The 57327-nt window shown below is 69.0% G+C and carries 55 protein-coding genes (2 of these 55 running past the window's edge); 34 read left to right on the top strand and 21 right to left on the bottom strand.

Annotated features, from left to right (window positions below):
* Nucleotides 1-1894, bottom strand: partial view of a phosphoketolase family protein gene (locus C7H75_RS11880; protein WP_022595745.1) — the 5' portion only. 497 nt of this gene lie to the left of the window's left edge; 1894 of the gene's 2391 nt are visible here — the first part of the coding sequence; the start codon lies at nucleotides 1892-1894; its stop codon lies beyond the left edge, outside the window.
* Nucleotides 1895-2158: 264 nt separating this feature from the next.
* On the opposite strand from C7H75_RS11880, the gene C7H75_RS11885 reads away from it, so the two are divergent.
* The 15 genes from C7H75_RS11885 to tpiA all read left to right on the top strand — a co-directional run bounded on the left by C7H75_RS11885 (nucleotide 2159) and on the right by tpiA (nucleotide 18569).
* Nucleotides 2159-3175, top strand: coding sequence for a zinc-binding alcohol dehydrogenase family protein (locus C7H75_RS11885; protein ID WP_201789497.1), 1017 nt, complete (start codon nucleotides 2159-2161; stop codon nucleotides 3173-3175).
* A gap of 73 nt (nucleotides 3176-3248) precedes the next feature.
* Nucleotides 3249-5624: a glycoside hydrolase family 65 protein gene (locus C7H75_RS11890; RefSeq protein ID WP_081184958.1), complete on the top strand. Its 2376-nt coding sequence runs from the start codon at nucleotides 3249-3251 to the stop codon at nucleotides 5622-5624.
* Between the two features lie 10 nt (nucleotides 5625-5634).
* Nucleotides 5635-6318 carry a ribulose-phosphate 3-epimerase gene (rpe, locus tag C7H75_RS11895; protein ID WP_022595753.1) on the top strand — a complete coding sequence of 228 codons (684 nt, stop codon included), beginning with the start codon at nucleotides 5635-5637 and terminating at the stop codon, nucleotides 6316-6318.
* 31 nt (nucleotides 6319-6349) lie between these two features.
* Nucleotides 6350-7339: a bifunctional diaminohydroxyphosphoribosylaminopyrimidine deaminase/5-amino-6-(5-phosphoribosylamino)uracil reductase RibD gene (gene ribD, locus C7H75_RS11900; protein ID WP_064058625.1), complete on the top strand. Its 990-nt coding sequence runs from the start codon at nucleotides 6350-6352 to the stop codon at nucleotides 7337-7339.
* Nucleotides 7340-7366: 27 nt separating this feature from the next.
* On the top strand, nucleotides 7367-7978 hold the full coding sequence (locus C7H75_RS11905) for a riboflavin synthase (protein WP_106851378.1): 612 nt from the start codon (nucleotides 7367-7369) through the stop codon (nucleotides 7976-7978).
* Nucleotides 7979-8085: 107 nt separating this feature from the next.
* Nucleotides 8086-9333: a bifunctional 3,4-dihydroxy-2-butanone-4-phosphate synthase/GTP cyclohydrolase II gene (locus tag C7H75_RS11910; protein ID WP_013415937.1), complete on the top strand. Its 1248-nt coding sequence runs from the start codon at nucleotides 8086-8088 to the stop codon at nucleotides 9331-9333.
* Complete coding sequence (gene ribH / locus C7H75_RS11915) at nucleotides 9330-9827, top strand: 6,7-dimethyl-8-ribityllumazine synthase (RefSeq protein ID WP_005513409.1); 498 nt, start codon at nucleotides 9330-9332, stop codon at nucleotides 9825-9827. The genes C7H75_RS11910 and ribH overlap by 4 nt, the downstream gene beginning before the upstream one ends.
* Nucleotides 9824-10282 (top strand): PH domain-containing protein, encoded by a 459-nt coding sequence (locus C7H75_RS11920; protein ID WP_064058606.1) that lies wholly within the window; start codon nucleotides 9824-9826, stop codon nucleotides 10280-10282. Before ribH ends, C7H75_RS11920 begins: the two co-directional genes overlap by 4 nt.
* A 32-nt stretch (nucleotides 10283-10314) precedes the next feature.
* Nucleotides 10315-12444 (top strand): excinuclease ABC subunit UvrC, encoded by a 2130-nt coding sequence (uvrC, locus tag C7H75_RS11925; RefSeq protein ID WP_037084291.1) that lies wholly within the window; start codon nucleotides 10315-10317, stop codon nucleotides 12442-12444.
* Nucleotides 12441-13340, top strand: coding sequence for an RNase adapter RapZ (gene rapZ, locus C7H75_RS11930; protein WP_005513403.1), 900 nt, complete (start codon nucleotides 12441-12443; stop codon nucleotides 13338-13340). Before uvrC ends, rapZ begins: the two co-directional genes overlap by 4 nt.
* On the top strand, nucleotides 13337-14398 hold the full coding sequence (locus tag C7H75_RS11935; RefSeq protein WP_013415939.1) for a gluconeogenesis factor YvcK family protein: 1062 nt from the start codon (nucleotides 13337-13339) through the stop codon (nucleotides 14396-14398). The genes rapZ and C7H75_RS11935 overlap by 4 nt, the downstream gene beginning before the upstream one ends.
* Entirely contained in the window at nucleotides 14389-15372 is a 984-nt protein-coding gene (whiA, locus tag C7H75_RS11940) for a DNA-binding protein WhiA (RefSeq protein ID WP_005513400.1), read from the top strand. Before C7H75_RS11935 ends, whiA begins: the two co-directional genes overlap by 10 nt.
* A 141-nt stretch (nucleotides 15373-15513) precedes the next feature.
* A complete protein-coding gene (gene gap, locus C7H75_RS11945; RefSeq protein WP_005513399.1) occupies nucleotides 15514-16533 on the top strand; it encodes a type I glyceraldehyde-3-phosphate dehydrogenase in 1020 nt (339 codons plus the stop codon).
* A gap of 20 nt (nucleotides 16534-16553) precedes the next feature.
* Nucleotides 16554-17780 carry a phosphoglycerate kinase gene (locus C7H75_RS11950; RefSeq protein ID WP_013415940.1) on the top strand — a complete coding sequence of 409 codons (1227 nt, stop codon included), beginning with the start codon at nucleotides 16554-16556 and terminating at the stop codon, nucleotides 17778-17780.
* A 3-nt stretch (nucleotides 17781-17783) separates the two neighbouring features.
* Complete coding sequence (gene tpiA / locus C7H75_RS11955) at nucleotides 17784-18569, top strand: triose-phosphate isomerase (RefSeq protein ID WP_005513397.1); 786 nt, start codon at nucleotides 17784-17786, stop codon at nucleotides 18567-18569.
* A 90-nt stretch (nucleotides 18570-18659) separates the two neighbouring features.
* Here the strand turns inward: tpiA and C7H75_RS11960 are convergent, their stop codons facing one another.
* Nucleotides 18660-19574 carry a tyrosine-protein phosphatase gene (locus tag C7H75_RS11960; protein ID WP_049799477.1) on the bottom strand — a complete coding sequence of 305 codons (915 nt, stop codon included), beginning with the start codon at nucleotides 19572-19574 and terminating at the stop codon, nucleotides 18660-18662.
* Between the two features lie 143 nt (nucleotides 19575-19717).
* A complete protein-coding gene (locus tag C7H75_RS11965) occupies nucleotides 19718-20632 on the bottom strand; it encodes a tyrosine-protein phosphatase (RefSeq protein WP_041674214.1) in 915 nt (304 codons plus the stop codon).
* Nucleotides 20633-20863: 231 nt separating this feature from the next.
* Here C7H75_RS11965 and secG point away from each other — a divergent pair, with 231 nt between their 5' ends.
* The 3 genes from secG to ppc are packed head-to-tail and all read left to right on the top strand — an operon-like array spanning nucleotide 20864 to nucleotide 24356.
* Nucleotides 20864-21097 carry a preprotein translocase subunit SecG gene (secG, locus tag C7H75_RS11970; RefSeq protein WP_005513393.1) on the top strand — a complete coding sequence of 78 codons (234 nt, stop codon included), beginning with the start codon at nucleotides 20864-20866 and terminating at the stop codon, nucleotides 21095-21097.
* Between the two features lie 2 nt (nucleotides 21098-21099).
* A complete protein-coding gene (locus C7H75_RS11975) occupies nucleotides 21100-21510 on the top strand; it encodes a PPOX class F420-dependent oxidoreductase (protein WP_013415943.1) in 411 nt (136 codons plus the stop codon).
* Nucleotides 21511-21563: 53 nt separating this feature from the next.
* Entirely contained in the window at nucleotides 21564-24356 is a 2793-nt protein-coding gene (gene ppc, locus C7H75_RS11980; RefSeq protein WP_084955701.1) for a phosphoenolpyruvate carboxylase, read from the top strand.
* Nucleotides 24357-24384: 28 nt separating this feature from the next.
* On the opposite strand, the gene C7H75_RS11985 is transcribed toward ppc, so the two are convergent.
* A complete protein-coding gene (locus C7H75_RS11985; RefSeq protein WP_022595774.1) occupies nucleotides 24385-24861 on the bottom strand; it encodes a MarR family winged helix-turn-helix transcriptional regulator in 477 nt (158 codons plus the stop codon).
* Nucleotides 24862-24943: 82 nt separating this feature from the next.
* Between C7H75_RS11985 and C7H75_RS11990 the strand changes: the two genes are divergently transcribed.
* Nucleotides 24944-25816 (top strand): alpha/beta fold hydrolase, encoded by an 873-nt coding sequence (locus tag C7H75_RS11990; protein WP_106851380.1) that lies wholly within the window; start codon nucleotides 24944-24946, stop codon nucleotides 25814-25816.
* Nucleotides 25817-25832: 16 nt separating this feature from the next.
* Here C7H75_RS11990 and C7H75_RS11995 read toward each other — a convergent pair whose 3' ends face one another.
* The 6 genes from C7H75_RS11995 to tkt form a co-directional block, all read right to left on the bottom strand.
* Entirely contained in the window at nucleotides 25833-26288 is a 456-nt protein-coding gene (locus C7H75_RS11995) for a DUF6389 family protein (protein ID WP_106851381.1), read from the bottom strand.
* Nucleotides 26289-26588: 300 nt separating this feature from the next.
* A complete protein-coding gene (pgl, locus tag C7H75_RS12000) occupies nucleotides 26589-27338 on the bottom strand; it encodes a 6-phosphogluconolactonase (RefSeq protein ID WP_106851382.1) in 750 nt (249 codons plus the stop codon).
* A complete protein-coding gene (gene opcA / locus C7H75_RS12005) occupies nucleotides 27331-28242 on the bottom strand; it encodes a glucose-6-phosphate dehydrogenase assembly protein OpcA (protein WP_013415948.1) in 912 nt (303 codons plus the stop codon). Before opcA ends, pgl begins: the two co-directional genes overlap by 8 nt.
* Nucleotides 28239-29780: a glucose-6-phosphate dehydrogenase gene (gene zwf, locus C7H75_RS12010; RefSeq protein ID WP_005513383.1), complete on the bottom strand. Its 1542-nt coding sequence runs from the start codon at nucleotides 29778-29780 to the stop codon at nucleotides 28239-28241. The genes opcA and zwf overlap by 4 nt, the downstream gene beginning before the upstream one ends.
* 3 nt (nucleotides 29781-29783) lie before the next feature.
* Nucleotides 29784-30905 (bottom strand): transaldolase, encoded by a 1122-nt coding sequence (gene tal / locus C7H75_RS12015; RefSeq protein ID WP_106852009.1) that lies wholly within the window; start codon nucleotides 30903-30905, stop codon nucleotides 29784-29786.
* Between the two features lie 8 nt (nucleotides 30906-30913).
* Complete coding sequence (gene tkt / locus C7H75_RS12020; protein ID WP_084848180.1) at nucleotides 30914-33022, bottom strand: transketolase; 2109 nt, start codon at nucleotides 33020-33022, stop codon at nucleotides 30914-30916.
* Nucleotides 33023-33226: 204 nt separating this feature from the next.
* Between tkt and C7H75_RS12025 the strand changes: the two genes are divergently transcribed.
* A complete protein-coding gene (locus tag C7H75_RS12025; protein ID WP_064058613.1) occupies nucleotides 33227-34216 on the top strand; it encodes a heme o synthase in 990 nt (329 codons plus the stop codon).
* A 59-nt stretch (nucleotides 34217-34275) separates the two neighbouring features.
* Here C7H75_RS12025 and C7H75_RS12030 read toward each other — a convergent pair whose 3' ends face one another.
* A complete protein-coding gene (locus tag C7H75_RS12030; RefSeq protein WP_064058614.1) occupies nucleotides 34276-35241 on the bottom strand; it encodes a quinone oxidoreductase family protein in 966 nt (321 codons plus the stop codon).
* Nucleotides 35242-35323: 82 nt separating this feature from the next.
* Here C7H75_RS12030 and C7H75_RS12035 point away from each other — a divergent pair, with 82 nt between their 5' ends.
* On the top strand, nucleotides 35324-35677 hold the full coding sequence (locus tag C7H75_RS12035) for a hypothetical protein (protein WP_106851383.1): 354 nt from the start codon (nucleotides 35324-35326) through the stop codon (nucleotides 35675-35677).
* A gap of 66 nt (nucleotides 35678-35743) precedes the next feature.
* Here the strand turns inward: C7H75_RS12035 and C7H75_RS12040 are convergent, their stop codons facing one another.
* The 5 genes from C7H75_RS12040 to mptB all read right to left on the bottom strand — a co-directional run bounded on the left by C7H75_RS12040 (nucleotide 35744) and on the right by mptB (nucleotide 41893).
* Nucleotides 35744-36718 (bottom strand): COX15/CtaA family protein, encoded by a 975-nt coding sequence (locus C7H75_RS12040; RefSeq protein ID WP_064076846.1) that lies wholly within the window; start codon nucleotides 36716-36718, stop codon nucleotides 35744-35746.
* A 74-nt stretch (nucleotides 36719-36792) separates the two neighbouring features.
* Nucleotides 36793-38376 (bottom strand): hypothetical protein, encoded by a 1584-nt coding sequence (locus tag C7H75_RS12045; protein WP_106851384.1) that lies wholly within the window; start codon nucleotides 38374-38376, stop codon nucleotides 36793-36795.
* A 68-nt stretch (nucleotides 38377-38444) separates the two neighbouring features.
* On the bottom strand, nucleotides 38445-39242 hold the full coding sequence (locus tag C7H75_RS12050; RefSeq protein ID WP_013415953.1) for an ABC transporter permease: 798 nt from the start codon (nucleotides 39240-39242) through the stop codon (nucleotides 38445-38447).
* A complete protein-coding gene (locus tag C7H75_RS12055) occupies nucleotides 39239-40168 on the bottom strand; it encodes an ABC transporter ATP-binding protein (protein WP_037085282.1) in 930 nt (309 codons plus the stop codon). Before C7H75_RS12055 ends, C7H75_RS12050 begins: the two co-directional genes overlap by 4 nt.
* 54 nt (nucleotides 40169-40222) lie before the next feature.
* Nucleotides 40223-41893: a polyprenol phosphomannose-dependent alpha 1,6 mannosyltransferase MptB gene (gene mptB, locus C7H75_RS12060; protein ID WP_005513370.1), complete on the bottom strand. Its 1671-nt coding sequence runs from the start codon at nucleotides 41891-41893 to the stop codon at nucleotides 40223-40225.
* 195 nt (nucleotides 41894-42088) lie between these two features.
* On the opposite strand from mptB, the gene C7H75_RS12065 reads away from it, so the two are divergent.
* The 8 genes from C7H75_RS12065 to C7H75_RS12100 are packed head-to-tail and all read left to right on the top strand — an operon-like array spanning nucleotide 42089 to nucleotide 48978.
* Nucleotides 42089-42787, top strand: a complete 699-nt coding sequence (locus C7H75_RS12065) for a helix-turn-helix transcriptional regulator (RefSeq protein WP_005513369.1) — start codon at nucleotides 42089-42091, stop codon at nucleotides 42785-42787.
* A gap of 59 nt (nucleotides 42788-42846) precedes the next feature.
* A complete protein-coding gene (sufB, locus tag C7H75_RS12070) occupies nucleotides 42847-44292 on the top strand; it encodes a Fe-S cluster assembly protein SufB (protein ID WP_013415957.1) in 1446 nt (481 codons plus the stop codon).
* Entirely contained in the window at nucleotides 44292-45476 is a 1185-nt protein-coding gene (gene sufD, locus C7H75_RS12075; protein WP_005513364.1) for a Fe-S cluster assembly protein SufD, read from the top strand. The genes sufB and sufD overlap by 1 nt, the downstream gene beginning before the upstream one ends.
* A gap of 54 nt (nucleotides 45477-45530) precedes the next feature.
* Nucleotides 45531-46304, top strand: a complete 774-nt coding sequence (gene sufC / locus C7H75_RS12080) for a Fe-S cluster assembly ATPase SufC (protein ID WP_005513363.1) — start codon at nucleotides 45531-45533, stop codon at nucleotides 46302-46304.
* Between the two features lie 6 nt (nucleotides 46305-46310).
* Nucleotides 46311-47573, top strand: a complete 1263-nt coding sequence (locus C7H75_RS12085; RefSeq protein WP_013415958.1) for a cysteine desulfurase — start codon at nucleotides 46311-46313, stop codon at nucleotides 47571-47573.
* Between the two features lie 2 nt (nucleotides 47574-47575).
* Nucleotides 47576-48064: a Fe-S cluster assembly sulfur transfer protein SufU gene (gene sufU, locus C7H75_RS12090; RefSeq protein WP_005513360.1), complete on the top strand. Its 489-nt coding sequence runs from the start codon at nucleotides 47576-47578 to the stop codon at nucleotides 48062-48064.
* Nucleotides 48061-48465 (top strand): metal-sulfur cluster assembly factor, encoded by a 405-nt coding sequence (locus C7H75_RS12095; protein ID WP_005513359.1) that lies wholly within the window; start codon nucleotides 48061-48063, stop codon nucleotides 48463-48465. Before sufU ends, C7H75_RS12095 begins: the two co-directional genes overlap by 4 nt.
* A gap of 15 nt (nucleotides 48466-48480) precedes the next feature.
* Complete coding sequence (locus C7H75_RS12100; RefSeq protein WP_106851385.1) at nucleotides 48481-48978, top strand: DUF1990 domain-containing protein; 498 nt, start codon at nucleotides 48481-48483, stop codon at nucleotides 48976-48978.
* Between the two features lie 7 nt (nucleotides 48979-48985).
* On the opposite strand, the gene ku is transcribed toward C7H75_RS12100, so the two are convergent.
* A complete protein-coding gene (gene ku / locus C7H75_RS12105) occupies nucleotides 48986-49825 on the bottom strand; it encodes a non-homologous end joining protein Ku (protein ID WP_037085277.1) in 840 nt (279 codons plus the stop codon).
* A 195-nt stretch (nucleotides 49826-50020) separates the two neighbouring features.
* Here ku and C7H75_RS12110 point away from each other — a divergent pair, with 195 nt between their 5' ends.
* Nucleotides 50021-51016 (top strand): alkaline phosphatase family protein, encoded by a 996-nt coding sequence (locus C7H75_RS12110; protein ID WP_233281904.1) that lies wholly within the window; start codon nucleotides 50021-50023, stop codon nucleotides 51014-51016.
* A 1-nt stretch (nucleotide 51017) separates the two neighbouring features.
* On the opposite strand, the gene C7H75_RS12115 is transcribed toward C7H75_RS12110, so the two are convergent.
* Both C7H75_RS12115 and C7H75_RS12120 read right to left on the bottom strand, forming a co-directional pair.
* A complete protein-coding gene (locus tag C7H75_RS12115; protein ID WP_233281905.1) occupies nucleotides 51018-52193 on the bottom strand; it encodes a lycopene cyclase family protein in 1176 nt (391 codons plus the stop codon).
* Nucleotides 52133-52903: an SDR family oxidoreductase gene (locus C7H75_RS12120; protein WP_106851387.1), complete on the bottom strand. Its 771-nt coding sequence runs from the start codon at nucleotides 52901-52903 to the stop codon at nucleotides 52133-52135. Before C7H75_RS12120 ends, C7H75_RS12115 begins: the two co-directional genes overlap by 61 nt.
* 154 nt (nucleotides 52904-53057) lie before the next feature.
* Between C7H75_RS12120 and C7H75_RS12125 the strand changes: the two genes are divergently transcribed.
* The 4 genes from C7H75_RS12125 to C7H75_RS12140 all read left to right on the top strand — a co-directional run bounded on the left by C7H75_RS12125 (nucleotide 53058) and on the right by C7H75_RS12140 (nucleotide 55960).
* A complete protein-coding gene (locus C7H75_RS12125; RefSeq protein ID WP_022595841.1) occupies nucleotides 53058-54689 on the top strand; it encodes an ABC-F family ATP-binding cassette domain-containing protein in 1632 nt (543 codons plus the stop codon).
* A 141-nt stretch (nucleotides 54690-54830) separates the two neighbouring features.
* Nucleotides 54831-55055: a helix-turn-helix domain-containing protein gene (locus C7H75_RS12130; RefSeq protein WP_005513350.1), complete on the top strand. Its 225-nt coding sequence runs from the start codon at nucleotides 54831-54833 to the stop codon at nucleotides 55053-55055.
* Entirely contained in the window at nucleotides 55052-55471 is a 420-nt protein-coding gene (locus C7H75_RS12135; protein ID WP_106851388.1) for a hypothetical protein, read from the top strand. The genes C7H75_RS12130 and C7H75_RS12135 overlap by 4 nt, the downstream gene beginning before the upstream one ends.
* Nucleotides 55472-55588: 117 nt before the next feature.
* The gene (locus tag C7H75_RS12140; protein WP_106851389.1) at nucleotides 55589-55960 is read left to right on the top strand and encodes an amino acid permease; all 372 of its coding nucleotides are present in this window, start codon (nucleotides 55589-55591) and stop codon (nucleotides 55958-55960) included.
* A gap of 92 nt (nucleotides 55961-56052) precedes the next feature.
* Here the strand turns inward: C7H75_RS12140 and C7H75_RS12145 are convergent, their stop codons facing one another.
* Nucleotides 56053-56622 carry a TetR/AcrR family transcriptional regulator gene (locus tag C7H75_RS12145; RefSeq protein ID WP_005513342.1) on the bottom strand — a complete coding sequence of 190 codons (570 nt, stop codon included), beginning with the start codon at nucleotides 56620-56622 and terminating at the stop codon, nucleotides 56053-56055.
* Between the two features lie 111 nt (nucleotides 56623-56733).
* A protein-coding gene (acnA, locus tag C7H75_RS12150) for an aconitate hydratase AcnA (RefSeq protein WP_005513337.1) crosses the window boundary here: on the bottom strand, nucleotides 56734-57327 show its 3' end. 2208 nt of this gene lie beyond the right edge of the window; the window shows 594 of its 2802 coding nt (coding positions 2209-2802); the start codon falls outside the window, past its right edge; its stop codon occupies nucleotides 56734-56736.

The following is a 57327-nucleotide window of genomic DNA, read 5'->3' on the forward strand; positions in this document are numbered from 1 at the left end:
CGCACGCCAGCACGATGTCGGGATCGCCGTCGTCCGCTGCGGGTGCGGAGTTCTCGGTGCCGGCCCAGTCCCACACGGAGGCGCCCGCCCGGACGTGCTCGCGGGCCTGGTCGAGGGTGAGGTACTGCGGATGCGACTGCTTGTCGACCACGACCAGATTCACGCAGTCCCGCGTGGCGAACACGTCCTGCGCCACCACCAGGAGCGAGTTGGCGTCCGGCGGCAGATAGACGCGGGTGACGCCGCCCGACAGCGAGAGCACCGTGTCGATCAGGCCCGGACCCTGGTGCGAGAACCCGTTGTGGTCGTTGCGCCAGCACGTGGAGGTGAGCAGGATGTTCAGGCTCGCGACCGGCGCGCGCCAGTCGAGCGACCGGGCCCGCTCGAGCCACTTGGTGTGCTGGATGGTCATGGAAGCACTCACCATCGCGAAGGCCTCGTACGTCGCGAACAGCCCGTGCCGTCCGGTGAGCAGATAGCCCTCGAGCCAGCCCTGGCACAGGTGCTCCGACAGCACCTCCATCACCCGTCCGTGGAGCCCGACATGGTCGTCACCCGGGACGACGGTGCCCGCGGAACACCGTTCGGTGACCTCGAACACGGCGCCCAGTCGGTTGCTGTTCGTCTCGTCCGGGCAGAACAACCGGAAGTCGTCCGGGTTCGCGACGTAGATGTCACGCAGCATCTCACCGAGCGGCCGCGTCGTCTCGTGGTGGACGGCGCCGGGGAACGGCACCTCGACGGCGTAGCGATCGGCGGACGGGACCTCGAGTTCGCGCAGGAGCCGACCACCGTTCGCGTGCGGATTCGCCCCCATGCGCAGGTCCCCGCTGGGGGCGAGCGCGGCGAGTTCCGGTACCAGCCGTCCCTGCGGATCGAACTGTTCGTCGGGTGCGTACGACCGCATCCACTCCTCGAGTCTCCGCAGATGTTCGGGGTCGTCACGGACGTCGGCGATGGGCACCTGATGGGCGCGGAACGTTCCCTCGATCTCGAGGCCGTCGACGACGTCGGGCCCGGTCCATCCCTTCGGGGTGCGCAGCACGATCGCGGGCCAGCGGGGCCGATCGGTCAGCCCGGAGTCGCGGGCGTCGCGCCGGATCCGGGTGATGGCGGTGTGCGCGCGGTCGAGGGTTTCGGCGAGGTCGCGGTGCACCTCCATAGGGTCGTCGCCCGCGACCAGCACCGCGTCCCAGCCGAAGGCCCGCAGCACGGCGAGCACCTCGTCGTCGGTGCGCCGCCCGAGCACGGTCGGACCGGAGATCTTGTAGCCGTTGAGGTGCAGAATCGGGAGGACGGCGCCGTCCCGACTGGCATCGAGGAAGAACGGCACCTTCCACGACGCCGCCAGCGGTCCGGTCTCGGCCTCTCCGTCGCCCACGACGCACGCGACCGTGAGGTCCGGGTTGTCCATCGCCGCTCCGGCCGCGTGAGCGAGGGAGTAACCCAGTTCGCCGCCCTCGTTGATCGAACCCGGCGTCTCCACCCCGGAGTGGCTCGGGATACCACCGGGTGTGGAGAACTGGCGCGCGAGGCGCCGCAGACCGGCCTCGTCCGGCGTGACGTCCGGGAACAACTCGGAGTACGTGCCCTCGAGGTACGTGTTCGCGACCACGGCGGGACCGCCGTGCCCGGGGCCGGCGACGAACAGCACATCGGCTCCGGTGCGCCGGATCAGCCGGTTGAGGTGGACGTAGACGAGCGACAGACCGGGGCTGGTACCCCAGTGGCCGAGCAGGCGTGGCTTGATGTCCGGCGGAACGAGTGGCCTGCGCAGCAGGACGTTGTCGCGCAGGTAGATCTGGGCGACCGTCAGGTAGTTCGCGGCCATCCAGTACCGGTGGAGCAGGCGGAGTTCGTCGTCGGTGTGGTGGTCGTCCGAGCCCGGTGTCATCGAATGCACCCTCCGTTCGCGGGCGAAGGTGATTCCATCCTGACCGCTCGCCCCGGCCCCCGCAGGGGAACGGGCCTCGGCCCGACCGGTTCCTCCGTTCCCCCTCGTCGTTCCCCCCTTGTTGCGGACGCGCGGAACCAGGCATCCTGGTAGTGGCGACCGCGGCACCGTCCGGCGATGCCGTGTTCCGGTTCCGCCGGCGCCTTCGCGACGAAGTACGGATCTTGTATGCGGACGGACAACTCGCGCACCTCGGCAACCACGATGCCGGCCACCACCATGCGGGCCTGGCGCACGACGAGACCCGGCCCGCTCACCGACCGTCCGCTCGAGCTCGGGCGCGAGTTGCTTCCGCGTCCGACGAGCAGGGACCTGCTGGTGAAGGTGCTGGCGTGTGGTGTCTGCCGCACCGACCTCCACGTGGTCGCGGGCGAATTGCCGCCGCACCGGCTCAACGTGGTGCCGGGCCACGAGGTGATCGGCGAGGTCGTCGCGGTCGGTGACGACGCGGGTGGCCGCTTCTCGGTGGGGCAGCGGGTGGGCGTGGCGTGGCTGCGGGGCACGTGCGGGCACTGCCGGTACTGCGTGCGCGGCGACGAGAACCTGTGCCCCTATTCGACGTACACCGGCTGGGACGCGGACGGCGGCTACGCCGAGTACACGACGGTGCCGGTCGACTACGCGCTCGAACTGCCCACCGGCTATCCCGTCGTCGAGCTGGCACCCCTGCTCTGCGCAGGCATCATCGGTTATCGCGCGTTGCTGCGGGCGGATCTACCCGAGGGCGGTCGGCTGGGGATCTACGGCTTCGGGGGCAGTGCGCACCTGACCGCGCAGGTCGCGCTCGCCCGGGGAGCGCGCGTGCACGTGATGACGCGGGGCGAGGAGGCCCGTGAACTGGCGTTCAGTCTCGGCGCGGCCTCCGTGCAGGGTGCCGCGGTGCCGCCCCCGGAACCGTTGGACTCGGCGATCCTCTTCGCGCCTGCCGGTGACCTGGTCCCGCCGGCGCTGGAGGCGCTCGACGCGGGTGGGACGCTCGCGCTCGCGGGCATCCACCTCAGCGACATCCCGCCGTTGAACTATCAGCGGGACCTGTTCCGGGAGCGGCAACTGCGGAGCGTGACGGCGAACACGCGGGACGATGCCCGCGACTTCCTGGCGTTTGCGCAACGGCACCGACTGCGGGTCAGCGCGCACCGCTACCCGTTGGATGCCGCGGACAAGGCGCTCGCCGATCTCGCGGGCGGTGTGTTCGGCGGCGCCGCCGTTCTCGTGCCGTGACGACGACGCTGTCCTAGCGTGGACTGAGCGGTCCGATCGCGTGGACCGCGCCCGCGAGTGGGAGGACGTCCGCATGATCACTCATCCCGCTTTCACGGTCGAACCGTGGAGCCTGCGCGCCACGAGCCTCGATCTGGACGTCCTGGCCCAGAGCGAATCGTTGTTCGCGCTCGCCAACGGGCACCTCGGCTGGCGCGGCAACCTCGACGAGGGCGATCCGCACGGGCTGCCCGGCAGCTACCTGTCCGGTGTGTACGAGGTGCGGCCGATGCCGTACGCCGAACCGGGATACGGGTACCCCGATTCCGGCGAGACGATCATCAACGTCACCGACGGCAAGATCGTCCGCCTGCTCGTCGACGACGAGCCGTTCGACGTCCGCCGCGGCCGGGTACTGGCGCACGAGCAGGAACTGGATCTGCGGGCCGGGGTACTGCGCCGCAAGGTCGAGTGGCGTTCGCCTGCCGGTCGCACGGTGCGCCTCACGACCACCCGGCTGGTGTCGTTCACCCAACGCACCATCGGGGCGATCGACTACACGGTGGAGGCGCTGGACGGACCGGCGCACGTGGTACTCCAGTCGGAACTCGTGGCGAACGAACCGATGCCGCAACAGGAGGCAGATCCGCGTGCGGCGGCGGTGCTCGCGGAGCCGCTGGTCGCGGAGGAGCACTTCGACCACGAGGCGCTTGTGCAACTGACCCACACGACCGCCGAGAGTGGTCTGCGGATCGCCGTCGCGATGGATCACGAGGTGACCGGACCGGGCGTGCACGTCGAGGTCGAGAGCTATCCGGATCAAGGGCGGGTGACGATCACGTCGGAGCTGGCGCGGGGCGAACGCGTCCGCATGGTCAAGTTCGTCTCGCACGCCTGGTCGGCACGGCGCACCCCGCCCGCGATGCGGGACCAGGTGGCGGGCGAGTTGACGCTCGCGCGTGAGAGCGGCTGGGACGGACTGGTTTCGGAGCAGCGCGCCTACCTCGACAGGTTCTGGGCGCACGCGGACGTGACCGTGGACGGCGATCCGGAGGTCCAGCAGGCGGTGCGTTTCGCGCTGTTCCACATCCTGCAGGCGTCGGCCCGCGCCGAGGGCACCGCGATCGCCTCGAAGGGGCTCACCGGACGCGGCTACGACGGTCACGCCTTCTGGGACACCGAGATGTTCGTGCTGCCGGTCCTGACGTCGGTGCTGCCGCAGGCCGTCGCCGATGCGCTGGGCTGGCGGCATTCGACACTTCCGCGGGCGCGGGAGCGGGCCCGCCAACTGGGGTTCGCCGGTGCCGCGTTCCCGTGGCGGACCATCACCGGCAAGGAGTGCAGCGGCTACTGGCCCGCGGGCGCCGCCGCGTTCCACGTCAACGCGGCGATCGCGCGCGCGGCGATCGGATACATCCGCGCGAACGGGAACGGCGAGTTCGAGCGGACCGTCGGCCTGGATCTGCTGGTGGAGACCGCGCGGCTGTGGCGGTCGCTCGGTTACTTCGACGAGCGGGGCACGTTCCGGATCGACGGCGTCACCGGCCCCGACGAGTACAGCGCGCTGGTGCGGAACGACCTGTACACCAACTTGATGGCGCGCGAGAACCTCGATGCCGCGGTGGCCGTCGTGGAGCGGCACCGATATCGGATGCCCGACCTCGGGGTCACCGACGAGGAGGTCGGTGGTTGGCGTACCGCTGCGGCGCGGATGTACGTGCCGTACGACGAGCGGCGCGGCGTGCACCCGCAATCGTCCGGATTCACGGATCGGCAGGTATGGGACTTCGTGGGGACGCCGCCCGAGCACTACCCGCTGCTGCTGCACTACCCGTACTTCGATCTGTACCGCAAGCAGGTCGTGAAGCAGGCGGACGTGGTGCTGGCGATGCAGTGGGTTCCGGACGAGTTCACCGAGGAGCAGCGAGCGCGGAACTTCGCGTACTACGAGCGGCTCACGGTGCGGGACTCGTCACTGTCTGCGTGCAGCCAGGCCGTGGTCGCCGCCGACGTCGGTGCCCTCGATCTCGCGTACGACTATCTCGGGGAGACGGCCCTGATCGACCTGTACGACCTCGAACACAACACCAGCGACGGACTGCACCTCGCGTCGCTGGCCGGGATCTGGATCGCGCTCGTCCAGGGGTTCGGCGGTGCACGCCGGCGCCGTACCGGTCTCACGTTCCGGCCGACGCTCCCGCGCGGCATCGAGCGCCTCGCGTTCGGTGTCGCGGCGGCGGGATGTCGGCTGCGCGTCCAGATCGAGCCCACCGAGACGAGGTACCACCTCGTGGTCGGCGACGAGTTGACGGTCCACCACGACGGGGAGCCGGTGACCTTGCACGGCAACGAGGTTCGGGTGATGCCCACGGTCCGGCCGCCGGCCGGTCCGGTGGTGACGCAACCCGCGGGCCGGGCTCCGGTCCGACGTCGGCCCGGCACCGGCGGTCGCCCGTCACCCGCCGACTAAACTCGCCGACGTGGCAACCCCGATGATCGCACCGTCCATTCTCTCCGCCGACTTCGCGCGCCTGGCCGAGGAGGCCGACGCCGTTGCCGGCGCCGACTGGCTGCACGTGGACGTCATGGACGCCCACTTCGTGCCGAACCTGACGCTGGGCCTGCCGGTGGTGCAGAGCCTGCTGAAGGCCACCGACATCCCGCTGGACTGCCACCTGATGATCGACGACCCGGGGCGCTGGGCGCCGCCGTACGCGGAGGCGGGTGCGCACAACGTCACGTTCCACGCCGAGGCCACCGACGACCCGATCTCGGTCGCCCGGGACATCCGCGCCGCGGGCGCGAAGGCCGGCCTGAGCATCAAGCCGAACACGCCGATCGAGCCGTACCTCGAGATCCTGAAGAGCTTCGACACACTGCTGGTGATGAGCGTCGAACCCGGATTCGGCGGTCAGTCGTTCATCCCGGCCGTGCTCGACAAGGCGCGTGCCGTCCGCAAGCTCGTCGACGCCGGCGAACTGCGCCTGCTCGTGGAGATCGACGGCGGGATCAACGCCGACACCGTCGAGCAGGCGGCCGAGGCGGGCATCGACTGCTTCGTCGCCGGTTCCGCGGTCTACGGCGCGGCCGATCCTGCCGCAGCGGTCCGCGGCCTGCGCGAGCAGGCGGCCAAGGCCTCCCCGCACCTGACGCTGTCGATCTGACGGCCTCGCGGTGACCTCGCTCGACGCCGCGATGCGGCTCGCGATCGACGCTTCCGAGGCCGCGCGCGGCAGCACCAGTCCCAACCCGCCGGTCGGCGCGGTGATCCTCGACGCGTCCGGCGCGGTCGTCGGTGTCGGTGCCACCCGGCCGCCGGGCGGGCCGCACGCGGAGGTCGTCGCGCTCGCCGCGGCGGGGGAGCGGGCCCGCGGCGGAACCGCGGTCGTCACGCTCGAGCCGTGCAATCACCAGGGCCGCACCGGTCCCTGCTCGCGTGCGTTGATCGACGCGGGAATCGCGGCGGTGCACTACTCGGTGGCCGACCCCAACCCGGCCGCGGCCGGCGGCGCCGACACCCTGCGTGCTGCGCGCATCGAGGTGACCGGCGGGCTGCTCGCCGACGACGCCGAACGTGGCCCACTGCGGGCATGGCTGCACCGGCAGCGAACCGGACGACCCCATGTGACGTGGAAGTTCGCCGCCACGCTCGACGGTCGCAGCGCCGCCGCCGACGGCACCAGCCAGTGGATCACCGGACCGGAGGCGCGGGCGCGCGTGCACGCCGACCGGGCTCGCCTCGATGCGATCGTCGTCGGAACCGGCACCGTCCTGGCGGACGACCCGTGGCTCACGGCCCGGCTGCCCGACGGTTCGCTCGCGCCGCACCAACCGCTGCGCGTGGTCGTCGGCAACCGGCCCGTCCCATCCACCGCGAGGGTCCTCGACGATGCGGCGCCCACCCTGGTACTGCGCACGCACGACGTCGGCGAGATCCTCTCTGCGCTCGCCGATCAGGACGATGTCCTGGTCGAGGGGGGCCCGCGTCTCGCGGGCGCCTTCCTCGCGGCCGGCGCGGTCGATCGCGTCCAGGCCTACATCGCGCCGGTGGTACTGGGTGCCGGGTCCCACGCAGTGGAAGACGCTGGAGTGTCCACCATCACCGAGGCGCTACGGTTTCGTCGGGAGAACGTCGAGGTCCTCGGCGACGACCTGTTGTTGAACCTGATCCCTCGGGCTCAGTAGTTATCGATCCAAGGAGTGAGCGAAGACATGTTCACGGGAATCGTCGAGGAACTCGGCGAGATCGTCGCCAAGGAAGACCTGGCCGACGCGGCCCGCTTCACCGTCAAGGGACCGCTGGTCACCTCGGACGCCGGCCACGGTGACTCGATCGCCGTCAACGGTGTGTGCCTGACGGTGGTCGACGTGCTCGACGGCGAGGCGTTCACCGCGGACGTCATGCGGGAGACGCTGGTCCGTTCCAGTCTCGGCTCCTTGGGGATCGGAAGTCGGGTCAACCTCGAACGCGCCGCCGCAGTCAACAGCCGGCTCGGCGGTCACATCGTGCAGGGCCATGTCGACGGCACCGGTGAGGTCATCAGCCGTAGCCCGTCCGAGAACTGGACCGTGGTGCGGATCTCGCTGCCGTCGAGTATTTCCCGGTACGTCGTGGAGAAGGGCTCGATCACCGTCGACGGCGTCTCGTTGACGGTGTCCGCGCTCGGCGGGGAGCCGGGCGAAGAGTACTTCGAGATCTCGCTGATCCCGACGACGCTGGGACTGACCACGCTCGGCGCTGCCGAGCCCGGCACGCCGGTCAATCTGGAAGTCGACGTCATCGCCAAGTACGTCGAACGCCTGCACACGGCCGCGGGCCGCTAGCCGGAATAACGACCTCGTCACGCGAGGTCGTACTGTTGAGGTGCATCTGAAGCGATGCGCCGGGACATACTCGAGCACGCCAGTTCAAGATTTTGGAGCCCAAGCACGTGACCAGGTTCGACAGCATCGAGCGCGCAGTCGCAGACATCGCCGCAGGCAAGGCGGTTGTGGTCGTCGACGACGAGGACCGCGAGAACGAGGGCGACCTCATCTTCGCGGCCGAGAAGGCCACCCCCGAACTCGTGGCGTTCATGGTGCGCTACACGTCGGGCTACCTGTGTGTCCCGCTCGACGGCGAGGACTGCGACCGGCTGGGGCTCCCGCCCATGTACGCGACCAACCAGGACAAGCACGGCACCGCGTACACCGTGACCGTCGATGCGCGCGAGGGCATCGGTACCGGCATCTCGGCATCCGACCGCGCGGCGACGATGCGCCTGCTGGCCGACCCGACGACCGGCGCCAACGACTTCACCCGCCCGGGCCACGTCGTCCCGCTGCGCGCGAAGGAGGGCGGCGTCCTGCGTCGTCCCGGTCACACCGAGGCGGCCGTCGACCTCGCCCGGATGGCGGATCTGCGTCCGGCGGGCGTGATCTGCGAGATCGTCAGCCAGAAGGACGAAGGCCACATGGCCAAGGTCGACGAGCTGCGGGTGTTCGCCGACGACCACGACCTGGCCCTGATCTCGATCGCAGACCTCATCGCGTGGCGTCGCAAGCACGAGAAGCACGTCGTCCGCGTCGCCGAGGCGCGGATCCCCACCCGGCACGGCGACTTCACCGCCGTGGGGTACAAGAGCATCTACGACGAGGTGGAGCACGTCGCGCTCGTGCGCGGCGACATCGCCGAGGGTGACGGTAGCGACGTCCTGGTCCGCGTGCACTCGGAGTGCCTGACCGGCGATGTGTTCGGTTCGCTGCGCTGCGACTGCGGCCCGCAACTCGACGCCGCGCTCGACATGATCGCGCAGGAGGGCCGCGGCGTCGTCCTGTACATGCGGGGCCACGAGGGCCGCGGCATCGGTCTGATGCACAAGTTGCAGGCCTACCAGCTGCAGGACGCGGGTTCCGACACGGTCGACGCCAACCTGCAGCTCGGCCTGCCGGCCGACGCCCGCGACTACGGCATCGGTGCGCAGATACTGGTCGATCTCGGTATCAAGTCGATGCGCCTGCTCACCAACAACCCGGCCAAGCGTGTCGGCCTCGACGGTTACGGCCTCCAGATCACCGATCGGGTCCCGATGCCACTGCGCGCGAACGCCGAGAACCTCACGTACCTGCGCACCAAGCGCGACCGCATGGGCCACGACCTGATCGGTCTGGACGAGTTCGAGGCCGGTGACGCGCTGTGAGCGGCGAGGGACGCCCCGATCTCCAGCTGGGGATGGCGAAGAATCTGAAGCTGGCGATCGTCGCCGGACAGTGGCATCCCGAGATCAGTGAGGCGCTCGTCGCGGGCGCCAAGCGGGTCGCCAAGCAGGCGCAGATCGAGGATCCGACGCTCGTCCGCGTCGCCGGTGCCATCGAGTTGCCGGTCGTCGTGCAGGAACTGGCGAAGTCGCACGACGCCGTCGTGGCGTTGGGAGTCGTGATCCGTGGCGGCACACCGCATTTCGAGTACGTGTGTGACGCCGTGACGGCCGGGCTGACCCGGGTCGCGCTCGACGAGGGCGTTCCGGTCGGCAACGGGGTACTCACCACCGACACCGAGAAGCAGGCACTGGACCGTTCGGGTCTGCCGGGCTCGGTGGAGGACAAGGGCGGCGAGGCGTGCGCGGCGGCGATCGACACTGCCGTCACCCTGGCGCAGCTGCGACGTAAGCGGACGGGGTCGGCGTCGCGATGACCACCAACGGTGACTGGGAGTTCGAGGTCCGGTCCAAGAAGTCGGCGCGCTACGCGATGGTCGCGGCCGGAGTGCTCGTGCTGGTGCACGTCACCTTGGCGATCCTGCTGCGCACCTCCGCCACGGGCGTGTACTTCCGTCTGGTGGACCAGTTCGCCATGGCGGGCATCGGTCTGCTGCTGGCGGGTGGCGTGCTTCTGCTCACCCGGCCGCGTCTGCGTGTCGGCCCGCGCGGCATCGCTGTGCGCAACATCCTGGGTGAGCGCATCGTCGACTGGGATCTCGACCAGGGACTGTCCTTCCGGGACGGGGCCTCGTGGGCGCGGATCGAGCTGCCCGACGACGAGTACGTCCCGGTCATGGCGATCCAGGCCAACGACCGCGAGCACGCCGTGCAGGCCGTTCGCCGGTTCCGCGAGCTCGAGGCGAAGTACACGAGCTCGCGCGCCGAGTGAATACCGTCGGTACCGCCGACTAGCCTGGAATCGTGCCCGATCCCTCCACTTATCGACCCGCGCCGGGAAGCATCCCGGTGGCACCGGGTGTCTACAAGTTCCGCGACCCGCACGGCCGGGTGATCTACGTCGGCAAGGCGAAGAGTCTGCGGTCGCGACTCAACTCGTACTTCGCCGACGTCTCGTCGCTGCATCCGCGCACCCGGCAGATGGTCACGACGGCGGGCAGTGTCGAGTGGACGGTAGTCAGTACCGAGGTCGAGGCGCTCCAGCTCGAGTACAACTGGATCAAGGAGTTCGATCCGCGGTTCAACGTCCGTTACCGTGACGACAAGACCTACCCGGTGCTGGCGGTGACCCTGAACGAGGAGTACCCGCGGCTGTTCGTGTACCGCGGTCCGCGGCGCAAGGGCGTGCGCTATTTCGGGCCCTACTCGCACGCGTGGGCGATCCGCGAGACACTCGACTTGCTCCTGCGCGTCTTCCCGGCGCGCACGTGCTCGGCCGGAGTGTTCAAGCGGCACAACCAGATCGGCAGACCGTGCCTGCTCGGTTACATCGACAAGTGCTCGGCTCCGTGCGTCGGCCGCGTGAGTGCGGCCGAGCACCGGGAGATCGTCGAGGACTTCTGCGACTTCCTGTCGGGCCGTACGGACCGTCTCGTGCGGCAGCTCGAGACCCGCATGCAGGAGGCGGCCGAGGACCTCGACTTCGAGACGGCGGCGCGCCTGCGTGACGACGTCGGCGCGCTGAAGAAGGCACTGGAGAAGCAGGCGGTCGTGCTCGGCGACGGCACCGACGCCGACCTGGTGGCGTTCGCCTCCGACGAACTCGAGGTGGCCGTGCAGGTCTTCCACGTCCGCGGTGGACGCGTGCGTGGACAGCGCGGCTGGGTGGTCGAGAAGGCCGGCGACGTCATCGAACGCGACGCGGTCGCTGCCGACGCCGGGGCGGAATCGGAGCTGGCGCTGCTCGTCGAGCAGTTCCTCACCCAGTTCTACGGAGAGCAGGCCGCGCTGTCCGACAGCGGCGCGGCGGCCGACCAACCCACGAACGCGGTTCCACGGGAGGTGCTCGTGCCCGCGCTCCCGCGGGACGTCGAGGGCCTGCAGCAGTGGCTCGGTGGGCTGCGGGGCAGTTCGGTCAAGCTCCGTGTGCCGCAACGCGGCGACAAGAAGGCGCTCGCGGAGACCGTCGAACGGAACGCGAAGGAGGCGCTGGCGCAGCACAAGTTGCGGCGCGCCGGCGACTTCACGTCGAGATCTGCAGCGCTGCAAGGCATCCAGGAGGCGCTCGATCTCGATTCCGCGCCGCTGCGAATCGAGTGTGTCGACATCAGCCACGTGCAGGGCACCGATGTCGTGGCGTCCCTCGTGGTGTTCGAGGACGGTCTGCCGCGCAAGTCCGACTACCGGCACTACGCGATCCGGGAGGCCGCCGGCGACGGCCGCTCGGACGACGTGGCCAGCATCGCCGAGGTGACCCGGCGGCGCTTCCTGCGGCACAACCGCGACGTCGCGGCCGGCGGCGGTGCCGACGGTGGCGACCAGGCCCCCGAAGCCGCACTGGATCCGCAGACGGGACGGCCGCGCCGGTTCGCGTATCCGCCGAACCTGTTCGTCGTCGACGGCGGCTCCCCGCAGGTCAACGCGGCCGCTGAGGTGCTCGACGAACTCGGCGTCACCGACGTCGCGGTGATCGGGCTGGCCAAACGCCTCGAGGAGGTGTGGGTGCCGGGGGAGGAAGATCCGGTGATCCTGCCCCGCACCAGCGAGTCGCTGTACCTGTTGCAGCGAATTCGCGACGAGGCGCACCGCTTCGCGATCACGTTCCACCGAAGCAAGCGGTCGCGGCGGATGACGGCGTCGGCGCTCGATTCGGTCCGCGGTCTCGGCGAGACGCGGCGGACCGCGCTCGTCACACACTTCGGTTCGGTGGCCAAGCTGCGCGAGGCGACGGTCGAGGAGATCACGGCGGTACCCGGCATCGGGGTGGCCACCGCGCAGGCCGTGCTCGCGGCGCTCGCCGAACCGCAATCGGATCGGACCGCGGCCGTGGCCGAGGCCGAACCCAGCGCAGATGTGGCTGCGGGAGGCGACGTGGTGGGGGATGATGTGACGGACATCGGCGCATCGGAACGAACAGGACACAGTCGCGAGTGAACGACCAGCAGGAACGCGGTGGGGCAGATGTGGAGGTCGCGCTCGTCACGGGTCTTTCCGGGGCAGGGCTGAGCACCGCGGCGAAGGTGCTCGAGGACCTCGGCTGGTATGTCGTCGACAATCTTCCGCCCGAACTGATCACGCGGATGGTCGAACTCGGCGTCGAATCCGATCCACCGATCCGCCGCCTGGCTGTCGTCGTCGACGTCCGCAGCCGCCCCTTCACAGGTGACCTGGGGCAGGTCGTCGCGGCGCTCGAAGCCATGCCGGTGCAGATCCGGGTGCTCTACCTCGAGGCCAACGATCCGGTGCTGATCCGCCGATTCGAGCACGTGCGTCGCAGCCATCCGTTGCAGAGCGACAGCAAGGAAGGCACGCTGTCCGAGGGAATCGCAGCCGAGCGGGCCAAGCTGGCGCAGGTTCGGGCGTCCGCGGATCTGGTCGTCGACACCTCCGCCCTCGCCGTGCGCGAGTTGCGGGAGAAGATCGAGACCGCGTTCGGTGGCGAGGCCAGCAGCGTGATCCAGGTGACGGTGCAGTCCTTCGGTTTCAAGCACGGGCTGCCGATGGACGCCGATCTGGTGTGCGACGTGCGGTTCCTGCCGAATCCGCACTGGATCCCGGAACTGCGTCCGCACACCGGACTGGAGGAGGCGGTACGGGACTACGTCCTGTCCCGTGACGGTGCCGAGGAGTACCTCGACACCTTCCGGCGGCTCCTCGAACTGACGACGGCGGGATACCGCCGGGAGGGAAAGCGCTACATGACGATCGCGGTCGGTTGCACCGGCGGCAAGCATCGGAGCGTCGCGATGTCCGAGGCGCTCGCGGCGCGCCTCGGCACTGAGGACGGCCTGGCCGTCCGGGTCGTCCACCGCGATGTGGGTCGCGAATGACGGACGCATCGACCACCACCGACTCCCCGGCGCCCCGGATCGTCGCGTTCGGCGGCGGACACGGGTTGTACGCGACCCTGAGTGCGGCGCGTCGGCTCAGCTCCGACGTGACGGCCGTCGTCACCGTCGCCGACGACGGCGGCTCGTCCGGCCGGTTGCGCAACGAGCTCGGCATGATCCCGCCCGGCGATCTGCGGATGGCGCTCGCGGCGCTCGCCGCGCAGACCCCTGATGTCCGGTCGTGGACGGAGACCGTGCAGCACCGCTTCGGAGGGTCCGGCGCACTCGCGGGCCACTCCGTCGGCAACCTCATCCTCGCGGGGTTGACCGAGGTCCTGGGCGACCCGGTCGCCGCGCTCGACACCGTCGCCCGCCTCCTCCAGGTCGAGGGGCGAGTGCTGCCGATGTCGACGCAGGCGCTGCAGATCGAGGCCGACGTCGTGGGTCTGGAGACGGATCCGCGGGTCAGCCGGTGCATCCGGGGTCAGGTGGCGGTGGCGACCACACCGGGCAAGGTGCGCCGTGTGCGTCTGCTGCCGGCCGACCCTCCGGCGTGCCCGGACGCGCTCGCGGCTCTCGGCGCCGCGGATCTCGCGGTTCTAGGACCCGGATCCTGGTTCTCGAGCGTCATTCCGCACGTGCTGGTTCCCGAACTTCTCGACGGGTTGTTGCGGACGCCGGCCCGGAAGGTGCTCGTTCTCAACCTGGCACCGGAGCCGGGGGAGACCGCCGGATTCTCCGCCGAGCGTCATCTGCACGTACTGTGCCAACACGCGCCCGAATTCCGTGTCGACCACGTCGTCGTCGATTCGGCGTCGGTCCCGGCGGGTCGCGAGCGTGACCATCTCTGCCGCGCCGCGACACATCTGGGCGCCGAGGTGGTCTACGCGGACGTCGCCGAGGACGGCACCCACAAGCACCACGCGGGCAAACTCGCGGATGTGCTGGCGGGCCTCGTGGACCGGCGGGCGCCGGCCGGGTCGGCAACCGGATACGACGACATCGAACGAGCCACCGAACGGACGGCCGGGGGAAGGGAGAGCGCCTCGTGGCGATGACAGCCGAGGTCAAGGACGAGCTCAGCAGGCTCACGGTCACGCAGGTCAGCTGCCGCAAGGCGGAGGTGTCGGCGCTGCTCCGATTCGCGGGCGGCCTGCACATCGTCGGCGGCCGCGTCGTGGTGGAGGCCGAGGTGGATCTCGGCTCGACCGCCCGGCGGCTGCGCGGCGAGATCCTCGACCTGTACGGATACCAGTCGGACGTGCACGTGCTCAGTGCCGGCGGGCTGCGCAAGAGTTCGCGATACGTGGTCCGCGTCGCCAAGGACGGTGAGGCGCTGGCGCGCCGGACCGGGCTGCTCGACATGCGCGGGCGTCCCGTGCGGGGGCTGCCGGCTCAGGTGGTCGGAGGCAGCGTCGGCGACGCGGAGGCCGCGTGGCGCGGCGCCTTCCTGGCTCATGGTTCGCTCACCGAGCCGGGGCGCTCGTCGGCGCTCGAGATCAGCTGCCCCGGTCCGGAGGCCGCACTGGCGCTGGTCGGCGCCGCCCGGCGCCTGGGTATCGCGGCCAAGGCACGCGAGGTGCGCGGCACCGACCGGGTGGTGGTCCGCGACGGTGAGGCGATCGGCGCCCTGCTCACCCGGATGGGTGCGCAGGACACGCGCCTGACCTGGGAGGAACGTCGGATGCGCCGCGAGGTGCGCGCAACGGCCAACCGCCTCGCGAACTTCGACGACGCCAACCTGCGCCGCTCGGCGCGAGCGGCGGTCGCGGCGGCGGCACGGGTGGAGCGGGCGCTCGAGATCCTCGGGGAGGACGTTCCGGACCATCTGGCGGCGGCGGGCACGCTGCGGGCCAAGCATCGGCAGGCCTCGCTCGAGGAACTCGGCCAACTTGCGGATCCGCCGATGACGAAGGACGCGGTGGCGGGCCGCATCCGTCGGCTGCTGTCGATGGCGGACCGCAAGGCGAAGGATCTCGGGCTCCCGGACACGGAGTCCGCCGTGACGCCGGAGTTGCTCGAGGAGGCATGACGGCGCCCGGAACGGTCTCGTCGAGGTCACGTTCCGTCCACGGTGCCCTACGCCCGATCCGATGTCCTCACAGTTGCGCGCCGAACAGCGTCCGCCAACTAGGGTGGGATGCGCACCGACTGATGAGCAAAGGAGCGAACTGTGACGGTCCGGGTAGGCATCAACGGCTTCGGTCGTATCGGGCGTAACTTCTTCAGGGCAGTCGATGCGCAGAAGGCGCTCGGCACCACCGACATCGAAATCGTGGCGGTCAACGACCTCACGGACAACGCAACGCTGGCTCACCTGCTCAAGTACGACTCGATCCTGGGTCGCCTGCCGCACGAGGTCTCGCTCGAGGGCGACGACACCATCGTCGTCGGCGATACCAAGATCAAGGCACTGGCGCACCGCGGTCCGCTCAGCGAACTTCCCTGGGGCGATCTGGGTGTCGACGTCGTCGTCGAGTCCACGGGCATCTTCACGGACGCCGAGAAGGCCAAGGGCCACCTCGAGGCCGGTGCCGAGAAGGTCGTCATCTCCGCGCCCGCAAAGGGCGAGGACATCACCATCGTCATGGGCGTCAACGACGACAAGTACGACGGCAGCCAGAACATCATCTCCAACGCGTCCTGCACCACCAACTGCCTCGGCCCCATCGCCAAGGTCCTCGACGACGAGTTCGGAATCGTCAAGGGTCTGATGACCACGGTCCACGCTTACACGCAGGACCAGAATCTGCAGGACGGCCCACACAGAGATCTGCGTCGCGCCCGCGCGGCCGCGTTGAACGTCGTCCCGACCAGCACGGGTGCCGCCAAGGCCATCGGCCTGGTGCTCCCGCAGTTGCAGGGCAAGCTGGACGGATACGCGTTGCGCGTGCCGATCCCGACGGGCTCGGTCACCGACCTCACCGTCAACCTGTCGAAGCCGGCCACGACCGCGGAGATCAACGCCGCCATGAAGTCTGCCGCCGAGGGCCGGCTGAAGGGCATCCTGAAGTACACCGAGGCACCCATCGTGTCGTCGGACATCGTCACCGACCCCCATTCCTCGATCTTCGACGCCGGCCTCACCAAGGTCATCGATGATCAGGCCAAGGTTGTCTCCTGGTACGACAACGAGTGGGGCTATTCGAACCGCCTGGCGGATCTCGTCGGCCTCGTCGCCAAGTCACTCTGAACGGAAGCACTACTACAACTATGTCTGTCAAGACTCTGCAAGACCTGTTGGACGAAGGTGTCGAGGGCCGTACCGTGCTGGTGCGCTCCGACCTGAATGTCCCGCTGGACAACGGAACCATCACCGATCCGGGCCGCATCATCGCTTCGGCGCCGACCATCTCGGCACTGGCCGAGGCCGGCGCCAAGGTGATCGTGATGGCGCACCTGGGCCGTCCCAAGGGTGAATTCGACCCCGCGCTGTCGCTGGCGCCGGTCGCCGCGAAACTCGGTGAGGTGCTGGGCCGCAACGTCCAGCTCGCAGGTGACGTCGTCGGCCAGGATGCGCTCGCGCGGTCCGAGGGCCTGACGGACGGCGATGTCCTCCTGCTCGAGAACATCCGCTTCGATCCGCGTGAGACCAGCAAGGACGACGCCGAGCGCGAGGCGCTCGCGAAGGCGCTCGTCGACCTGGTCGACGGGGAAGGCGCGTTCGTCTCCGACGGTTTCGGTGTCGTGCACCGCAAGCAGGCGTCGGTATATGACATTGCCAAACTGCTGCCCCACTACGCGGGCAACCTGGTCGCGGCCGAGGTCGACGTCCTGCAGAAGCTCACGCAGGACTCCGAGCGTCCGTACGCGGTCGTGCTCGGCGGTTCGAAGGTGTCGGACAAGCTCGCCGTGATCGAGGCGCTGGCACCCAAGGTCGACACCCTCGTCATCGGTGGCGGCATGTACTACACCTTCCTTGCCGCACAGGGTGTTTCGGTCGGCAACTCGCTGTGCCAGGAAGAGATGATCGAGACCTGCAAGGGCCTGCTCGAGCGCTACGCGGACGTCATCCACATCCCGCAGGACGTGGTGATCGCCGATTCGTTCTCGGCGGACGCCGAGTCGAAGACGGTCTCCGTCCTGGACATCCCGGACGGCTGGATGGGACTGGACATCGGACCGCAGTCGGTGGAGCGCTTCGCGGCGATCCTCTCGGGTGCCAAGACGGTGTTCTGGAACGGCCCGATGGGCGTGTTCGAGTTCGAGAAGTTCGCGGCCGGCACCAAGGGTGTCGCCGAAGCGATCATCGAGGCCACGGGCAAGGGCGCGTTCAGCGTCGTCGGCGGCGGCGACTCCGCGGCGGCCGTGCGTCAGCTCGGCCTGCCCGAGGACGGCTTCTCGCACATCTCGACCGGCGGCGGCGCGTCCCTCGAGTACCTCGAGGGCAAGACGCTTCCCGGCATCAGTGCCCTCGAAGACCGAGCGCTGGAGGACTGAGGCATGGCACGTAAGCCTTTGATCGCCGGCAACTGGAAGATGAACCTCAACCATCTCGAGGCCATCGCTCTGGTGCAGAAGATCGCTTTCTCGTTGCCCGCGAAGTACTTCGAGAAGGTCGACGTGACCGTGCTCCCGCCGTTCACCGACATCCGCACCGTGCAGACGCTGGTCGAGGGCGACAAGCTCCTGCTCACCTACGGTGCCCAGGACGTCTCCGCCCACGAGTCGGGTGCGTACACCGGCGAGATCAGCGGCTCGATGCTGGCCAAGCTGGGCTGCACGTTCGTGGTCGTCGGCCACTCCGAGCGGCGCACGCTGCACGGCGAGTCCGACGAGACCGTCCTCGCCAAGACCAAGGCCGCGCTGCGATACGGGATCACCCCGATCGTCTGCATCGGTGAGGGCCTGAACATCCGCGAGGCCGGCGAGCACGTGTCGTTCAACGTTGCGCAGCTGAAGGCTTCGCTGGCGGGTCTGTCGCCCGACGAGATCTCGAAGATCGTCGTCGCGTACGAACCCGTCTGGGCCATCGGCACCGGCAAGGTGGCCTCGGCTGCCGACGCGCAGGAAGTCTGCAAGGCGGTGCGTGACACGCTCGCCGAGCTGGCGTCAGCGGAGATCGCCCAGGCCGTGCGGGTCCTCTACGGCGGTTCGGTCAACGCCAAGAACGTCGGCGAGCTCATCGCTCAGCCCGACATCGACGGTGGCCTCGTCGGCGGGGCCTCGCTCAAGGCGGACGAGTTCGCGACCCTGTCGGCCATCGCGGCCGGCGGACCGCTCCCGTGACCGGGTAGCGACTGAACGATGCGCGGGGCGCGTGGCCGGAAAGGTCACGCGCCCCGCGCTTTTGGTGGATCAGGGCGACAGTGTGCAGGGTCAGGCGAGCAGTTTCAGTCGGAGTTCGGTGACGGTGCCGATCGTCAGTCCCAGTCCCTCCGTCAGATAGCGGTCGAACGAGCCGTAGGTGCGTTCGAGTTCGTCGAACGACGCCTCGAGGTAACCGGCGTCGACCCCGATCAGCTGCCGGTAGATCTCGGCTGCCTCGGGACCCTTCGTGGCGGTGATCCGGTCCAGGGTGGCCCGGATCGTCTCGGCGGAGTATTCGTTCGAGAGCAGGTAATCGTCCACGATCGTCTGCCGGGGCACACCGGCGATGCCGAGGAGCAGGGCGGTGGCCCAACCGGTGCGGTCCTTGCCGGCGGTGCAGTGGAAGACCTGCGGCCCGGAGGTGTTCGCAAGTTGCGTGAGTAGCAGTGCGTAGCCGCGGCGGGACGTCTCGTCCGTGACGGTGTCACGGTAACCGGCCTCTACGTAGGCGCGGGCCTCCTCGGGGCTGCGCAGCCCGGCGATGTCGCCACTGGGGTCGGCCGACAGGACCTGGATCTGCTGGTACCGGACGCCGTCCGGGAGCACGTCCGGGTTCGCGGCGATCTCCTGGTCGGTGCGCAGGTCGTACACGGCGGTCAGTCCGAGCGAACCGAGTGTCTGCAGGTCTGCAGGCGTCGGCGCGAGAGTGTTCGAGCGATAGAACACGCCGCGGTTGACGTGCAGGCCGCCGAGACCTTCGTAGCCGGCTCCGGTGCCGGCGATGTCCCGAAAATTGTTCACCGACGCCAGTCTCGGGGTCTCGGGCGTATCGACCGCGGCGGATCCGGATCCCGACGATCCGAAGCCGGGGAGCGACGACGCTTCGGCGACGACAGGTCCGGCGAGCAGCAGTGCGGCTGTGAGGGCGAGGGTGGTCGTGGCGCGGGTGCGCGGGAAACGCTTGTCGTGCACAGGTTTCGTCACAGTGAGTCCTTCCGCGATGGTGGCTTCCGCCCGGAAGGTAGCGCGTGGACGGACGGTCGATGTGACGCGTCTCACTCAGCGGTTGGGCGCCGTGCTGGGCGTGCGCGAGATTCGCTCACGCCCAGCGCTGTTCGTCTGCGGGGTCAGGCGAACAGCTTGATACGCAGCTTGGCGATCGTCACCGGCGACAGGTCGAGACCGTCGAGCAGATAGTTCTGCACACTGCCGTACTTCGCCGCGAGCTCGTCGAGGCCCGCCTGCAGATAGCCGGCGTCCACACCGAGCAGGGGGCGATAGATGTCCGCGACGGCCTGCCCCCGGCTCGCCTTGATGCCCTCGTAGGTGCGTTCCATCGACGCGGCCGTGTACTCGTTGGTGAGCAGGTAGTCGCTCATGATGTCGGCACCGGAAACCCCGGCGATGCTCTGCAGTAGTGCCGACGTCCAGCCGGTCCGGTCCTTGCCGGCGGTGCAGTGGTAGACCTGCGGTCCGGCGGTGTTCGCCAAGTCCGTGAGCAGTTGCGCGAAGCCTGCGCGCGCGGCCGGATCGGTGACGAACGAGCGGTTCATGTCCTGCATGAAGCGTCGGGCGTCGTCGGGGGTCCGCAACTGGGCGACGCCGGCGGCCAGGTCGCCGGACAGAATCGGGATGCGGACGTACTCGGGTCCGTCGGGGAGCCGGTCGGCCTTCTGCGCCACTTCCTCGTTCGTCCGCAGGTCGTAGACCGCCGACAGCTTCAGCCCGTCGAGGGTGGCGAGGTCCGCGTCGTCGGGCGTGATCGCGTTCGCGCGATAGAACACGCCGGTGCGCATGTGGCCGAAAGGGGTCTCGTAGCCGGGGCCCGCGACGTCGCGGAAGTTGTCGACGGTCGCGAGCCGCGGAGCCTCCACCGTCGTCGGAGCCGACGAGCCGAACGTCCCGAGCGAGCCGAACGACGGCAGGTCGACCGACCCGGCGGCCTCGGCGGCGGCGGTTCCGGCGAACAGGAACGAGCCGGACACGGCGATTGCCGTGGCGGCTCGGGTGGTGCGGCGCAGAGCTGTGGAGCGGTGCGTCATGGTGAGGCCTTCCTCGTCGGGGTGCTGACAGTACGGAAGGTAGTGCGGCACGTTGTGCCACAAAAGTGGGGCATCTCACTGTGCGGGAGGACTGTGGCGCCCGGCATCCACCCCCTGGCCGACGCCGAGGCGCTCCGGATGTCGGGCTTGCGGCTCGCCGGGGGAGTACCAGGTAAGCTGGGCGCGCTAGTGGCCGAATTCCGTCGTGCGTGAAGGGCAGCGAATACCGAAATGGCACTGTTCCTGGACATCCTGCTGGTCATCACCAGCCTGCTGCTGATTCTCCTGATTCTGCTGCATCGCGGTAAGGGCGGCGGTCTGTCCAGCCTCTTCGGTGGCGGTGTCCAGTCGAGTCTGGCCGGTTCGAGCGTCGTCGAGAAGAACCTCGACCGTATGACGGTCTTCACGGCGGCGATCTGGCTGATCGCGATCCTCGGCATCGGACTCGAGATCAAGTTCAGCTGACGATGGCGGGGTACCACAGTTCCGCGACCATCCCCGATGCCGCTGCGGCGCTGATCGATGCGCCGGAGTTCGCGACGCTCGCCACCGTCGAACCGGGCGGCCAGCCGCAGCTGTCCGTCGTCTGGCTCGAGCGGGACGGTGACGACGTCCTCATATCCACTGTCCGGGGGCGCCGCAAGACGGACAACCTCCTGCGCGATCCTCGTGCGACGGTGCTCGTCTACCCGGCGAGTGGCCCGTACAGCTACGTCGAGATCCGCGGCACCACCACGATCGCCGACGACCCCGGTGGATCCCTCATCCACAAGCTGGCCCGGAAGTACACCGGCGCGCAGCGGTGGGAACACGACGCCCCCGACACCCCGCGGGTCATCGTCCGGTTGACCCCGTCGAAGGTGATCTGGAAGGGCTGACGCCGTCGCGTCGTTGCTGTGCGGGGGACCGGCCGTCGGCCGATAATCGGGTGATGACCGGGACCTCGGATTCATCTGCAGCCTCTTCCGTCACGTCCGCGCCGCGCGCCGCCACCGAGCCGCTGCGTGACGACATCCGCCTCCTCGGCGGGATCCTCGGCGACATCGTCCGCGAGCAGGCCGGCGAGGACGTCTTCGACCTGGTCGAACGAGCCCGTGTCGAGTCGTTCCGGGTCCGCCGGTCGGAGATCGACCGGGCCGAGCTGGCCGAGCTCTTCTCGACCGTCGACACCGCCGACGCGATCCCTGTCATTCGTGCCTTCAGTCACTTCGCGTTGCTTGCGAACGTCGCCGAGGACATCCACCGTGAACGCCGGCGGGCGATCCACGTCCGGGCAGGCGAACCTCCGCAGGACAGCACCCTCGCGGCCACCTACGCGAAACTCGATGCCGCACCGGTGGATCCGGAGATCGCTGCGGGTGCGCTCGCGGGTGCCCTCGTCGCACCAGTCATCACCGCTCATCCCACCGAAACGCGCCGACGGACGGTTTTCGAGACCCAGAACCGGATCATGGAACTGATGCGGAGGCGGGAGTGGGTGTCCGTCGATCCCGCCGAGGCAGACGCCGTCGACCGCCAGTTGCGGCGGCAGATCCTCACCCTGTGGCAGACGGCGCTGATCCGGCTGTCGCGCTTGCGGATCCAGGACGAGATCGAGGTGGGACTGCGGTACTACGACGCGTCCCTGTTCGAGGTGGTGCCGAGGATCAATGCGGAACTGCGCGATGCGCTGCGCAGCCGCTGGCCGGATTCGGGAGTGCTCACCGAGCCGATGCTGCGGCCCGGCTCGTGGATCGGTGGCGACCGCGACGGCAACCCGTACGTCACCGCCGACGTGGTCGCACGTGCCACCCACCGCGCATCGGAGACCGCGCTCGAACACCATCTCGCCGAACTGGAGGTCCTCGAGCGGGAGCTGTCGATGTCGGCGAGGCTGGTCACCGTCACCCCGGAGCTGAACCGGCTGGCCGACGAGTCCGGTGACGAGTCGGCGTTCCGGGCGGACGAGCCGTACCGCCGGGCCGTGCGGGGCCTGCGGGCGAGGCTCACCGGCACGGCGGCACGCATCCTCGGTCACCCGGCCGCGCATGCGGTCGCCGGAGAGCTTCCGGACTACCGCGACCCCGCCGAGCTGCTCGCGGATCTCGAGATCATCGACACGTCGCTGCGCTCGCACGGCGACGGCACCGTGGCCGACGACCGCCTGGCCCAGCTGCGAAACTCCGTGGAAGTGTTCGGGTTCCACCTGTGTGGTCTCGACATGCGGCAGAACTCGGAAGTACACGAGACGGTGGTGGCGGAGTTGCTGGCCTGGTCCGGCGTACACCCGGACTACGCGTCGCTGCCGGAGGACGAGCGGATCGCGTTGCTGACGCGCGAGCTGGCGACGCGTCGTCCTCTCGCCGGCCCGCACGCCGAGTTCAGCGAACTCACCACGAAGGAACTCGGCATCCTGCGCGCCGCCGCCGACGCCGTGGACCGGATCGGCCCCGAGGCGATCCCGAACTACGTCATCAGCATGTGCGAGTCGGTCAGCGACATGCTCGAGGCGGCGATCCTGCTGGCCGAGGTCGGATTGTTCGACCCGGACGGCGAGGCCGGACCGCGGTGCCCGGTGGGGATCGTTCCGCTGTTCGAGACGATCGAGGATCTGCGGCACGGCGCGGAAACCCTCACCGCCACCCTGGATGTCCCGCTGTACCGGGCTCTCGTCGCCAATCGCGGGGACAGCCAGGAAGTGATGCTCGGCTACTCCGACTCCAACAAGGACGGCGGCTACCTCGCCGCGAACTGGGCGCTGTACCGGGCCGAGCTGGACCTCGTCCGAGTGGCCCGCGAGAAGGGAATCAGGCTGCGACTGTTCCACGGTCGCGGCGGCACCGTGGGACGCGGCGGTGGCCCCAGCTACGACGCGATCCTCGCGCAGCCTCCCGGTGCCGTCGAGGGATCGCTCCGGATCACCGAGCAGGGCGAGATCATCGCCGCGAAGTACGCCGAGCCGCGTCTGGCGCGGCGCAACCTCGAGGCACTGGTGTCCGCGACCCTCGAATCGACCCTGCTCGACGTCGAGGGCCTGGGCGACGACGCCGCGCCGGCGTACGCCGTCCTCGACGAACTCGCGGAACTGGCACGGGTCGCGTACGCCGATCTCGTGCACGACACCCCGGGGTTCGTCGAGTACTTCGAGGCGTCGACGCCGGTCGCGGAGATCGGCGCACTCAACATCGGCAGCAGGCCGGCGTCACGCAAACAGACGCAGTCGATCTCGGATCTGCGCGCCATCCCGTGGGTGTTGTCGTGGAGCCAGTCGCGGGTCATGCTGCCCGGCTGGTACGGCACCGGAACGGCGTTCGAGAAGTGGGTCGGCGACGACGCGGGTCGGCTGGCGACACTGACCGATCTGTACGAGCGGTGGCCGTTCTTCCGAACGGTGCTCTCGAACATGGCGCAGGTGCTGTCGAAGTCCGACATGGGGCTGGCTGCACGGTATTCCGAACTCGTGCCCGACGCGGAGCTACGCGAAGAGGTGTTCGGCAAGATCTCCGCCGAACACGCGCGCACCCTCGCGATGTACCGGGCCGTCACCGGTCACGACAACCTGCTGTGGGACAACCCCGCGCTGGATCGGTCGGTGCACAACCGTTTCCCGTATCTCGAGCCGCTCAACCATCTGCAGGTGGAGCTGTTGCGCCGCTACCGCGCCGGTGACGACTCGGACAATGTCCGGCGCGGGATCCAGCTCACCATGAACGGGCTCGCGACGGCGCTGCGCAACAGCGGGTAGCGCCGGGTCCGCGGCGCAGCCCCGTCCCTCAGCGATCCGGTGCGAGCTCGGTTCGGGCGTCGGCGGCGGCCTCGCGCATCCGGGTGAGGAACGCCGAGACGGTTTCCCGCTCCTCGTGCGAGAACGTCTCGATCGCGGCCACGGCCCGGCCGATCAGCGGGCCGAAGAAGGACCACCCGAGTTCTTCCGCCTTCGGCGTCACCGTCACCAGGACCCGCCGGCGATCCGCCGTGTCGCGGCCCCGCTCGAGAAGTCCCGCCGTCTCCAGTCGGTCGATCAGTGCGGTCGTCGAGGCCGAGCTGAGGGACAACTGCCCGCCCAGCCATCCGGGTGTGGACGGAGTGCCGGAACGCGCGGCGTCGAGCAGGCAGATGAGGGCCCGCAGATCGGTGGTGTGCAGGTCGTTCCGGTTCGCGAACTCTGCGCCCAGGAGGTTCAGTTCGACGGTGAGTGCCCGGACCCGGTGCACGAGCGCCATTGCGTCGTCGTCCCGACTGTGGGTCATGCGCGTGGGCTCCGATCCTCGACGTGGTTCTCTCGCTAGTCTAGTCTCTCGATCATCGAGATAATGGGTTGAGGGGGACGAGATGAGGCGCGGCACCACCGAAGACTTCGCCGTCACGGCGGCGGGGCTGGGTTTCCTGCAGCGCTACGACCGGGTCCTGGCCAAGTGGCCCGCCGGGACCGTCGGCGTCGACGTCCCGACGCGGCACGGGATCACCCGTGTCAACGCGTGCGGTCCGACCGATGCGGCGCCGGTAGTGCTGCTGAGCGGCGGCGGGGCGACGTCGACGTCGTGGTTCGTCGGCGCGAGCCAACTCACCGACGAGCACCGCGTGTACGCGATCGACTTCCTCGGCGATCCCGGTCGCAGCGTCGTCGGCGAGCGACTGCGCTCGGTCGAGGACCTGATGTGGTGGCTGAGCGACGTGCTGGGCGCACTCGGGCTCGAATCCGTGGCCGTCGTGGGACATTCGTACGGGGCGATGGTTGCCCTCGCCTTCGCGGCGCGGCACCCCGGACGGGTCGACCGTCTGGTCCTGCTCGACCCGAACTCCTGTTTCGCCGGTTTTCGCCCGGACTACCTCCTGCGGGCGGTGCCCCTGCTGTTGCGTCCCACTGCTGCACGGCAGCGAGCGCTGATCGGCTGGGAGACAGCAGGATCGGAGATCGACCGGGACTGGCTCGATCTCGTCGCTTACGGCGCCGCACACTTCCCGTCGACGCGGCCGGTCGTGCCCGGACGTCCACGACCGGGGGCCCTCGAGCGGGTGGTGTGCCCGACGACGGTGCTGCTCGCCGGGCGCAGCCGGATCCACGACATCGGGAAGGTGGAGGCGGGTGTCCGGAAGAGACTGCCCCACGCCGGGATCGAGACGGTGGCCGGCGTCTCGCACTACACCCTGCCGATGGCGGGCGCCGAGTCGACCGTGGCCCTGTCCGACGCCCTGCGCGGGTGAGCGGGCGTGGTCCTCGTCAGGTTCCGGTGGGCTCGAACGCCAGCGGTGTGACGGTGCCGCTGCCGTCTTCGCCGTCGATCAGCCACGGCACCGAGGAACGGGAGGCGCCGACGCGTGTCCACAGGTCCGTCAGCCACGCCGCGGCGGCGTCGACGACCGCATCCTCGACGACGAACGGAGCATTGCGGGACATCAGTGGCACGTCGGGTTCGACCCCCTCCTCCGTGTATACGATGCCGAAAAGGTGTCGGTGGGCGTCGATGTGCTTGTTGAGCGTGAAGTAGTCGGGCCCTTCCAGGCGAACCCAGACGTCGAACGTGCCCTCACCGTCCTGATCGGGGAACACGTCGATGCACAGTTCGGTCGCCTCCGCCGGCAGCGCATCGAGAATCGCCGACAGTTTCGCGGCAGCGGCATCGGTGTGTGCGTCCAGCACGGCAGCCAGCGTCGTCAGGTACTCGTCACGGTCCACTGCCGCAGACTACCGCCGGAATCGTCCCCACCGTGGGCAGGGAACCGATCGACCGCCGCCCACGTCCTACTGATCGAACGGATGAGGTCTGGCGAACGAGAGGGGAGTCGGAACATGGAGCGACGGCCGAGGGAGACGACGTACCGGCGTCTCGGATCGCGCGGCGTGAGCGGACCACGGAGCCGGGAGCTGCTGGCTGCCGGGTGTCGGCCACGCGCGAACGTGACCGACACCGGAGAGCTTGCACCGCCGCGGAATCCGGGAACGGCTCTCGAGGACGAGTCGGAGTGACCGGTGAGCTCAGGAGCGGGGGAGTCCGCTCGCCGCGCCCTCGTCGAGCAGCCACACGGTCTTCTCGACGCCCCGAGCGCCCGCGGCCGGAATCTCGTCGGGGCGGGCGCCGCCGACCGCCGCGGCGACCGCGTCGGCCTTCGCCTCACCCGAGACGATCAGCCACACTTCGCGCGCAGATTGCAACGCCGGCAGCGTGAGCGTCACGCGCACCGGCGGCGGCTTGGGGGAATCGGTGACCGCCACCACCAACTGTTCCGCCTCACGAACCGCGTCGGTGTGGGGGAACAGCGAATTGACGTGCCCCTCTCCGCCCATGCCGAGTAGGTGCACGTCGAACAGGGGACCGGCGCGGCCCGCGGCGAACGTCTCGAGCACCTCTCCGTACGCGGCTGCGGCCGTGACCGGATCGCTGTTGTACGCGCCGTCCGACGCCGCCATGACGTGCACGCGCGCCGGATCGACCGGCACGTGATCGAGCAGTGCCCGGTGCGCCTGGACCTCGTTACGCTCCGGATCGCCGGTGGGCAGGAAGCGCTCGTCGCCGAAGAACACGTCCAGCGCGGCCCAGTCGATCGCCCCCGGGTTGGCGCGGACATGTTCGAGAAGGGCGATCCCCGTACCGCCGCCGGTGAGGACGACGGCGGCGGAACCGCGCGACCGTTGGGCCGCGACCACTGCATCGACGAAACGCTCGGCGGCCGCGCGCACGAGGGCGTCGGTGTCGGCGAAGCGGTGAATCTCGTTCGGATCAGACATATTCCACCTTCGACAGTCCGGTCAGGGCGGCCTCGTAGATCTCGTCGGGATCGAGACGACGCAGTTCCTCCGCGAGGCAGTCCCGGGTCTCGCGTCGCGCCAGGGCAACCAGTGCATCCGGCTGCCCGACGCGGCTCAGGGTTGCGGTGGTCTCGACCTGCGGACGGCTGATCGCGATGCGGTCGTCGTTGGTGAGCTGCAGTTCGACGAACAGCGGACCCGTCTGCCTCCGGACCGGGCCGTCGATACGGTCCGCAAGCCAGCCCGCCAGGATGTCGAGCGCAGGCTCGGTGGCCAGCCCCGACACCGTCGCGGACACGATCTGCTCGTGCGGCGGCTGATCCAGCGCCGACGTCAGCAGCGCACGCCAGTAGGTGATTCGACTCCACGCCAGGTCGGTGTCGCCGGCGGTGTACGAGCCGAGTCGGCTCTTGATGGTCGCGGTCGGATCGTCCGCACCGGTCGCATCGGTGATCCGGCGGATCGCCAACCGTCCCACCGGATCCAGTGCCGGCACGGTGGGGGCGTCGTCCGGCCACCACGCCACGACGGGGGTGTCGGGCAGCAGGAACGGCACCACGACACTCGCCTCGTGGTCGGCGAGCTCGCCGAACACGCGCAGGATCACGACCTCGGACGCGCCGGCGTCGCCGCCGACCCGGATCTCGGCGTCGAGATGTGTTTCCTCCGAACGAGATCCGCGCGCAACGACGATGACGCGACACGGGTGCTCCCGGCTGGCCTCGTTCGCGGCGTCGATGACGTCCTCGGAGTTCTTGCTGTCCCGCGTGCACACGACCAGCGTCAGGACCCGGCCCAGCGTCACGGCGCCACCGGATTCACGAAGCTCCACGAGCTTCTTGTTGATCGCCCCGGTGGTGGTTCCGGGCAGCTCGATGATCACGGCCTTCTCCATTCACGACCGGTGCGGCGCATCATTTCCTGCGCGGACGGCGGACCCCAGGTTCCTGCCTCGTACGGCTCGGGTTTGCCGTTCTCCGCCCAGTGCTCGAGGACGGGATCGAGGATCTTCCAGGACAGCTCCACCTCGGCATTGACCGGGAACAGCGACGGCTCACCGAGTAGAACGTCGAGGATCAGTCGCTCGTAGGCCTCGGGCGACGACTCCGTGAACGCCTGCCCGTAGCTGAAGTCCATGTTGACGTCCCGGACCTCCATGCTCGACCCGGGCACCTTGGAACCGAACCGCATGGTGACGCCCTCGTCGGGCTGGACCCGGATCACGAGCGCGTTCTGACCGAGATCCTCGGTCATGGTGGCGTCGAACGGCAGATGCGGCGCCCGCTTGAACACCACGGCGATCTCGGTGACCCGGCGGCCCAGACGCTTACCGGTGCGCAGGTAGAACGGCACGCCCGCCCAGCGGCGGGTATCCACCTCGAGGGTGATCGCCGCGTAGGTCTCCGTCTTCGAGTCCTTCGCGAAACCCTCCTCCTCGAGGAGTCCGACGACCTTGCGGCCGCCCTGCCAACCGCCGGCGTACTGGCCGCGGGCGGTGGTCTCGTCGAGCGGTTCCGCGAGGCGGGTCGCCGACAGCACCTTGATCTTCTCCGCCTGCAGTTCGGCGGGCTCGAAGCTGATCGGCTCCTCCATCGCGGTGAACGCGAGCAACTGGAGCAGGTGGTTCTGGATCACGTCGCGGGCCGCACCGATGCCGTCGTAGTAGCCGGCCCGGCCGCCGAGACCGATGTCCTCGGCCATCGTGATCTGCACGTGGTCGACGTAGTGGGCGTTCCAGATCGGGTCGAACAACTGGTTGGCGAACCGCAGCGCCAGGATGTTCTGGACCGTCTCCTTGCCCAGGTAGTGGTCGATCCGGAACACGGTGTCCTCGGGGAACACGTTGTTCACGACAGCGTTCAGTTCACGAGCGCTCTCGAGGTCGTGGCCGAACGGCTTCTCGATCACCACGCGCCGCCACTGGCCGTCCGCCGACTTGGCCAGTCCCGACCGCGACAACTGCTCGCAGACCGTCGGGAACTGGGCCGGTGGAATCGACAGGTAGAACGCGTGATTACCGCGTGTCCCGCGTTCGCGGTCCAGTGCGTCGAGAGTGTGCGACAACTCGGTGAAGGCCTCGGCGTCGTCGAAGCTGCCGTGGACGAAGCGGATGCCCTTCGCGAGCTGCTCCCACACGTCCTCGCTGAAGGGGGTGCGGGAGTGTTCGCGCACGGCGTCGTGCACCACCTGCGCGAAATCCTGGTCCGCCCAGTCGCGCCGAGCGAACCCGACGAGAGCGAACCCGGGCGGCAGAAGCCCTCTGTTGGCCAGGTCGTACACCGCGGGCATCAGCTTCTTGCGTGCCAAATCGCCTGTGACCCCGAAGATCACGAGGCCACAGGGGCCGGCGATGCGAGGCAGTCGCCGGTCCCTGCTGTCCCGGAGTGGGTTGATCCAATCGTCCGCCGCGGGTCCGCTCACTGATCAGCTCTCTCGGGCAGCGGCGAGCTGCTGCGAGGTCGCGTCGAGCAGCTCGTTCCACGAAACCTCGAACTTCTCGACGCCCTCGTTCTCGAGCACCAGGAAGACGTCGGTGAGATCGACGCCGACGGCCGCGAGCTCGTCGAACACCTGCTGCGAGGCGACCGCCGTCCCGGACGTGGTGTCCCCGGTGATCACGCCGTGGTCCGCGACCGCGTCGAGGGTGCTCTCCGGCATGGTGTTGACCGTGTTGGGCGCAACCAGTTCGGTGACGTAGAGGGTGTCGGGGTACGCGGGATTCTTCACACCCGTCGACGCCCACAGCGCACGCTGGGGGCGCGCGCCGCGCTCGAGCAGAGCGTGGAAGCGGGCGTCGACCTCGAACACCTCCTGGTAGGCGGCGTACGCGAGGCGCGCGTTCGCCACGCCCGCCTTGCCGCGCAACTCGAGCGCCTGCGGGGTGCCGATCTTGTCGAGCCGCTTGTCGATCTCGGTGTCGACGCGGGAGACGAAGAACGATGCCACCGAGTGGATCTCGGACAGATCGTGACCCGCGGTCACGGCAGCCTCGAGCCCGGTCAGGTAGGCGTCCATGACCTTGCGGTACCGCTCCACGGAGAAGATCAGCGTCACGTTGACGCTGATGCCCTCGCCGATCACCTTCGTGATCGCGGGCAGCCCGGCCTCCGTGGCCGGGATCTTGATGAACAGGTTGGGCCGGTCCACGATCTTCCACAGCTCGACCGCCTGCGCGACGGTCTTGTCGGCGTCGTGCGCCAGCCGCGGGTCGACCTCGATCGACACGCGGCCGTCCTTGCCGTTGCTGGCCTCGAACTGCGGTGCGAGCACGTCGCACGCCGCGCGGACGTCGTCGGTGGTCACCGTGCGGATGGTGTCCTCGACATCGGCGCCGCGGGCCGCGAGCTCACGAACCTGGGCGTCGTAGACGTGCCCCTTGCTCAGGGCGGCCTGGAAGATCGACGGGTTGGTGGTGACGCCGACGACGCTCTTGGTGGCGACGAGCTCGGCGAGGTTGCCCGACTGGATACGGTCCCGCGAGAGATCGTCGAGCCACACCGAGACGCCGGCCTCGGACAGCTTCTGCAGATTCGCGTTCTGAGTCATGGTGCGATTCATCCCTTCACTCGAGCGAGCGAGCGCTGCGCAGCAGCGGTGACGGCCTCGGCGGTGATGCCGAACTCGCGGAACAGGGTCTTGTAGTCGGCGGACGCGCCGAAGTGCTCGATCGAGACGATCTCGCCCGCGTCTCCGACGAAGCGGTACCACGGCATCGCGATACCGGCCTCGACCGCGACCCGCGCCTTGACCGTGGGGGGAAGGACGCCGTCTCGGTACGCCTGGTCCTGCGCGTCGAACCACTCGACACACGGCATCGACACGACGCGAGTGGGAACGCCCTCGGCCTCGAGCGCCTCGCGGGCGGCGACGGCGAGCTGCAGCTCCGAACCCGTTCCGATGATCACGACCTCGGGGGTGCCGGTCGAGGCCTCGGCCAGCACGTAGCCGCCGCGCGAGACACCCTCGTAGTGGGTTCCCTCGAGGACCGGGAGATCCTGGCGGGTCAGGGCCAGACCGGCCGGAGCGCGGGTGGCCTCGTCGGAACCCTTCTCCAGAACGGCCCGCCAGGCGTGGGCGGTCTCGTTGGCGTCGCCGGGGCGGACGACGTACAGACCGGGAATGGCCCGTAGTGCCGCCAGGTGCTCGATCGGCTGATGCGTCGGACCATCCTCGCCGAGACCGATCGAGTCGTGCGTCCAGACGTAGACCACCGGGGTCTTCATGATCGCCGCCAGACGGACGGCGGGACGCATGTAGTCACTGAAGACGAGGAACGTGCCGCCGTAGGGGCGGGTCGGGCCGTGCAGGGCGATGCCGTTGAGGATCGAGCCCATCGCGTGCTCGCGAACGCCGAAGTGCAGGGTCCGGCCGTACGGCTGGGCCTTCCACATGTCCGTCGAGATGGATTCGGGACCGAACGAATCGGAGCCCTTGATCGTGGTGTTGTTGCTCTCCGCGAGGTCCGCCGAGCCGCCCCACAGCTCGGGCAGGACCGGACCGACGGCGTTGAGCACCGCGGCGGACGCCTTGCGGGTGGCCAGGCCCTTGGCGTCCGGCTCCCAGGTGGGGAGAACGTCGGCCCAGTCGGCGGGCAGGTCGCGGCCGGTCAGACGGTCGAGGAGCTTCTTGCCCTCGGGCGCGCGCTGGACCCACTCGTCGTACAGCGCCTGCCACTCCTTGTGCGCCTGCACGCCGCGATCGACGACCTTGCGAGTGTGCGCGATGACCTCGGGCGCCACCTCGAAGCTCCGCTCGGGATCGAACCCGAGTGCCTTCTTGACCGCGGCGACCTCGTCGGCGCCCAGAGCGGCGCCGTGCGCGGCGCCGGTGTTCATCTTGGTCGGCGCCGGGTATCCGATGATCGTGCGCAGCAGGACCAGCGACGGCCGGTCGGTGACCTCGCGGGCCTTCTCGAGCGCCTGCTCGATGGCCACGACGTTCTCGCCGCCTTCGACGACCTGGACGTGCCAGCCGTAGGACTCGTAGCGAGCCGCGGTGTCCTCGGACAGCGCGATCGCCGTGTCGTCCTCGATCGAGATCTTGTTGTCGTCGTAGATCACCGTCAGATTGCCCAGCTGCTGCACCCCGGCGATCGAGGACGCCTCCGACGTCACACCCTCCTCGATGTCACCGTCGGACGCGACGACGTAGATGTGATGGTCGAAGGGGCTCTCGCCCGGCGCCGCCTCGGGATCGAACAGGCCGCGCTCGCGACGAGCGGCCATCGCCATGCCGACGGCCGACGCCAGACCCTGACCGAGGGGACCGGTGGTGATCTCGACGCCGCGGGTGTGGCCGTGCTCGGGGTGACCCGGGGTCTTGGAACCCCACGTGCGCAGCGACTCGAGATCTTCCAGTTCGAGGCCGTAACCGGCGAGGTACAGCTGGACGTACAGCGTCAGGCTCGAGTGACCACAGGAGAGGACGAAGCGGTCCCGGCCGATCCAGTCGGCGTCCGCGGGGTCGTGCCGCATGACACGCTGGAACAGCGTGTAGGCCAGCGGCGCGAGGCTCATCGCGGTGCCGGGGTGGCCGTTGCCCACCTTCTGGACTGCGTCCGCGGCGAGTACACGGGCGGTGTCGACGGCTCTGGTGTCCAGGTCGGTCCAATCGGTGGGGTGGACCGGTTGCGTGAGGACGCGGATCTCGTCTGTGATCGACACGGGCAGATGTCTCCTGACATGGTTGTACGTGGAGCCGGAGGTTGTCCGGAGGGTGCAGTGGGCGTCGCCGGACCTCGAGTGCGCCTCCAGCCTAGTGTGCCGCCCCGATCGGGTCGATTCGGTTCAGGGGTAGCCGCCGTCTACCATCGTTTGTAGTAGTGAAGTAGTAAGCGAGGATGTAGTCGCGTGGGGCAAGGAGAAAGCGTGCGTACAGGGCATCGGCCGAGCGGACACGGCTTCGGCGGCCCCTCCGGCACATCCGAGGCGAAGGCTGCGCGGGACACCACCACGCTGTGGGGGCGGGTGACGGCGACGATTCTGGCGTACGTCGCGCTGACGAAGCCGCGGGTGATCGAGCTGCTGCTGGTCGCGACCATTCCGGCGATGCTGCTGGCCGATCGCGGGCACATCGACCTGGTCCTCATCCTGAGCACGCTGTTCGGCGGCTGGATGGGTGCCGCGAGCGCCAACTCGCTGAACTGTGTGGTGGACGCCGACATCGACAAGGTCATGAAGCGCACTGCGCTGCGTCCTCTCGCGCGTCAGGCCGTCCCGACCAAGCACGCGTTCGTGTTCGGTATGACGTTGGGCGTCGCCTCCTTCGTGTGGCTGTGGTGGCGGGCGAACCTGCTCGCGGGCTTCCTCGTCGTCCTGACGATCGCGTTCTACGTGCTCGTCTACACGATGGTGCTCAAGCGCCGCACGTGGCAGAACGTGATCTGGGGCGGCGCGGCGGGCTGCATGCCGGTCATGGTCGGCTGGGCCGCGGTCACCGGCTCACTCAGCTGGGAGCCGGTGGTCCTGTTCCTGATCATCTTCTTCTGGACGCCGCCGCACACGTGGGCACTCGCGATGCGGTACAAGGAGGACTACAAGGCGGCCGGCGTGCCCATGCTCCCGGTCATCGCCTCCGAAACCCACGTCACCAAGCAGATCGTCATCTACACGTGGGCGACGGTGCTCGCGTCGCTGGCGCTGGTCCCGGCCGCGGGCTGGATCTACGCGATCGTCACTCTGCTCGCCGGTGCCTGGTTCCTGTTCGTCGCGCACCAGCTGTACAACAGCGTCCGCGGCGGCACCCCGATCAAGCCACTCAAGCTGTTCCTGCAGTCCAACAACTACCTTGCGGTGGTGTGCTGCGGGCTGGCCGTCGACTCGGTCCTCGGCTGGGACACCATCGGCAGCCTCTTCTGACCGGACGCGTACGACGAAGGCCCGCTCTCCGGAGCGGGCCTTCGTCGTACGCGCAGGCGTTACGGCACCAGCACGATCGAACCGGTGGTGCGTCGCCCCTCGAGATCCCGGTGCGCGTCCGCCGCCCGGTCGAGCGGGTAGCTGCCGCCCACCCGCAGCTTCAGCGTCCCGGCCGCGATCGCGTCGAGGACGGCGCCGGCCCGCCACGTGAGCTCCTCGCGGTCGCGCACGTAGTGGGCGAGGGTCGGCCTGGTGACGAAGAGTGAGCCCCCCGAGTTCAGGCGCTGGAGGTCGAACGGGGGCACCGGCCCGCTGGCGGCACCGAACAGCACCAGCGTGCCGCGAATGCGGAGCGAGTCGAGGCTGGCATCGAAGGTGTCCTTGCCGACGCCGTCGTACACCGCGGCCACGCCCTCGCCGCCGGTGAGCTCACGAACCTTGTCGGCGAGGCCGGCGTCGTAGCGCAGGACCCGCCAGGCCCCGGCTTCCCGCGCCAGCGCCTCCTTCTCGTCCGTCGACACCGTAGAGATGACCTTGACGCCCTTCGCGGCCGCCATCTGTGTCAGCAGCAGTCCCACGCCGCCCGCTCCGGCGTGGACGAGCACCGTCTCGCCGGCCCGGGCAGGATGAGCGGATTCGATCAGGTAGTGGGCGGTCATGCCCTGCAGCAACGCCGACGCCGCCGACTCGGGCGCGACCGCGTCCGGGACGTCCACTGCGACGGCGGCCGGGACGACGACCTTCTCGGCGTAACTTCCGGGCGCGGACGCCCACGCCACGCGGTCCCCGACGCCGAACTCCGACACCTGCGAGCCCACCTCGAGGACGACACCCGACCCCTCGTCGCCGGGGATGTACGGCACCTCGCGCGCGTATGTGCCGGTGCGGAAGTACGTGTCGATGAAGTTGACGCCGACGGCCTCGGTGGCCACCAGTAGATCGTTCGGGCCGACCGGCGGATCGGGCACCTCCGAGGGGACGAGAACCTCCGGACCGCCGAACCGGGACACCACGATTGCACGCATGTTCTTGTTCTACACCGACCTCGCGGTCGCGTCGGCGGACGGTCGTGTCGGCTCCGCGGCTACCGCACAGTAGTCTGACCCCATGAGCACCGATACCCAGAGCACCGCTGCGGCCCCGGTCCTGCCCTCGGGCACGGTCGCCGCCGTCCGGAAGTTCATCTCCGAGCACGGCGGATCCGCGAGCGCGGTCATCCAGCCGGTGGGTCGGGCGGGCGTGCGGATCACGCTCGTCGGCGCCGACGGCATCCTCGGCGACGAGGTCGTCGACAACGTCGCGATCGCGAACGCGATTGTCGCGTCCATCGACGAGCTCACCGTCTCCGAGTGGGACCGTGCGCTGACGAGCGTCGTGACGCCGCGTAAGGGCCACTTCGCGAAGATGGCCGGGTGGGTGGCCCATCAGACGTGCTTCCCCAAGGCGCGCAACGAGCGCTGACATACCGAGAAGGCCGGGATCCTGCGATGCAGGGTCCCGGCTTTCGTCGTCGGTGGGTGCCGCCGCTCAGACGGAGGTGACCGCCTCGGCGTCGGTGCGGGCGTCGACCGGCACGCGGACCCGGCCGGCCGCGTACAGGGCCGCGGTCGCGGCGGTGCAGGCACCCGCGAGCGCGACGTGGATGGTCACCAGTGCTGCCGGGACGTGCGTCCAGAACTGCACCAGCCCGACACACGCCTGCGCGACGACGAGCCCGACGACCACCTTCAGCCGCAGCTTCACGGCGGCGCTCGCACCGACGGCGTAGAGCGCGAACCCTAGGCCGACGAGCAGAGCGAGGTAGGCGACGAGCAACTCGGCGTGCAGGTGCACGAGGTTGGTGATGTCGAGGTCGAGACGTTCGACGGTTCGTTCCGGGTTCTTGTCGCCCGCGTGCGGCCCGGCGCCGGTCACCATGGTGCCCGCGACGAGCGTGCCGGCCAGTGCGACGCCGGTCAGCGCCGTGAGCCAGCGGAGTTGCTTGGGGAGAGTGGTCACCTCGACGCCGCCGTCCGGCTGGTCGATCTTGTGGTAGAGCATCACCGACAGCCACACCATCGCCATCGACACCAGCAGGTGCAGCGCGACGGTCCACCAGAGGAGCCCGGTGAGCACCGTGATGCCGCCGAGGACGGCCTGGGCCACGGTCGACAGTGGCATCAGCCACGCGTAGGTGAGGACCTCGCGACGGCGTCCGGCACGGGTCACGGCCAGGACGACCGCCGCCGCGGTGGCGACCACCAGGAACGTGAGCAGTCGGTTACCGAACTCGATGAACTGGTGCATCCAGGGCGCCGTGGAGTCGCCGGTCGGAACGAAGCTACCCGGGTAGCACTGCGGCCACGTCGTGCAGCCCAGACCGGACGCCGTGACCCGGACCACCGATCCGGTGACGGCGATTCCGCCCTGCGTCACGATCACCGCGATCGCGATCCACTTCTGGACCGCCAGCGACGGCAGCGGTAGACGGTTGACCAGGTTCACAAACCCGCGATACAGCACGCCCCGATGGTAGAGGGCGATCCACTACGAGGTGTAGTTGGCCCCGGTTCGGTCGGTGTGACGTTCGACGGCGCTCACGACCCCGACGATCCGGTCGACCCACCGGAACCACCGGCGTCGGGAGCGATGGACACGATGCCGGAGATGGTTCCCTGCATGTACCGGCCGTCGTCGGTGATGAGCGCCGACATCTGCAGCGTGTCGCCGAGCAGCGTGCCGGTAACCGTCCTGGTGGTCTTCACTGCGCCTGTCTCGGGGTCGAGGACGGCGTACGCGAAACCGTCGAGCGGCGTCGTGGTGTCGAGTCCCTGGCGGACCATCGTGTAGATGTTGCCGTCGGCGATGGACAGGTGCGGGACCGCGGAGCTGCGGACCTGGTTCTGCCATTTCGTCTCGCAGCCGTTGCCGTCCGCGTCGACGTCCACCCGGGTCATTCCGCCGCGGAACGGCGCCGAGGCGGGCACCGCTTCACCGGCGCCGGCGGGGACCGTCGGGTACGGGTAGCCGTAGGTGCTTGCGACGAAGACAGAGTTACCGACGCCGATGGGGGAGTTCTCGCTGCCGCTGCCCGACCCGACACTGCCACTCACGCTGCCGGACAGGCTGCCGCCCGAACCGCCGGAGCTGTCGCTGCTGCCCGACAGGCTGCCGCCGTCACCTGGAGGCAGTACCGGTTCCTTGCAGACCTCCTCGCCGGACGCCGAACGGTACACCAGCAGGTTGACCTGGCCGTCGGCGTTGTCGACGATCGTCAGGTACTCGGAGCCGGTCACCGGACCGAAGTAGGTGGGCGTGGAACCGGTGCCCCAGCTGAGCTGCCCGGGCTTGCGTGCCGATCCTCGGTCGTACTCCCGCCGCCAGTCGATCGCGGGCTGGGCGTCCGGTCCCGCGCTGAGCTGATAGGTGGCGTGGGTGGTCGCCACCGCGGTGCCGTACTCAGAGGTCGAGATGCTGTTCTGCACCTGCTCGCCGTCCGGCAGTGCAATTGTGCGGGCGGCGCCCTGGGCGTCGACGGTGCCGACGATCCCGCCGCCCGTCGCGAACCACACGTTGCCCGCCCAGTCCGGTGCGAGACCCGTGACGTTGTCACCGTCCGGGATCGCAGTGGTCAGATCGACGCTGGTGTCGACGGCGAGCTGCCACGTGCCGTTCACCTGCTCGTGCCCGATGCGCAACAGGTGCCGGGTGCCGTCGACGACGACGAGACGATCGTCGGAGTCGAGGTACGCGTACACCCCGCCGAGCAGGCTGCCCTTGGTGAGCTGCAGTTGGGCGAGTGAGCCGCCGACCGGGAATGTCGGCGCCTCCGGGTCGATCAGGTGGACCGTGGGGTTCTGCCCGATCATCGTCGTGCACAGCGCCACGACCAGACCGTCCGAACCCTGCAGCAGCGTCGGGCAGGCCGACGCCAGCGGGTACTGCGCGATCGAGACGTCCCCCGTTCCCGGGCCGGCGAGGCGGGTTGCGTCCGAGGAGCCCGCGTCGCCGTGCATGGTCGACGTCCCGTCGGGGCCGAGGTGCGGGTTCGGGGAAGCGAGCGGGCCCCACAGGGGGGCCGCGTCGGCCGTCAGCGGTGCCAGGGCGAGGGCGAGTGCGCCGCACGCCGCGACGGAGGTTCGGCGGAGTCCGGTCATCAGGGAATCGGTCACGCCGGTCATTGTCGATCCGGCCGGTCGGTTCCGGGAAGTGTTTCGCCGGACACGCGCCGAATGCACGAATACTCGTGTCAGACGAACTTGAACGTCCTGGTCGCGACGAAACCGGTCACTGCGGCCCATGCCGCGAGGATGGCCACGCAAGCGAAGTTGACGGTCCCGCCGGTGGCGTCCTCGAGGGCTTGAGCCAGCGCGCCGGAGGGGACGATCTGGGCGGCGATCCGGACGCCGTCGTTGATCTGGTCCGCGAAGATCACGCTGCCGATGCCCGCCATCGCGAACCACAGGATGTTCGCGAGCGCGAGGACGATCTCGGCCCGCAGTGAGCCGCCGAGCAGCAGACCCATGCACGCGAACGTGACGGTGCCGAGCGCGATCACGACGGCGCCGAGGGCCAGGCCGAGCACGCTCGGCCGCCAGCCGAGCGCGAAGCCGATCGCGCCGAGGATCAGCGTCTGCATCGCAACGACGATCACCACCGCGGCGCTCTTACCGGCGATGATGCCCCACTTGGGCAACGGGGTCGCGCCCAGGCGTTTGAGCGCCCCGTACCGCCGGTCGAAGCCGACGGCGATGGCCTGTCCGGTGAACGCGGTCGACATGATCGCCACCATCATCACCGCCGGAACGATCGTGTCGACCCGATCGGTCCCGAAGTCGCCGATCGGCAGCAGCGTGAGGCCGATCAGCAGCGTGATGGGGATCAACATCGTGATGAGCAGCTGCTCGCCGTTGCGGAGCAGCAGTGTCAGCTCCAGCTTGGTCTGCGAGGCCAGCATCCGAGCGGGAGGCGCCGGCTGCGGATTCGGGGCGAACGTGCCGGCGGCGAAACGGTTGTCGGCCAAACGTTCGTGGTTCGTCACGCTCATCCCCTCAGATCCCGTCCCGTGAGTTCGAGGAAGACGTCCTCGAGCCGGCGCTGGTCGACCCGGATCTCCGTGGCGAGGGCGTCCTGACCCGCGCACCACGACGTGACCGCCGCGACGATGTGCGGATCGATCGCGCCGCGCACGACGTAGTCGCCGGGGGAGACCTCCTGCGCCTGGAAGTCGGCGGGCAGTGCCGCCTGCAGCGGCGTCAGATCGAGCCCGGGCGGGGCGACGAGGCTCAGCAGACCCTCCGCCCCGGTTCGGGTCACCTCGGACGGGGTGCCCGACGCGACGATCCTGCCGTGGTCGATGATGACGAGTTCGTCGGCCAGCTCCTCGGCCTCGTCCATCAGGTGCGTGGTCAGCAGCACACTGACACCGTCCCGGCGCAGCGCGTCGACCAGCTCCCAGACCAGCAGGCGCGCCTGCGCGTCCAGCCCGGCGGTCGGCTCGTCGAGGAAGACCAGTTCGGGGCGTCCGACGAGAGCGCACGCCAGCGACAGTCGTTGCTGCTGTCCGCCGGACAGACGGCGGTACGGGGTACGGCGGGCGTCCTGCAGGCCGAGGCTGCGCAGCAGCCACTCGGGATCGAGTGGATTCGCCGAGTACGACGCGACCAGGTCGAGCATTTCGCCCGCCTTGGAACCCGGATATGCGCCGCCGCCCTGCAGCATCACACCGATGCGTGGACGGAGGGCCGCCGAGTCGGCGATCGGGTCGAGTCCCAGCACCCGCACCGAACCGGCGTCGGGTGCGACGAAGCCCTCACACATCTCGACGGTGGTGGTCTTGCCCGCACCGTTCGGGCCGAGGAGCGCGAGCACCTGGGCCCGCTCGACCCGGAGTTCCAACCCGTCGACGGCCCGTACCTCGCCGAACGTCTTGACGACGCCCTCGAGCCGCACCGCGGGCTCACCCTTCTTCAACGTCGTCGCCGACGTTCTGCCAATCACGAGGATCCAGCCTAAGCCCCGGCCCGATCAGACCGGTGCGGTGGTCTGCTGCGCCCGCCACGGCAGCAGGTTCCGGGTGAGGATGATGACGGTCAGGCAGGTGAGGGTCGTCGCCACCGCGGCCTGCACGATCATGAACGGCTGATACTCGGCGCCGTTGGGCATCAGGATCACGCCGACGACCGACGAGAAGGCGATGGTCGGGACTCGGAACACCGGCCGGGTCGCCCATGCGGCCAGCGGGATCACCGCCCAGAGCAGGTACCACGGCTGGACCACCGGGAACAGCAACACGATCGCTCCGAGCGAGACGCCCAGCGCGCCCACCGGGTGGATGCGGCCGACGAGCACGGCGACCAGCATGCGCAGCGTGATGAACGCCGCGACCAGCGATGCGATCGGGCGGGTCAGGCTCAGCACGGCGGTGGTGTGGTCGCCGAGTCCCAGCAGGACGCCGACGAGCCCGGTCCCGAGACCCAGCAGGGTCGGGATGGACATCCAACTGCGCACCTCGGTCGCCGTACCCAGGGTCTGGGTCCAGCCCATGCCGAGACCGCTGGCGACACTGACGAAGACGGTCACCGCAATCGCGACCACACCCAGCAGTGCGGCGGCGGACGCGAGTGCCTTCGTGTTCGAGCCCCACCTGCGGGCGAGCGCCATCCCCACGAACCCGAGCGCGAGCAGGGACGGAATCTTGATCGTCGACGACAGCGCGATCAGCGTCGCACCCGCCAGCAGCAGCACGAGCGCGCGCCCCCGGATCGGATCCTTGCCCTCGACGGCGCGCAACGCGAGTTCCACGCCGGCGAGCATGAGGCCGATCATCAGCGCTTCGTTGTGGATCCCGGCGACCAGGTGGAACAGCACGAGCGGGTTCGCGGCGCCGAGCCAGAGGGCACTCACGCTCGACACCCCGCAGCGCCGGGCGAGCCGGGGCAGCGCCCACACGATCATCGCGACGCCGGCAAGGGCCAGGAGGCGGTGCAGGAAGATGCCCGCCACGATGTTGTCGCCGGTGAGCCAGGTGATCCCGCGGCCCATCCAGAGGAACAGCGGGCCGTACGGCGCGGGGGTGTCCCGCCAGATGTTGGGCACCGTGCGGGTGAGGACGTGGTCGACGCCCAGTGCGCCGGCCGGACCGATCTCGTACGGGTCCAGTCCGCGGGCCGTGATCTCGCTCTGGGCGAGGTAGGAGTAGACGTCCCGGCTGAACATCGGCGGCGCCACCGTGAGCGGGATCACCCACAGGAGCAGCGTTCGATCGAGTTGGGACCGACTGAGCTGGCGGATCGCACGTCCGCCCCGCATGCTGCCGACCGCGAACCGCCCCAGCAGTAGCCAGGCCAACACGACCATCACCGTGCCGGTCATCGCCATGCTCAGCGTCGCGCTGGGCATGCGGGCGGGAAGTCCGAGGATGCGCAGCCCCTGGACCGGGTTCTGCAGGACGGGCTGCGCGCCGGCGCCGAGGGCGCCGACCGCCATGAGGACGGCGCCGGTCGCGCCGAAGAGGCGAATCCGATGAAGCTGCCGCGTCTCGTGCCCGTCGAGTCCGGGCGCCTCCGGTTCGTCGCCGTGCAGGCGGTCCGACACGGAGGGTCGGTGGGAGCGGCCGTCGACGCCGAGCGCACGCTTGGCGAAGGCGGTCACCTTCTCGGCCCGAGACGGGGCCGGGGCTTCCGACTCGTGTTCCATCTCGGTCTGCGGCACACGGTGCAGCGTAGCGGTGCGAACGAGGGGTCCCGGCCGGGGTCGTGCGGGCAGGTCCCGAATCGGGTGTGTCCCGGATCACGCAGGTAACCCTTCGTGGACCGATGCGCTTAATTCCGTCACACTGGTGTTGTGAAATCGGAAGCGGCTCGACGCGCGAGTGGGGAAAGGGCAGGTCACGTGCCTGCTCAGACGTCCACGGGCGCGGCGCTGCCCGTGACCGGCGCGCACGAGGGACACACTCGCGCCGCGGTGGTGCAGTTACTCGTCGAGGAGGGGCCGATCTCGGCCACCGACATCGGCGCGCGACTCGGCCTCAGTGCGGCGGGTGTCCGACGCCATCTCGACGTGCTCATCGAGGCGGGGGAGGCGCAGGAAGCCAGTGCCGCCAGCTGGCGCCAGCGTGGTCGCGGTCGGCCGGCGAAACTGTTCCAGATCACGGCGGCGGGCCGCGGAAAGCTCGGCCACACGTACGACGATCTCGCGGGCGCGGCCATGCGTCAGTTGCGCGAGATCGGTGGAGACGCGGCCATCGAGGACTTCGCCCGTCGCCGGGTGCAGTCGATCGTCGGTTCGGTCGCTCCGGTCGACGACGACGAACCGGAGGCCGTCGAGTCGACGGCGGAGGAGATCGCCGAGGCGTTCACCTCGGCCGGTTTCGCCGCGTCGATCCGTCCGGTCGGCAACGGTGTGCAGATCTGTCAGCACCACTGCCCGATCTCGCACGTTGCGGAGGAGTTCCCCGAACTCTGCGAGGCGGAGCGGGCCGCGTTCGCGGAACTGCTCGGCACCCACGTCCAGCAGTTGGCGACCATCGCGAACGGCGACTGCGCCTGCACCACCCACGTTCCTCTCGCATTACCCCGAAAGACCTCATAGATGTTCTCTCCGGTGGACAGCTCACACCGGTACGTAACAAGACTCCGGAAGGAGCTCGCATGACCGTCACACCAGACCAGGTGACACCCGAGGCGCCCCTGTCTCAAGAAGAGACGATCGCCTCGCTGGGCAACTACGAGTACGGCTGGGCGGACGCCGACGTCGCCGGTGCCAGTGCGCAGCGAGGTCTGTCCGAGGACGTCGTGCGGGACATCTCCGCAAAGAAGAACGAACCCGACTGGATGCTCGACATCCGGCTCAAGGCGCTGCGCACCTTCGACAAGAAGCCGATGCCGCACTGGGGCTCGAATCTCGACGGCATCGATTTCGACAACATCAAGTACTTCGTGCGGTCCACGGAGAAGCAGGCCGAGAGCTGGGAAGATCTGCCCGAGGACATCAAGAACACGTACGACAAGCTGGGCATCCCGGAGGCGGAGAAGCAGCGCCTGATCGCCGGTGTCGCAGCGCAGTACGAGTCCGAGGTCGTGTACCACCAGATCCGTGAGGATCTCGAGGCACAGGGCGTCATCTTCCTCGACACCGACTCCGGTCTGCGTGAGCACCCGGAACTGTTCCGTGAGTACTTCGGCACGGTCATCCCGGCCGGCGACAACAAGTTCTCCGCGCTGAACACCGCGGTGTGGTCCGGTGGATCGTTCATCTACGTGCCGCCGGGCGTGCACGTCGACATTCCGCTCCAGGCCTACTTCCGGATCAACACCGAGAACATGGGTCAGTTCGAGCGGACGCTCATCATCGTCGACGAGGGCGCTTCGGTGCACTACGTCGAGGGCTGCACGGCCCCGATCTACAAGTCCGACTCGCTGCACTCCGCGGTGGTCGAGATCATCGTCAAGAAGGGCGGCCACTGCCGCTACACGACGATCCAGAACTGGTCGAACAACGTCTACAACCTGGTGACCAAGCGCACCAAGGTCGAGGCGGGCGGCTCGATGGAGTGGATCGACGGCAACATCGGCTCCAAGGTCACGATGAAGTACCCGGCCGTGTGGATGATGGGCGAGCACGCCCGCGGCGAGGTCCTCTCCGTCGCGTTCGCCGGCGAGGGTCAGCACCAGGACACGGGCGCGAAGATGCTGCACCTGGCGCCGCACACGTCGTCGACCATCGTGTCGAAGTCGGTGGCCCGCGGCGGCGGGCGCGCGTCTTACCGCGGTCTGGTCCAGGTCAACAAGGGCGCCCACGGGTCGAAGGCGACCGTCAAGTGTGACGCCCTGCTGGTCGACCAGATCAGCCGCTCGGACACCTACCCGTACGTCGACGTCCGCGAGGACGACGTGACGATGGGTCACGAGGCCACGGTCTCGAAGGTCAGCGACGACCAGTTGTTCTACCTCATGAGCCGCGGTCTGACCGAGGACGAGGCGATGGCCATGGTGGTGCGCGGGTTCGTCGAACCCATCGCCAAGGAGCTGCCGATGGAGTACGCCCTCGAGCTCAACCGCCTGATCGAACTGCAGATGGAAGGGGCGGTGGGCTAGTGAGCACCCCCGTGACGGGAGTACAGGGCGCGGCGGCCGGCGAGAACGTCGCCCCCGCGACCAACAAGGGTGAGGTCTTCACCTCGTTCGACGTCAACGCGTTCGAGGTGCCCGCCGGCCGGGACGAGGCGTGGCGCTTCACGCCGCTGCGCCGGCTGCGCGGGCTGCACGACGGCAGCGCCGTCGCGACGGCCCCGGCGGTCGTCGCGGTCCACGGCGACGTCCAGGTCGAGACCGTCGGCCGTGACGACGCCCGCCTCGGGCAGGGTGGCGTTCCGTTCGACCGGGTTGCCGCGCAGGCCTACTCGTCGTTCGAGTCTGCCACCGTGGTGACCGTCGGTCGGGAGACCGAGGTGGCCGCTCCGGTCCACATCGAGGTCACCGGACCGGGCGAGGGCGAGGTCGCGTTCGGACACCTGCAGATCCGGCTCGAGGAGTTCGCGAAGGCCACGATCGTCCTCGACCAGAAGGGCAGCGGCACCTACGCGGAGAACGTGGAGTTCGTGATCGGCGACAGCGCGTCGCTGACCGTCGTCGCGGTGCAGGACTGGGCCGACGACGCCGTCCACACCGCCGCGCACCACGCTCGGCTCGGTCGTGACTCGGTGCTGCGGCACACGTCGGTGAGTCTCGGCGGCGACCTCGTTCGCATCACCCCGACGGTCAAGTACGCCGCGCCCGGTGGCGACGCCGAGATGCTCGGCCTCTACTTCGCCGATGCCGGCCAGCACTTCGAACACCGGCTGCTCGTGGACCACTCGCAGCCGCACTGCAAGTCCAACGTCGTGTACAAGGGTGCGCTGCAAGGTGATCCGGAGTCGGGCAAGCCGGACGCGCACACCGTGTGGATCGGCGACGTGCTGATCCGCGCCGAGGCGGAGGGCACCGATACGTTCGAGCTCAACCGCAATCTCGTGCTCACCGACGGCGCGCGCGCCGATTCGGTGCCGAACCTCGAGATCGAGACCGGCGAGATCGTCGGCGCCGGACACGCCAGCGCCACGGGACGTTTCGACGACGAGCAGCTGTTCTACCTGCGGGCCCGGGGTATCCCCGAGGACCAGGCCCGGCGGCTGGTCGTGCGTGGATTCTTCCACGAGATCATCAATCGCATCGCCGTCCCCGAGGTGCGCGAGCGTCTCGAGGCCGCTGTCGAGGCCGAGCTGGCCGCGGTCGGCGCCTGATCCGGTTCGCCGCCCTTACACAGATACTTCGCCGATACCCGCATAGGAAATCGAATGTCTACGCTTGAAATCCGCGACCTGCACGTCAACGTCGCCAACTCGGACGAGAACGCCGAGCCGATCAACATCCTCAAGGGTGTGAACCTCACCGTCCGTTCGGGCGAGACCCACGCCATCATGGGCCCCAACGGTTCGGGCAAGTCGACGCTGTCGTACGCGATCGCCGGTCACCCCAAGTACGAGGTGACCTCGGGCACCATCACCCTCGACGGCGAGAACGTCCTGGAGATGAGTGTCGACGAGCGCGCCCGTGCGGGCCTGTTCCTCGCGATGCAGTACCCGGTCGAGGTGCCCGGCGTCTCGATGTCGAACTTCCTGCGCACCGCCGCTACCTCGGTCCGCGGCGAGGCCCCGAAGCTGCGGCACTGGGTCAAGGAGGTCAAGGAGGCGATGAGCGAGCTCGAGATCGATCCGACCTTCGGTGAGCGCAGCGTCAACGAGGGCTTCTCGGGCGGCGAGAAGAAGCGCCACGAGATCCTGCAGCTGGGCCTGCTCAAGCCGAAGATCGCGATCCTCGACGAGACCGACTCGGGCCTGGACGTCGACGCGCTGCGCGTCGTGTCCGAGGGCGTCAACCGTTTCAAGGAGCGTGAGAACGGCGGCATCCTGCTGATCACGCACTACACCCGGATCCTGCGCTACATCGAGCCGGAGTTCGTGCACGTGTTCGTGAACGGCCAGATCGTCGAGTCGGGTGGACCCGAGCTCGCCGACGAGCTCGAGACCAACGGCTACGTGCGCTTCACCCAGGCCGGGGCGGGAGCGTAGTCCGCGATGACCACTACGGCGGCTGCGCTGGACGTCACCAGGATCCGGGAGGACTTCCCGATCCTGGGGCGGACCGTGCGTGACGGAAAGCCCTTGGTGTACCTGGATTCCGGTGCCACCTCGCAGCGTCCGGTGCAGGTGCTCGACGCCGAGCGGGAGTTCCTGACCACGTGCAACGCGGCGGTGCACCGCGGTGCGCATCAGCTGGCCGAGGAGGCCACCGACGCGTACGAGGGTGCCCGTGCCGCGATCGCCTCGTTCGTCGGCGTCGATTCCGACGAGCTGGTGTTCACCAAGAACGCCACCGAGTCACTCAACCTGGTCGCGTACGTGTTCGGTGACGACCGCTTCGACAAGGTGGTCGGGCCCGGCGACGAGATCGTGGTCACCGAACTCGAGCACCACGCGAATCTCGTTCCGTGGCAGGAGCTTGCGCGACGCACAGGCGCCACGCTGCGCTGGTACGGCATCACCGACGACGGCCGGATCGACCTCGATTCGCTCGAGCTGACCGACAAGGTGAAGGTCGTCGCGTTCACGCACCAGTCGAACGTGACGGGCGCGATCTCGCCGGTGGCCGAACTGGTCCGCCGGGCGCGGGCCGTCGGTGCGGTGACCGTGCTCGACGCGTGCCAGTCGGTGCCGCACCTCGCGGTCGACTTCCGTTCCCTCGACGTCGATTTCGCGGCGTTCTCCGGGCACAAGATGCTCGGCCCGTCCGGTGTCGGGGTGCTCTACGGCCGCCGCGAACTGCTGGCGTCGATGCCGCCCTTCATCACGGGCGGTTCGATGATCGAGACCGTCACGATGGAGGTCAGCACCTACGCGCCGCCGCCGCAGCGCTTCGAGGCCGGCGTGCCGATGACGTCGCAGGTGGTCGGGCTCGGCGCCGCCGTGAAGTACCTCGAGAACATCGGCATGGATGCCGTTGCAGCGCACGAACACCTGCTGGTGACGGCGGCGCTCGAGGGCCTCGCCGGCATCGACGGCGTCCGGATCGTCGGCCCCGCCGACGGAATCGATCGCGGTTCGGCCGTCTCGTTCCTCGTCGACGGGATCCATGCCCACGATCTGGGTCAGGTCCTCGACGACGACGGCGTGGCCGTGCGGGTGGGACACCATTGCGCATGGCCGATGCACCAGCGGTTCGGCATCGCCGCCACCGCTCGAGCGTCCTTCGCGGTGTACAACACCCTCGACGAGGTCGACGCGTTGATCGCCGGGATCCGGCGGGCACAGGACTTCTTCGGCGTGAGCGGAGGTAACTGAGAGTGCGCCTCGAGCAGATGTACCAGGAAGTGATCCTGGACCACTACAAGCACCCGCACGGGCGCGGCCTGCGTGATCCGTTCGGTGCCGAGGTGCATCACGTCAACCCGACGTGCGGCGACGAGATCACGTTGCGTGCACACCTCACCGAGGGCGAGGACGGCCGGCCGGTGGTCGCCGACATCTCGTACGACGGCCAGGGTTGCTCGATCAGCCAGGCGTCGACGTCGGTGCTGTTCGACCAGATCGTGGGCATGCCGCTCGACGAGGCGTTGCGCACCGTCGACGCGTTCAACGAGATGGTCAGCAGCCGCGGCACCGTCGAGGGCGACGAGGACGTCCTCGGCGACGGCATCGCCTTCAGCGGTGTGTCGAAGTACCCGGCGCGCGTGAAGTGCGCGTTGCTGGGATGGATGGCTTTCAAGGACGCCGTTGTTCGAATAGTCGACGACGAGAACGACCTGGCTCGAACCGGAGGACAGACATCATGACGGACGCGCAGACCGAACAGGCGCAGGCGGACAGCACCGCGACGACCGAGGCCGCCGAGTACGGCGCGACGCTCACCCCGGAGCGACTCGACGAGCTCGAGGAGGCGATGCGTGACGTCGTCGACCCCGAACTCGGTATCAACGTCGTCGACCTCGGTCTGGTCTACGACTTCAAGGAGATCGACGAGAACGGCATCGACGTCGTGCTGCTGGACATGACGCTGACGTCGGCGGCGTGCCCGCTGACCGACGTCATCGAGGAGCAGTCCAAGCGGGCGCTGGTGAACGGCAGCCTGTGCGACGAGCTGCGGATCAACTGGGTCTGGATGCCGCCGTGGGGTCCGGACAAGATCACCGAGGACGGCCGCGAGCAGCTGCGCGCGCTCGGTTTCACCGTCTAGAGACGGGGACGCCCGGTGGCCGGTGATCTGACCTACAACGAGGTCGGTGCGACCGCCGGGCAGCTGCCGGCGGGATACCGCCACATTCGCAAATCGCTTCCGCTCGGACGCGGCGAGGACACGTTCCTCGCCGCGTCCGACGCGTTGATGCGCTGGGACGTCCACCGTCGTGCCGGGTTGCGGGTCGAGGCCGACAGCGACCATGCGGCCCCGGGAACCACCGTCGTGTTGCGGTGGTTCGGGCTGACCATCCCGTGCCGCGTCGTCTACGTGATCGACGAGCCCGACCGCCGCGGCTTCGCGTACGGGACGTTGCCCGGCCATCCCGAGTCGGGGGAGGAGCGGTTCTGCGTCGAACGCGACGCCGACGGCGAGGTCCGGGCGACCATCACGGTGTTCTCCCGCCCGGGGCGTTGGTTCACACGCCTGGGTGATCCGGTGGCCCGGGTCGTGCAGAGCGTGATGACCGGGCGGTACCTGCGGTGCTTCGTCGCACGTCCCGGCCGGGGATAGCGCGGACTCAGGCTCGTTTACGACGCGCGGGCGCCTTCTTCTTCGCCGGTGCGGGCTTGACCTCCTCGCCGGCGGCCTCGAGGCTGCGCTGCAGTGCCGCCACCAGGTCGACCACCTCGGCGTCCTCGCCGCCCTCTTCACGTTCGGCCGCCGGGATCACCTTCTTGCCGCCACTGGCGATGGCCTCGTCGAGCAATTGCCGGAGCTGGATCTGGTAGTCGTCGGTGAACTCGGTGGGGTCGAAGTCCTCGGCCATGCTGTCGACGAGCGTGCCGGCCATCTTCAATTCCTTGGCCTTCGGCTCCTCGGCGTCGTCGAGGGACGGGAACTCGGCCGCCCGCACTTCGTCGGGCCACAGGAGCGTCTGGATCACCAATACGCCGTCGCGCTCGCGCAGCGCCGCCAGTCGGGTCTTCTGCCGCAGCGTGAAGTGCACGAGGGCGGTGCGATCGGTCTGGGCGAGCGTCTTCGCCAGCAGGACGTACGCCTTGGGCGACGACGAATCGGGTTCGAGGTAGTAGCTCCTCTCGAACAGGATCGGGTCGATCTGTTCGGTGGGCACGAACTGCAGCACCGGGATCTCGTGCTTCTCGGCGGCGGGGAGCTTGTCGAAGTCCTCGTCGGTCAGGATGACGCGGTCGCCCTCGTCGGAGTCGTACGCCTTGTCGATGTCGGCGAATTGCACCGTCTGCCCGCATTCGCTGCACACGCGGTTGTACTTGATCCGCCCACCGTCCTTCGCGTGGACCTGGTGGAAGCGGATGTCGTGGTCCTCCGTCGCGGAGTACACCTTGACCGGCACATTGACCAGCCCGAACGCGATGGAACCCTTCCAGATTGACCGCATGCCCCCACTATTGCCGAGATTGCGGCGCTGTGCGCGGCACGCGACGGAGATCATCACCATCTCGAGACATTTCGCCGACGTCCAGGCGACTGTTCGGCGTCCGCGAGGCGGCTGCGGAGAACGCTCGGCGAACGTTGGGTCAACACTTGCGACAATGCGGAGACAATTGGTCTAGTCCGATCGATGCTGGTGCCTGTGACGAACCACAGCAGTTCCCCGAAGGCCCTGTCCCTCCTCCTCGCCGCCGGCACCCTCGCCGCGGGGGTCGCCGCCGTGACCGCCGGCACCGCCGCCGCGGCGCCGCCATCGGTCACGAAGACCGTCGTGATCGGACTCGACGGCACGATGCTCGACTACGTCAAGAACGCGAATACCCCCAACCTGCACCGACTGATCGCCGAGGGCACCAGCGGCCAGTCGTCCATCCTCGGGCACCCCACGATCTCCGGACCGTCCTGGTCGACGATCCTCACGGGGGTGTGGCACACCAAGCACGGCGTGGTCGACAACTCGTACAGCGGCGCTCGGTACGACGAGTACCCGACGGCGTTCACGCGCATCGAGCAGGCGAACGCGCAGATGCGCACCGCATCGATCGCCACGTGGGGCGGAATCGCCACGATCTCGAACTCCGGCACTCCGAAGGCCGACGTCGTGGTGTCGACGCCGGATGCCGGCAGCGGTGCGGCGACGGACACGGCGACCGCTACCGCGGTGGCCGCCGAGATCGCCGCCAACGGTCCGGACTTCCTGTTCACCCAGCTCGATCAGGTGGACGGCGCGGGGCACTCGTCGGGAACGTCCGGCGCCGAGTACCTGCCGTCGCTCGAGCGCGTCGACGCCGAGGTCGGCAGGATCGTCGACGCCGTGGACGCCCGCAGCAAGGCGACCGGCGAGAAGTGGACGGTGTTGGTCACCTCTGACCACGGCCACAAGCCGAACGGCGGGCACGGCGGCCAGAGTGCCGAGGAGGCAACGACGTTCGTGATCACACGCGGCGCCGGCTACCAGGCGGGCGCCACCGACGACGGCTACACGATCGCCGACATCACGCCGACCGTTCTCGACAACCTGGGCATCGCGCAGCCCGCCGACCTCGACGGGGCGCCGCTGCCGAAGACGCCCACGCCCGCGACGGGCTCGCTCGGACGGCTGCCGTTCTGGATCCCGACGGGTTCGCTGGGGTCCTGAGTCACGACCGCCGGACGCCGGCCCGGGCCAGGGTCCGGCGGATCGGCGGCGACACCGTGCAGAAGAGTTGCCACATGGTCGTCGCAGTTCCACGAACGTCGTCGCGGCCCGACAGGTAGGCCCGCTGCCGCTCGGCGGAAAGGGCGAAGAACGCGTCGAAGAACTCCGCGGTCCGAGCGGGATCGAGATCCAGGAGTGCCGACAGGCCCACTTCTCGCAGCGCGCGGACGGCGCGGGCCTGCCATGGCCACAAGGCCTTTCGTGGGTCGTTCTCGGCCACGAGGGCGGCCACGACGGCGTCGGCGGCCGCCAGCGACGCCGCGACGCTGTATCCGGTGCCCGGGTGGATCAGTCCCGCTCGGGCACCGAACGCTGCGATCGTGGGACGGGTGTGCGGCGCCTGCACCGGGAACCGGACGCGTTCGACCTCGAGGTTCGCCGGCAGCTCGACGCCGCGATTGTCGAGGCGCGCGTCGAGCCGTCGACGCAGTTCGTCCAGTGGCAGCCCGGGCTGGCCGACCAGGCACGTCTCCTCGAGTAGCACGGTGTCGTCACTCAATGGCACGGCGTACAGGAAAGAGGGGGAATCGGCGGGTGTGGTGCCGTTGTCGGTCCGCCAGTCCATGAACCAGCAGTCGGCTCCGTCGAGAGCGGGTGTCGCGGCCGCCGCGGGCAGCACGATCCCGAACGCGGTCTGCTCGGCGAACGCCGGATCGGGGCGCAGTCCGCGGGCGTCGACCACACGACGGGCGCGGATGTCGGCGCCGTCCCGGAGGGTGACGACGCCGGGCGACACCGCGCCGACGAAGCCGCGGATCACGTGTGCGTTCGAGATGTCGAGAGCGTGATGCAGTTTCGCGTTGTCGAGGACGCCGTACGCCCGGTCGAGGACGTGGCGCCGGGTGCCCCACGCCTGCGGATGGCCGACGGTCGAGCGCAGCACGGCCGCTCCGAGCCAGCCGGGCAGCTCGTCCACCCAGGCTGCATAGGTGGGCAGCCACGGGCGGTCCGGGTGTGGGTCGACGGCCACCACGCTCATCCCGGCCCGGGAGGCGCGGTGCGCGAGGGCGCGGCCGGCGGGACCGAGCCCGACGACCGCCAGATCGGGTGCGGCGGTCAGAGCGCGCCCGTCGCGAGCAGCCCGCCGTCGACGCGTACGGTCTCGCCGGTGATCCACGCGGCGTCGTCGGAGACCAGGAAACCGACGAGACCGGCGACGTCCTCGGGAGTGCCGAGCCGCTTCATCGGATAGATCGACGAGGCCTGGTCCTCACCGGCGGCGACGAGGGCGGCAGCGAACTTGGTCTTGACGACGCCCGGGGCGACGGCGTTGACGCGGATCGTCGGTCCGAGCTGCCACGCCAGTTCCTCGGTGAGCCGGATCAGCGCGGCCTTCGAGGCACCGTATGCGGCGATGACGCCCGTGGACCGGATGCCGGCGACACTCGCCAGGTTGACGACGGCGCCGCCGTGCTCACCCATCCACGCCCGGTAGGCCTCCTGCACGTAGCCCAGCGCCGCGACGACGTTGACGTCGAAGATCTTGCGGATCGCGTCCAGGTCGGCGTCCATCAGTGCCCCGTACACCGGGTTGATGCCGGTGTTGTTGATCAGGATGTCGAGGGAGCCGAGCTCCGAGACGGTACGGGTGACGGCGTCGCGGCGAGCCTCCGCGTCACCGGCGTTGCCCGCGACGGCGAGTACCTTGCCGCCGTGCCCGAGGCCGCGCAGTTCCTCCGCCGCCTCCTCGAGCGGTTCGGGTTTGCGGGCGGTGACGACCACGTTCGCGCCGCGGGCGAGGAGTTCGGCGGCGATGGCCTTGCCGATGCCGCGGCTGGCGCCGGTGACGAGGGCGTTGCGGTCCTGTAGATCCTTCACGCGTGTCATGGGACCCCAAGTTAGCCGAGTCACCGGGCCGTGGTGTGGCGGCGAGCCGAGGTCACGGTAAAATCGGTGGTTCTTGTGCTCGATCGCGGGCACGATGACGTCCCGAGGTTCTCTGCCTCGTTGTTTCGATGGTCGTTCGTTTGAGGAGATTTGCTTGATTACCGCCACCGACCTGGAAGTTCGTGCCGGTGTGCGGACCCTGCTCTCCGCGCCGGGATCGGCGCTGCGCGTGCAGGCCGGTGACCGCATCGGCCTGGTCGGGCGCAACGGCGCCGGCAAGACGACCACCCTGCGCATTCTCGCCGGGGAGGGCGAGCCCTACGCGGGCACGGTGATCCGCAGCGGCGACCTCGGGTACCTGCCGCAGGACCCCAAGGAGGGCGACCTCGAGGTTCTCGCGAAGGATCGGGTGCTGTCCGCGCGCGGACTCGACGAGATCATCAAGAAGATGGAAAAGCAGCAGGCCATCATGGCCGAGGCTGCCGACGATACGGTCCGCGACAAGGCCGTCCGCAAGTTCGGCAACCTCGAGGACCGCTTCTCCGCGCTCGGCGGCTATGTCGCCGAGTCCGAGGCCGCCCGCATCTGCAACAGCCTCGGTCTGCCGGACCGGGTGCTGAACCAGCAGCTCAAGACCCTCTCCGGAGGTCAGCGCCGCCGCGTCGAGCTCGCGCGCATCCTGTTCGCCGCGTCCGACGGCTCCGGCGGCAAGTCGAACACCACGCTGCTGCTCGACGAGCCCACCAACCACCTCGACGCCGACTCCATCACGTGGCTCCGTGGTTTCCTGCAGAACCACGACGGTGGACTGATCGTGATCAGCCACGACGTCGACCTGCTCGCCGACGTCGTCAACAAGGTGTGGTTCCTCGACGCCGTACGCGGCGAGGCCGACATCTACAACATGGGCTGGAAGAAGTATCTCGACGCCCGGGCCACCGACGAGCAGCGTCGTCGCCGCGAGCGCGCGAACGCCGAGAAGAAGGCCAGCGCCCTGCGCCAGCAGGCTGCCAAGCTCGGCGCGAAGGCCACCAAGGCGACCGCCGCGCAGAACATGGCCAAGCGCGCCGACAAGATGATGGCTGCGCTCGACGATGTGCGGGTGGACGACAAGGTCGCGCACATCCGCTTCCCGGAGCCCGCGCCGTGCGGCAAGACGCCGCTCATGGCGAAGGAACTCACCAAGGTCTACGGGTCGCTGGAGATCTTCACCGGCGTCGACCTCGCGATCGATCGCGGGTCGCGTGTCGTGATCCTGGGTCTCAACGGTGCCGGCAAGACGACGCTGCTGCGTCTGCTCGGCGGCGTGGAGACGCCGGACCTGGGCGAGCTCGTGCCCGGTCACGGCCTCAAGATCGGCTACTTCGCGCAGGAGCACGACACCCTCGACGACGAGGCGAGCGTGTGGGAGAACATCCGGCACGCGGCACCCGACGCGGGGGAGCAGGACCTGCGCGGTCTGCTCGGCGCGTTCATGTTCAGCGGCCCGCAGCTCGACCAGCCGGCCGGCACGCTGTCCGGTGGTGAGAAGACGCGTCTGGCACTGGCCGGTCTGGTGTCGTCGGCGGCGAATGTCCTGCTGCTCGACGAGCCCACCAACAACCTCGACCCGATCTCCCGCGAGCAGGTGCTCGACGCCCTCCGCAGCTACACCGGCGCCGTCGTACTTGTCACGCACGACCCGGGCGCCGCGGAAGCGCTCAACCCGGAACGCGTCATCCTGCTGCCCGACGGCACCGAGGACCACTGGTCCCAGGAGTACCTGGAACTGATCCAGCTGGCCTAGGCGCTCCGCGCCCGTGCGCCTTTCTGGTAGTTGGGACCACGCAAAAGGCGCACGGGCGGCGTAGCTGCTCGTTTCGTTGATCACGTGTCGGCGGGTGATCTAGCCTGGAATCGAGGCTCGCTCAGCTGACCGGAGGTCGTCATGGCGGAGAGCACGGGAATCTCGCGGGGGGCACGCATCACCGGGGAATCGCGTGACAAGCTCCGCGACGACCTCAAAGCGCAGTACGAGGCCGGTGCGAGTATTCGCACCCTTGCAAATCAGACGGGCCGCTCGTACGGCTTCATTCACAACGTGCTCGTCGAGGCGGACGTGACGCTGCGTCGACGCGGTGGGCCGAACCGGCGGAAGAAGACCACTGGATGAGTTCTGGTTCGGCCGACGGTGAGGCGGGTGCACGGGACCGCGCTCATGGTGCCTGCCAAGGCGAACAGACAGGGGAGACGGAGCGCGACGGTGCTGCGGACGAGCGGCCGGGTTTCCGATGGGACCTCGCACTCCTGGGCGCGCTTCTCGGAGCGGCCACGTGCGGCGTGGGCTATTGGCCGGCGAATTCGGTGCTGCGTGAGACGTTCGGCGTCCAAGCGTTCCCGCCCGCTGGTGGCAGCTACTGGATGTGCTGGTGGCTGCCCGTCGTGGTGGTGATCGGCGTCGTAGGAGTGCTGTTGTTCCCGCGCAGCTCACGTCCCTTCGCGTGCGGGCTGATCGTGGGGCTCGTGGCGGTGGCGGCCGTGATGTGCCTGATCGGCTACTCCGTCGACAGCATGCCTTTCTCCATGTGAGACGGCTCCATGCGAGATGGCCGCCGGCCAGGTGAGTCCCGCAATGTCGAGGATTGAGGATCGGACGCGACGGCAATCGGCTCCGGGTCACCGCCGACCGACCGTAACCTGCAACGCATGGCGTGGTTGGTGCTCGTCGCGATGGGAGTCGTGGTGCTGGTTGCGGTTACGGTGTTGCCGCGGCGCGGGCGGCTCGGTCGCGCGCCCGGGTTCCCCTGGTTCTGGGTGGTGCTCCCCGTCATGTGCATCGCCGTGGCCGCCACCCTGGGCGTACTCTTCCGGCCCGAGATCGTCACCCACGCGTCGAGCATCTGGTGGGATCGACCGGGCACGGGGTCACCCGGGCCTGGTTCGCCGCACGGGCAATTCCTTTCGGCCGAGCAGTTCCAGCGCTACACGATGCTGCGGCGGATGCGATTGATCCTGCCCGCCGTATCCGTCGTAGGAATCGGCCTGGCCGTCGGGGCATGGCGGCGCCGCCGGATATGACCGGCTCCGTCCGCCTACTCGCCCCGGCCTGCACCAGGTCGCTCGCTGCGCCGGCCAAGATGCGCGGTGAGCGCGAAACCGGGGGCCGGTTCTCAGGAATCCTTGCGCCGCACCGACTCTTCGACCAGATCGAGCACGGCCGAGAGATTCTCGGCCCCGTGCCCCGACGCGATGCGGGCGATGAGTCCGTCGAGGACCAGGTCGAGGTAGTCGAGCAGGACGTCGGTGGGCAGGTCGTCGCGCAGACGTCCGGCGGACTTCTGACGCTCGAGCCGGCGAACGGTGGCCTCGGTGAGTTCGGCGCTGCGCTGGGTCCAGTCGCGGGCGAACTCGGGATCGGTGCGCAGGCGCCGGGCGATCTCGAGTCGAGTGCCGAGCCAGTCGAACTGGTCGGGGGACGCGAGCATGTCGCGCATCACCTGGACGAGGCCGCCCTCGGCGACGACGTCGGCCATCCGCTTGGCGTCCTCGTGGGCGAGCGCGAGGAACAGCCCGTCCTTGTCCTTGAAATGGTGGAAGATCGCACCGCGTGAGAGCCCGGTGGTCTCCTCGAGCCGGCGCACGGTCGCGCCGTCGTAGCCGTACTGCGCGAAGCACTGGCGGGCGCCGTCGAGGATCTGGCTCCGTCGCGCCGCGAGATGGTCTTCGCTGACCTTGGGCACAGCCGACTTCCTTTCGTACGAAACTGCAACGGCGGGCCCGAGACTGACGTCCCGAGCCCGCCGTCAGCGCACTGGATGATCCGGAAGGACCCGGATCACACGATCAGGTGACTATCCCCGGATCATGTTGCGCAGCACGTACTGCAGGATGCCGCCGTTGCGGTAGTAGTCCGCCTCGCCGGGGGTGTCGATGCGGACGACCGCGTCGAACTCGACCTTGCTGCCGTCGGCCTTGGTCGCGGTGACCTTGACCGTCTTCGGGGTGACGCCCTCGTTCAGCTTGGTGATGCCGGCGATGTCGAACACCTCGGTGCCGTCCAGGCCGAGCGACGCGGCGGACTCGCCGGCCGGGAACTGCAGCGGCACGACGCCCATACCGATCAGGTTGGAGCGGTGGATGCGCTCGAACGACTCGGTGATGACGGCCTTGACGCCGAGCAGGCTGGTGCCCTTGGCGGCCCAGTCACGCGACGAACCGGAGCCGTACTCCTTGCCGCCCAGCACGACCAGCGGGATGCCGGCCTTCTGGTAGTTCTGCGACGCGTCGTAGATGAACGCCTGCGGCGCACCCTCCTGGGTGAAGTCGCGGGTGTAGCCACCCGAGACGCCGTCGAGCAGCTGGTTCTGCAGGCGGATGTTCGCGAACGTGCCGCGGATCATCACCTCGTGGTTACCGCGACGCGAGCCCAGGGAGTTGTAGTCCTT

The organism is Rhodococcus (subgen. Prescottella) equi (genome assembly GCF_003013675.1).
In the GTDB taxonomy this organism is placed as follows: Bacteria; Actinomycetota; Actinomycetes; order Mycobacteriales; family Mycobacteriaceae; genus Prescottella; species Prescottella equi.

Bases quoted from the DNA above. Each gene is read 5' to 3' on its own strand.
- C7H75_RS11885 (WP_201789497.1), top strand. From the start codon at position 2,159: ATGCCGGCCACCACCATGCGGGCCTGGCGCACGACGAGACCCGGCCCG.
- C7H75_RS11890 (WP_081184958.1), top strand. From the start codon at position 3,249: ATGATCACTCATCCCGCTTTCACGGTCGAACCGTGGAGCCTGCGCGCC.
- ribD (WP_064058625.1), top strand. From the start codon at position 6,350: ATGCGGCTCGCGATCGACGCTTCCGAGGCCGCGCGCGGCAGCACCAGT.
- C7H75_RS11905 (WP_106851378.1), top strand. From the start codon at position 7,367: ATGTTCACGGGAATCGTCGAGGAACTCGGCGAGATCGTCGCCAAGGAA.
- C7H75_RS11920 (WP_064058606.1), top strand. From the start codon at position 9,824: ATGACCACCAACGGTGACTGGGAGTTCGAGGTCCGGTCCAAGAAGTCG.
- C7H75_RS11935 (WP_013415939.1), top strand. From the start codon at position 13,337: ATGACGGACGCATCGACCACCACCGACTCCCCGGCGCCCCGGATCGTC.
- C7H75_RS11950 (WP_013415940.1), top strand. From the start codon at position 16,554: ATGTCTGTCAAGACTCTGCAAGACCTGTTGGACGAAGGTGTCGAGGGC.
- tpiA (WP_005513397.1), top strand. From the start codon at position 17,784: ATGGCACGTAAGCCTTTGATCGCCGGCAACTGGAAGATGAACCTCAAC.
- C7H75_RS11965 (WP_041674214.1), bottom strand. From the start codon at position 20,632: ATGACGCACCGCTCCACAGCTCTGCGCCGCACCACCCGAGCCGCCACG.
- secG (WP_005513393.1), top strand. From the start codon at position 20,864: ATGGCACTGTTCCTGGACATCCTGCTGGTCATCACCAGCCTGCTGCTG.
- C7H75_RS11975 (WP_013415943.1), top strand. From the start codon at position 21,100: ATGGCGGGGTACCACAGTTCCGCGACCATCCCCGATGCCGCTGCGGCG.
- ppc (WP_084955701.1), top strand. From the start codon at position 21,564: ATGACCGGGACCTCGGATTCATCTGCAGCCTCTTCCGTCACGTCCGCG.
- C7H75_RS11985 (WP_022595774.1), bottom strand. From the start codon at position 24,861: ATGACCCACAGTCGGGACGACGACGCAATGGCGCTCGTGCACCGGGTC.
- C7H75_RS11990 (WP_106851380.1), top strand. From the start codon at position 24,944: ATGAGGCGCGGCACCACCGAAGACTTCGCCGTCACGGCGGCGGGGCTG.
- pgl (WP_106851382.1), bottom strand. From the start codon at position 27,338: ATGTCTGATCCGAACGAGATTCACCGCTTCGCCGACACCGACGCCCTC.
- tal (WP_106852009.1), bottom strand. From the start codon at position 30,905: ATGACTCAGAACGCGAATCTGCAGAAGCTGTCCGAGGCCGGCGTCTCG.
- C7H75_RS12030 (WP_064058614.1), bottom strand. From the start codon at position 35,241: ATGCGTGCAATCGTGGTGTCCCGGTTCGGCGGTCCGGAGGTTCTCGTC.
- C7H75_RS12035 (WP_106851383.1), top strand. From the start codon at position 35,324: ATGAGCACCGATACCCAGAGCACCGCTGCGGCCCCGGTCCTGCCCTCG.
- C7H75_RS12045 (WP_106851384.1), bottom strand. From the start codon at position 38,376: ATGACCGGCGTGACCGATTCCCTGATGACCGGACTCCGCCGAACCTCC.
- C7H75_RS12050 (WP_013415953.1), bottom strand. From the start codon at position 39,242: ATGAGCGTGACGAACCACGAACGTTTGGCCGACAACCGTTTCGCCGCC.
- mptB (WP_005513370.1), bottom strand. From the start codon at position 41,893: ATGGAACACGAGTCGGAAGCCCCGGCCCCGTCTCGGGCCGAGAAGGTG.
- sufB (WP_013415957.1), top strand. From the start codon at position 42,847: ATGACCGTCACACCAGACCAGGTGACACCCGAGGCGCCCCTGTCTCAA.
- sufC (WP_005513363.1), top strand. From the start codon at position 45,531: ATGTCTACGCTTGAAATCCGCGACCTGCACGTCAACGTCGCCAACTCG.
- C7H75_RS12085 (WP_013415958.1), top strand. From the start codon at position 46,311: ATGACCACTACGGCGGCTGCGCTGGACGTCACCAGGATCCGGGAGGAC.
- C7H75_RS12095 (WP_005513359.1), top strand. From the start codon at position 48,061: ATGACGGACGCGCAGACCGAACAGGCGCAGGCGGACAGCACCGCGACG.
- ku (WP_037085277.1), bottom strand. From the start codon at position 49,825: ATGCGGTCAATCTGGAAGGGTTCCATCGCGTTCGGGCTGGTCAATGTG.
- C7H75_RS12120 (WP_106851387.1), bottom strand. From the start codon at position 52,903: ATGACACGCGTGAAGGATCTACAGGACCGCAACGCCCTCGTCACCGGC.
- C7H75_RS12130 (WP_005513350.1), top strand. From the start codon at position 54,831: ATGGCGGAGAGCACGGGAATCTCGCGGGGGGCACGCATCACCGGGGAA.
- C7H75_RS12135 (WP_106851388.1), top strand. From the start codon at position 55,052: ATGAGTTCTGGTTCGGCCGACGGTGAGGCGGGTGCACGGGACCGCGCT.
- C7H75_RS12140 (WP_106851389.1), top strand. From the start codon at position 55,589: ATGGCGTGGTTGGTGCTCGTCGCGATGGGAGTCGTGGTGCTGGTTGCG.